The organism is Actinoplanes sp. NPDC004185 (genome assembly GCF_053603475.1).
On the sequence record NZ_JBSGFR010000009.1, the window covers coordinates 166,188 to 207,001 of the forward strand.

Genomic DNA, 40,814 nt, shown 5'->3' on the forward strand with positions numbered 1-40,814 from the left:
AGACCAGCTCCGGGGCGATCAGGCCGATGCCGAAGTGGTGGGCCGCGACCAGGAACACGGCCAGGGCGAAGGCGATCCACTCCTGGTAGAGGCCGATGAGCGCGATCACCACGAAGAAGTGGAAGTGCAGGTCGATCATGCCGCCGCCGGCGTGCACGAGGGCGTCGGTGGCCAGCAGGAAGCCGACGCTCGTGGCGATGGCCCGGCCCCGCTGGGTCGCCGCCGTGCCGGAGAGAACGCCGCAGACCAGCACCGCGCCGAGTACGCCGAGCAGCAGAGTGGCGTGGTGACCCGGGCTGAGCTCGCCGCTGAAGAAGCCGAGCGTCAGGATCACCGGCACATGCGTCCACAGCAGCAGCCGGAGCACGCGGTGCCGGGCGGCGAATGCCTCCTCCGACAGGGTGACGTCGGGTACGAGACGGCTGAGCAGGGTCATCGGTGCACCTTTCACACGGCGGCGTCGGGGATCAGGATGTGCCGCCCGCGGTGCCGTCCCCGGTGTCCCGTAGTAGCTCCCTGGTTGCCGCCCGAATTAATCCTTGAAGTTTCTTTACAAATACCGCTGCATCTAGTTGAGTCGATGTAACTCCCCGCTTTTCTCGCGCCAGTGCGCGTCCCCCGACGCACGGAAGGTGAGCCATGTCCAAAAAACGGCTCCTATCGATCGTGGTCACGCTCAGCGTCGCCCTGGCCGGCGCCGCCGCGGCTGTGCTGCCCATGACGGCATCGAACGCGGCCGAGGCCTGCGTCGCCGCCTACAACAGTTCGACGGTCTACACCGGAACCCAGCGGGCTTCGTACAACGGCCGTAACTGGACCGCCAAGTGGTGGACCCAGGGCGAGGCGCCGAGCACCGGCGGCTCGGGTGTCTGGGCCGACAACGGCGCCTGCGGCGGCGGTACCACGCCCCCGCCCGCCAACGGCGGCACCTGTAACTACCCGAACTGGGTCGCGGGCCAGTTCTACGCGGCCGGCTCGATCGTGAAGTACACCAACGGTGGCTACTACCGGGCCAAGAACGAGAACCCGGGTTACGACCCGGTCATCAGCACCTGGTACTGGGAGCCGTACGCCTGCAACGGTGGCGGCAACACGACCACCCCGCCGCCCGTCGGCTCGGGTGGCTTCCCGGTCAGCGAGGCGCAGTTCAACCAGATGTTCCCGAACCGGATCCCGTTCTACTCGTACGCGGGACTGATCGACGCGGTCAAGAAGTACCCCGCGTTCACCAAGACCGGTAGTGACACGGTGAAGAAGCAGGAGGCCGCGGCCTTCCTGGCCAACGTCAACCACGAGTCCGGCGGCCTGGTCTACGTCGAGGAGATCAACCAGGCGAACTGGCCGCTCTACTGCGACCGGTCCCAGTCGTACGGCTGCCCGGCCGGGCAGAACGCGTACCACGGTCGCGGCCCGATCCAGCTGAGCTGGAACTTCAACTACAAGGCGGCCGGCGACGCGCTCGGCATCGACCTGCTGAACAACCCCGACCGGGTCAAGAACGAGGCGTCGGTCGCCTACCAGACCGCCGTCTGGTACTGGATGACCCAGCGCGGGCCGGGCTCGATGACGCCGCACGACGCCATGGTCAACAGCCGCGGTTTCGGTGAGACGATCCGCAGCATCAACGGCTCGCTGGAGTGCAACGGCGGCAATCCCGCCCAGGTGCAGAGCCGGATCGACGCCTACAACCGGTTCACGAGCATTCTCGGCGTGAGCCCGGGCGGCAACCTGTCCTGCTGATCTTTGTTCGCCGGGTGCACGGGGGTACGGTCGCTGCGGCCGTACCCCCGCTGCCTTTTGTCCTGCTCAGAGCGCGAGCTGCGGCCGGGCCGGGACCCCGACGACGGCCGGGCTGACCGACCGGGCGGGCAGCTGCTGGGGCACGGTGCTGGGCACGAGCATCGATTCGAGCGCGGGCGCGATCGACCGGCGCTCGTTGATCTGGATCAGCCGCGCGGCCCGGGCCAGCGAGCCGGTCTCGCCGTCCCGGAAGCCCTCGCGGTAGCCCTTTTCGTAGCGTTCGCCGCGACCGAGGGCACGACCGATGGCGAAACAGGACGAACCGGCGAGGGCTAAGAGGAAGAGCAGCGCGAAGGGTGTCACGACAAGCCTTTCAGCGAAATTGACGGCCTATAGCCCGCAAAATAGCCGAAACAGGACACCATTAATGCGCGCCCGCAGATCAACTACGCGTACGGGTGACTTTTGTTTGGTGGGTGGCGCCAGGCCCCCGGCGGCGCCGTCGGCGGACCGCCTGACAGGCTGTTCCGGTGACTGACTCTGACCTTGCGCGGCAGGTCCGCGACGTGAGCCGGCTGACCGGCGAGTTCGTGCTCCGCTCCGGCCGCACCGCCACGGAATACTTCGACAAGTACCAGTTCGAGGCCGACCCGGTGCTGCTGGACCGGCTCGCCGAGCAGATGGCGGTGCTGATCCCGGAGGGCACCGAGGTGCTGGCCGGGCTCGAGATGGGCGGCATCGCGGTGGTGACGGCCCTCGGCCGGCACGCGAAACTGCCCTGCGCGTTCGTCCGCAAAGAGGCCAAGAAGTACGGCACCGCCCGCCTCGCCGAGGGCGCCGAGGTGGCCGGCCGCCGGGTGCTGGTGGTCGAGGACGTCGTCACCTCCGGCGGCCAGGTGGTGATCTCCACGGGCGAGCTGCGCAAGCTCGGCGCCCACGTCGATCACGCGCTGTGCGTGATCGACCGCCAGGAGGGCGGCGCCGAGTCGCTGGCCCAGGAGGGCATCAAGCTGCGGGCGCTGCTCACCCGGGCTGATCTGTCATAGCCAGCACCCACTCCAGGTAGGCGGGATTACCGCCGGTCACCGGCAGGGCGAGCACGCACGGTACGTCGTAAGCATGCTCGGCGTCGGCCCGGGCGACGATCCGCTCCACCAGTGAGGCCCGCGTGTGCAAGGCGACGCGGGCCTCCGGATCGTCGTGCACCGCACCCTCCCAGCGGTAGATGGACCGGATCGCCGTCGTCTGGTGTCCGCAGGCGGCGAGCCGGTCCTCGACGAGGCGCCGGGTGAAACCGGCCAGCCACTCGCCGTCGGCCGCGGTGACCACAACCTCACAGATCTGTTCGTCGGTCATGGCCAGGATTCTGCCGTGGTGCGATGCTCGACTGGTGGTGATCGATCTCGGCGACGCTTCCGCCGTACCGGAGACACCACCGCCTCCCGGCACCACCCGCAGGCGGCCGGCGGTCGTGGGTCTGGTCGTGCTGGCCACGCTCGCGCTGGCCGGGTCCGTGCCGGCCGAGCCACCGCGCGTGCGCTCGGTCCTGGTCACCGACGACCTGGCCGGAGCCTTCACGCTCGCGCCCTCGGCTCTGTTCACGTCGAGCTTCGTCGGCCGGCAGGGCCTGGTACGCCGATACTCGCTGGCCGACAAGTCGGTGCAGTGGACCACCCGCCTACCCCAGTCCGTGGGCGATCTCGAACTGGCCGGCGCCGACGTCCTGACAGTGATCTCCCCGGAGAACGCCCAGACCTCGTTCCTGGACAGCGACACGGGCACCCTCCTGTGGCGCCGGATCTCGGGTGCCACCACGGTGCTCACGGTGACCGACGACAGCGTCCTGATGAGCTCGGCCGGCGCCGCTGTCGAGCACATCGTCCTGGAGCGGGCCGCCCTGCGGACCGGGAAGCCGCTGTGGTCCCGGCGCCTGGACGCCGCCGGTTACCTCGACGTCGGCGACGCCGGCCGCATCGTCACAGTGGACCGGCAGGGCCGCGCCGCCGTGCTGAGCCTGGCTGACGGCACGGTGCGCGCCACGGCGGACCTCGGTGTCGAGCTGAACCTGGGCCGGTTCGCCGGGGACGGCGACACCACGCGTTTCGTGACGTCCGGCGACCGCCTGTATCTGGCCCGCCGGGAGGGCGGCGCCGGGTCCGTGACCGCGTACCGGCTCACCGACCTGCGGCAACTGTGGCGCAAGGCGATCCCGTTCGGCTGGCCGACGGGTTGTGGTGCGTACCTGTGCGTGTCGACGGCCGCCGGCATGACGGTGCTGGACGCCGGGACCGGCGAAGCCCGCTGGTCCAGCCCGGACTGGCGGCTGGGCGCGGACTCCGCGGCACTGCGGATACCGGGCCCGGCGCGGCTGATGGTCACCGATGCCCGGCACACCGCACGCCGGGCCCTGCTCGATCCGGCGACCGGACGGATGCGGTCGATGCTGGGCCACAGCGAGCAGGTGGGTGCCCTGCTGCTGCGCGTGGACACGGCTGAGCCCGGGCGCACCTGGATCCAGCAGCTCGGCCCCGGCGACGAGGTACGCACGATCGGGCGCCTCGACGGCATGTCCCTGGAACGGTGCCTGGCCGTGGCCGCCTATCTGGCCTGCGCGAACCGCAACGGGCGGGCCAACGTCTGGCAGCTCACGAGTGCTGACTGAGGCTCAGCACGAAGGCCGCCACCGAGGTGGTGAGGAAGACGGCCGGGCCCACGAGCTGACGGGAGCCCACCCGCAGATGCGCGATGAACGCACCGACGAAATAGAGGATGAGACCGGCGGCGGCGAGGGTGCCCAGCAGCGGTACGGCGAACCCGGCGAGCAGCCCGAGCGAACCGGCCGCCAGGCACGAGCCCAGCCAGGGCAGCCACGACCGCGGCACCCGCTTCATGTCGGCCTGAGCCTTGGGGAAGTCGTGGCCGATCAGATAGAAGACGGCGGCGGTGCCGGTGAAGACAGCGCCGATGACGGTGACCGTGACGTAAGCAGCGAACATGAACGTCCCTCCTGGACTGGTTAGGAGAAGGACGAGCCGGCCCGGCGGAATGTGACGCCTTCCAGCTGGCTGTACCTGCGGCGGGTAGCCAGATGGATCGATGCCCGTACCCGTCTTTCCTAGGGTTTCGGACATGAGTTCACACACCTCGTCCCTCCGGCGCCTGGCGCTGGTCGCCGCCGCGGCAGCAGTCGCGGTCACCTCGTTCGCGCCGGCCGGAGCCGCGACGCCCACCGCCCGCCCGACCGGATCCGAGGTCAAGTGGGGCTCCTGCCCGACCGGTGCGCCGGCTCCCCAGCAATGCGCGACGCTGCGGGTGCCGCTCGACTACCGGCACCCGCAGGGCCGCACCATCGGGATCGAGATCTCCCGGATCCCGGCGGCCGACCCGGCCAAACGCAAAGGCGTCCTCATGACCAACGGCGGCGGCCCCAGCGCCAGCCTCGACGTGCCCACCGCGCTCGGCGGGCTGCTGCCGGCCGAGGTCCGCGACAGCTACGACCTCGTGGCCTTCGACCCCCGGGGCATCGGCTACAGCACGCCGATCAGCTGCGGCCGCGGCGCCGACGAACTGGTCCGCGACCTGCAGTACGGCATCCTGTCCTTCCCGTCCGCCGACGGCTCGATCGGCGCGAACGTGGCCTACGCCAAGCGCATGGCCGCGCAGTGCGCCGCCCACTCGGGCCCGATGCTGAAACACCTCACCACGGCGAACGTCGCCCGCGACATGGACCGGATCCGCCAGGCCCTCGGCGAGCGCACAGTCTCCTACTACGGCATCTCCTGGGGCACGTACGTCGGCTCGACCTACCGGGCGCTGTTCCCGCAGACGATCGACCGGATGGTCATCGACAGCTCGGTGGACCCGAACGAGCGTGGCTACGCCGACTTCCGGGCCTTCAGCGGGGCGATGGAGGACCGGTGGCCTGACCTGGCCGCGTTCGGAGTCGCCAACGCCGGGACCGTGCACCTGGGGAACACCGCGCGGGCGGTCCGGAAGAACTACCTGGCGTTGACGGCCGCGCTCGACCGCCGGCCGGTCAAGCTGGCGGAGACGAAAGCGCCGATCAACGGGAACTTCGTCCGGATGTTCACATGGCAGCTGTCGTACAGCGACGCGAGCATGATGGGTGCTGAGGCGCCGATGGCGCAGCTGTGGCGGGCGGCTGGGAATGTGGCGGCGGGGCGGGCCACTGACGACGATCGCGCGTTCCTCGCGGAGTTGGCCAATGGGCTGGTCGCGCACGGGACGCTGCCGAATGTGCCGCAGGACAATCTGTTCTCGGCCGGGTGGGCCTACAGCTGCGGGGACAAGGCCTGGCCGCGGAATGTCCGGGCGTACGCGCGGAATGTGGCGGCTGACCGGGCTGCGCATCCGTTGATGGGTGGAGCTCCGGCCAATGTCGCGCCTTGCTCGGCGTGGGCCGTGCGGCCGGCCGGGCCGGAGCCGGTGGTGAAGGAGACGGGGAAGCGGAACGTGCTGATCCTGCAGAACGAGCGGGACCCGTCCACGCCGCTGCGGACGGCACAGGGAATGCGGCGGGCGATGGGGTCGGACTCGGTGCTGGTGACGGTGAATGCGGGCGGGCACGGGGTGCTGGTCCACCCGAAGCCGAATGGTTGTGCGATCGGGGCGCTTGAGGCGTACTTGACGGTGGGCAAGCTTCCGGTTGGGGATCTCGCTTGTCGGTGAGCTCTGCGGTCAGGGCCGGTCTCCTTCGAGGGACCGGCTCTGACTTTCGTGGTGAGTTGCCTCGGCGGGCCGGCGACGCCGCTAACTTGGCCTGGTGACCGAGGAGCCGAAGCCGTCAGCAGGGCTTCCAGCCCGGTGGCTGATGATCCTTCTCGGTGCCGCGCCGAATCTGGTCGTGCTCGGATACCTGTGGTGGCCGCACACCGTCTGGTTCACCTGGACTGAGAGCTCCGATGCGGCGGGGATCCCTTACGCCAGCGTCAGCCAGGCCGAGCTGGTCATCATCCCGGCCACGCTGGTGGTCGCTCTGACTGCGGCGCTGGTCCGGCGTACCCACCCGGTGGCGTTATGGCTGCTGCTCGGCGGCCTTTCCGGGGCTACATGCGTGCTTCTGGCCCTGGCCCGATCCGCGCTCACTTGGACAGGGCTTCTTGACATTGCCCGATGAATCCGCGCCGGTGCAGGGTCCTTATCTGCTGGAGGGCGGAGTCGCGGCATCTACGACACCTGAAAGGTCTTCGGCGTCGTCCAGGACGAGATGATGGATAGCCTCGTCAGGTGACCGACGAGCCGCCGTGGGAGGACTATTCGCGGGATCGGCTGCGGTCCGGCCTGTCCTATCCGGTCGGGCGTGATTTCGTCGAGCGCTGCCTGCGAGATGCCGCGGTGGTGGTCGGATCGCTGAACTTCGTCGGAGGGACCGCGGACCCGCCGGCGACGGTGGAGCGGCACCTCCTTCTGGACGTCTTCTGGTTCAGCGACGTCCCGCGCCGCATCGAGACCAAGCCGGCCAGAACGGTGGCGAGTTTCCTCTTCATGCGGCTGTGGGCGGTGCCGTCTGTACACCGCCGGCACATGGCCCAGCTGCTCCTGACCGGCCTGCCGCTGGCCTGCCGCTGGGCCGCGGCGGCAACGAGCAGGGCGGGGACGGGATGGGCGGCCTCGGAGCACGTGCTGACTCTGCGGCACGCGAACCAGGTGCTGGAGATCGAAGAGAGCTGAAGCCAGGAGCCGATGCTGCGTGACAAACCGCTCACCACCCTGACCCTGGCGTTCAACGAGGCCGCGACCATCAGCTACACGCCGATATGCCCGACGAGGCCGCGCTGCGCACTGCGCCTGAACCCGGAGCGGGCATAGACCGCCGCCGGAAAGGCAGCAGGCCCGTTCACCGTTTCCGGCGACCGGGCCTGACCTGCACTAACTCTGGTCGGGGTGGCCGGATTTGAACCGACGGCCTCTTCGTCCCGAACGAAGCGCGCTACCAAGCTGCGCCACACCCCGAGCGTGCTCAGCAATACTAGCCGACGCTTCGGCCGTCGCGAAATCGGTATCCCCGGTTGCTGAAACCGCAGGTCAGCGCGGGATCAGCGTCAGGATCGTGGCTTCCGGGCGGCAGGCGAAGCGGATCGGCGCTGTCGGGTGGGTGCCCAGGCCGGCCGATACGTGCAGCCAGGCGTCTGAGCCCGGCCAGCGGTGCAGGCCCTTGGCCATTGCCGTCGGGAGGTCGCAGTTTGTGGTCAGGGCACCGTAGCCGGGGACGCAGACCTGGCCGCCGTGGGTGTGGCCGGCCAGCAGCAGGCCGAAGCCGTCCGCGGCCATCGGGTCCAGGACGCGGGAGGCCGGGGTGTGGGTCACGCCGATGTGCAGGTCGGCGCCGGTGGAGGCCGGGCCCGACACGGACGGGTAGTCGTCGCGGTCCACGTGGGGGTCGTCGACGCCGACCAGTTCCACGGAGCGGCCGCCGGCTTTGATCACGGTTCGGGCGTTGTTCAGGTCGGTCCAGCCCGCGTCGGTGAACGCCGCTCGCAGGTCTTCTGCCGGCAGTTCCACGCCCTGCACGTATTCGCGTTCCGGCAGCAGGTATTGCAGCGGGTTCTTCCACAGCGGGCCGCGGTAGTCGTTCGAGCCGAAGACGAAGGCGCCGGGCAGGTGCAGCAGGGGGTCCAGGGCGCGCAGGACGCCGGGGATCGCCTCCGGGGAGGCCATGTTGTCCCCGGTGACCACCACCAGGTCCGGGTCCGTGCCGATCAGCGCGGCCACCCAGGCCTGCTTGCGGCGCTGGTCCGGCATCATGTGCAGGTCCGAGATGTGCAGGATGCGCATCGGCTCGGCGTCCGGTTCCAGCGCCGGGACGTCGATGCGGCGCAGGGTGAACAGGTTGCGTTCGATCAGCGAGGCGTAGGCGAGGGCCGCGCCACCGGCGGCGGTGACGCCGGCGGCGAGGGAAATAAGGGGTCGGCGCATGAAGGCCAGAGTAGTTTGGGCGTCCATGGGAACGCTGAAAGACCGCCTGAACGATGACCTGCACTCCGCCATGAAGAGCCGGGACGAGCTGACCACCTCGACGCTGCGGATGGCGTTGACCGCTGTGCGCAACGCCGAGACCGCCGGGGACGCGGCCAAGGTGCTCAGTGACGACGAGGTGCTCGCCGTGCTGACCAAGGAGGCGAAGAAGCGCCGGGAGGCGGCGACCGCCTTCGCCGGGGCCGGCCGCACCGATCAGGCCGCCAAGGAGAACGCCGAGGGCGAGATCCTGGACCGCTACCTGCCCGCGCAGCTCACCGACGATGAGATCGCCGAGCTGGTCGCCGGGGCGCTGCAGGCCGGCGGCTTCACCGGCAAGGCCCAGATGGGCCCGGCCATGAAGGCGGCCCAGGCGGCGGTGGCCGGCCGGGCCGAGGGCGGCCGGGTGGCGGCAGCGGTACGCAAGCAGCTCGGCTGACCAAGCACCAGGGAGACGCGGCGGCCGGGACACCCGAACGTTTGACGAAGCACCGCCAGGAACGCAGCGGGCGGGCCACCCGAGGGTGACCCGCCCGCCGTCGTTCAGCGTCGTCCTGGTGGCTTCGGCTTCTTGGTGGGATCGTCCGGCTTGTCGTCGCCCTTGCCCTTGCTGATCTCGATGCTCACGTAGCCGTTCTTGATGGTCCGGTTGGGCGGGTTGGTGCCCGCCGCGGTGCCCTTCGGGCAGTCCGACTCGACTTCCTGACCCACCGAGGCGGTGAAGCCGGCGCTCTCCACCCGGGCCTTCGCGCCGGCGATGGTTGCGCACTTCACGCCCGGGATCGAGCGCTGCTCGCCGATGGAGATCTTCGAGCTGCCCGGCTTCTTGAACTGGACCCTGGGTTTGCCCCGCATGTAGTCGGCCATGGTGTTCCAGACCGCGGGGTTCACGATGCCGTGCGACATCCGGTCCTTGTGGTTCTGGTAGTCGGGGTTGACCAGGTAGCCGGCCACCGTCAGCGAGGTGCTGCCGATGATCAGCGCGGCGGTCTTGTCGTTGTCGGTCGTGCCGGACTTGCCGAAGATCGGGTGCTTGATGATGCCGCGGGCGGCACCCGCCGTACGGCTGCCGCCGCAGCTGCCGAGCTGGGCGTTGTCACCCACCGGGCAGCGGGCCGCGTCCAGCGCCGCGCGGGCCACGTCGGGGGACGTGGCGCGGGTGCAGTGCGGCTTGCCGATGTCGATCTTCTCGCCGGCCCGCGAGACGATCTGCTGCACCGGGGTCGGCTCGCAGTACATGCCGTCGCCGGCCAGCGTCGCGTACGCGTTGGCCATCTCCAGCGGGGTCGAGGACGACACGCCGAGGGTGAAGGCACCCCACTGGTGGGCGGCGTCCTTGTTCGACGCGAGGTCGATGTCCGTCTTCGTGCGGAACTTCACGCCGAAGCGCTGGGCGACGTCGACCACCTTCTCCGCGCCGACCCGTTCCTGCAGCGGCACGAAGAACGTGTTGATGGAGCGGCTGAAGCCCGTCCACATGTTGGTGACGCCGCCGGCCTTGCCGCCCGAGTTGCTCGGGCAGTAGTAGATGCCGTTGCACGTGGACCGGCCGGGGGCGATCCGGTACTTGGTGATGGCCTTGGCCGGGGCGTTGATCGAGTAGGCCAGCGGGTAGCCGTTCTCCAGCGCGGCCACGATGGTGAACATCTTGAACACCGAGCCGGCCTGGTAGCCGGTGATGTCGCCGCCGCCGGTGAGCAGCGGATTGGTGGTGTTCGGGTACGTGCCGCGGATCTTCTTGCGGGCCTTGGCCGGGTCCGAGGAGATCTTGTTCTTCGGGTCCGAGGGGTCGTCCAGCTTGAACCGGCGGTTCGCGGCCAGCGCCCGGACCTTGCCGGTGCCGGGCTGGACGGCCGCCAGCAGCAGCGCGTTCTTGTTGTTCTGCGAGATGTGCTCGCCGATGTTGTCCCGGGCGGCCTGCTGCGCCTTGATGTCCATCGACGTCTGGATGCGGTAGCCGCCGCTCTTCAGGCGCCGCTCCCGGTCGTACGTGGTCGCGCCGAAGGCGTCCTGGCTCAGCCACCAGCGATAGAAGTAGTCGCAGAAGAAGCCCCAGTGGTTCTTGGCCACCGAGACGCAGCCGTTGCCGGGGCGCTTCACCGTGCGGCTGATCTTGGTCGCCGTGGCCTTCTTGGCGTCCGCCGCCGTGATGAAGCCGAGCTCCAGCATGTCGTTGATGACGTAGTTGCGGCGGTCCAGCGCCTGCGGGTAGCCGCTGGCGGTGGTCGGGTTGAACGCGGTCGGGGCCTTCACCATGCTGGCCAGCAGGGCGGACTCGGCGACCGTGAGGTCCTTGGGCTTCTTGCTGAAGTAGACCTGGCTGGCCGCGAAGATGCCGTACGAGCCGTTGCCGAAGGGCGCCTTGTTCAGGTAGCCCTCGAGGATCTTCTGCTTGGTGAGATCCTTCTCGATCTGCAGCGCGTACTTCATTTCGTTGATCTTGCGCTTGGGGGTGTCCTTGGTGGCGTCGACGACCTCTTGCGGGCTGGTCGCCGAGTAGGCCAGCGACATCCGGACGAACTGCATCGTCAGCGTCGAGGCGCCCTGCTGGGACTTGCCGCTCTTGTTGTTGACGAACGCCCGGGCGACACCTTTGATGTCGACGCCGTTGTGCTTGTAGAACTCGTGATCCTCGGCGGCGATGATCGCGTTCTGCATGTTGACCGAGATGTCCTTGAGACCGACCTCGCTGCGGAACTCGTCGTAGAAGGCCGAGATCAGCGTCTTGTTGTCCGAGGCGAAGACCCGGCTGATCTGCGGGGCGCTCGCCTGCTTGAGCTCGCTCGGCAGGCTGGCGAAGGTCTGCCCGCCGGCCTTGGCGGCGAGGCCGGACATGGCCACGGCGGGGAACGCCGCGGCGGCCACCACCACGCCCGCGAGCAGGCCGCAGATCAGCAGCGACGTCGCGTTGGCGAAGATGTTGTGATCGCGTCTGCGCATCCAGGAGGTCACCTGAGCAGGGTACGCGAAAGATACCCGTGACTGCCCGTCAAGAAGGTTACGGTTTGCCCAGAATGATTCTGCCTCTTCCCTCGGCCGCGCGTGGCGTTTTCCCGAAGTTTTCGCGAACTTCCCGTCGTTCGGTCAGCCCGAGATGCCCGGAACTACCGAGGTATACGTTTTTGAGGGACAACGTTGCGTAATCGCCCGACTACAGAGCATGATGATCCGGCGAGCTATCGCACGACGCCTGTGTGACTTGAGGGGACATGAGTCCGCCGGCGTCAGGGGAAGCAAGGGGGGACGTGAACAGATGGGGATGATCAGCGACTGGCCCAGTATGGCGGCATGTCAGAGTGGCGACCCTGACGCGCTGTTCGTGCAGGGCGCCGAGCAGAACGTGGCGAAGAGGATCTGCCGCAGCTGCCCGGTCCGCTACGAATGCCTGGCCGACGCTCTGGACAACCGGATCGAGTTCGGCGTCTGGGGAGGCATGACCGAGCGGGAGCGGCGCGCACTGCTGCGCCGGCACCCGCACGTGGCGAGCTGGCGGAAGATGTTCGAAGCCGCGCTGCGGGAGAAGGGCGCCGACAAGGTGCTCGTCTCCACCCGCTGATCCTTCAGGACCGGGACAGCTGGTCCCGGGACAGGGCAGCACCGATTGTCCGGAGCCCGTCGACGTCGTGCACGTCGGCGGGCTGCGCTGTCACTGCGACGGCCGGGACGTCCGGGAAGGCCTCGGTGAACGTGGCCGCCACCCATACCTCCCGGTCGATCTGCCGGAGCAGGGCCGCGTGGATGCGCAGCGCGTCCGCGGTCGCCTGCTGATCACCCGCCGCGTCGAGCTCGACCGCCGCCGCCTCGGCCTCGGCCGAGGTCACAGTGGCCAACGCGGTCTCGTGGGTGCGGTTGAGCACCAGGCCGGCGAGCGGCATCCGCTCCGCGACCAGCCGCTCCGCGAAATACGCGGCCTCCCGGACCGCGTCCCGCTCCGGGGCCGCGACCAGCAGGAACGCCGTCTGCGGGTCCTGCAGGATCCGGTACGTCTCGTCGGCGCGCTGCCGGAAGCCGCCGAACATCGAGTCCAGCGCGGCCACGAAGCCCGACAGGTCGGTCAGCAGCTGCGCGCCGAGGATCTTCTGCACTGCCCGCGAGAAGATCCCGAACGAGGCCGTGACCAGGCTGAACATGCTCTTGCCGCCGCGCGCCGGGGCCATCAGCAGGCGCAGCATCCGCCCGTCCAGGAAGCGGGACAGCCGGGCCGGGGCGTCCAGGAAATCCAGCGCCGAGCGGGACGGCGGGGTGTCGACCACGATCAGGTCCCACTGGTCGCCCGCGCGCAGCTGACCCAGCTTCTCCATCGCCATGTACTCCTGTGTGCCGGAGAACGTCGAGCTCATGGCCTGGTAGAACGGGTTGGCGAAGATCTCCGCGGCCCGCTGCGGCGAGGTGTGCGCCTGCACGACCTCGTCGAACGTGCGCTTCATGTCGAGCATCATGGCGTGCAGCTCGCCGCCGGTGGCCTCGGTGTCGATGCCCTTGACCTGCCGGGGAGTGTTGTCGAGCTCGGTCAGGCCCATGGACTGGGCCAGCCGGCGGGCCGGGTCGATGGTGAGCACCACCGTGCGCCGGCCGTGCTGCTCCGCCGCGCGGAGGCCGAGCGCCGCCGCCGTGGTGGTCTTGCCCACGCCACCGGCGCCGCAGCAGACCACGATTCTGGTGGCCGGATCGGCCAGCAGAGCGTCGACGTCCAGGCGAGGGGCGGTCTGATCAGCGGCCACGTTCCGAGCGTACTGACTCGCCGCCCCCGGCGCGGCGTGCAGCACTGCGGTGTGTGGCGGGTCAGACACCGCGGCCGCCCTCGGGCCGGCCGGGTCAGGCGCTCAGCAGCAGGTCGGCCAGCTCGTGCAGCCCGTCGAGGTCCACCCCGCCGGCCAGCAGCGGCAGCTCCAGCATCGGGCGGCCCAGCTCGGCCAGCTCCGTGCGCAGCGACTCCTCCAGCTCACGGCGGGTCAGGTGCGCCCGGGCCTCGGCGTGCAGGCCGTTGACCGTCGCGGCGTCAGCGGGCAGGCCGGCGGCGGTCAGGCCGCGCTTGAGCTCGGTCTTGGTGACCTTGCCGGTGGCCAGCAGCGGCGGCCGGCCGCCGTTGACGATGATCCGGCCGACCGGGATGCCCAGCGCGGTCAGCTCGCCGATCGCGTCCAGGCTCTCCTGGACCGGCATCTCCTCCAGCAGTGTGACCACGTGCACGGCGGTCATCGGGGAGCGCAGCAGCGAGGCCACCCCGTCGCTCTGGGTCTTGATCGGACCCATCTTGGCCAGCTTGGCGGTCTCCGCGGTGACGTTGAGGAACCGCCCGATCCGGCCGGTCGGCGGCGCGTCCAGCACGACGGCGTCGTACACCCGGCGGCCGTCCGACGAGCGGGTCGTCGCCTCCTTCACCTTGCCGGTGAGCAGGACGTCGCGCAGACCCGGGGCGATGGTGGTGGCGAAGTCGATCGCACCGATCTTGCGCAGCGCACGGCCGGCCGCGCCGAGCCGGTAGAACATCTCGAGGTACTCCAGCAGAGCCTCCTCGGGGTCCACCGCCAGCGCCCGGACCTCGCCGTCACCGCGGGCCGGGGTCGCGATCCGGCGTTCCGCGTACGGCAGCGGATCGGTGCCGAACAGCTGGGCGATGCCCTGCCGCCCCTCGACCTCGACGAGCAGCGTGCGGTGACCGCCCGCGGCCAGCCCGAGGGCGAGCGCCGCCGCCACGGTGGTCTTGCCGGTGCCACCCTTGCCGGTCACGACGTGCAGGCGCGCCGGCCACTCGTTGGTTGCCACAGATCGAGCGTACGGCCTCGATTCAGCCGGTCACGTCGCACACGAGCCAGCTGGTCTTGCGGACCACGGTGAAGGTCAGCTGCTGCTGGGCCGTCTTCTCGTCGTCGGTGCTCATCGTGAGCTGCACGCCGACCGTGGCCTTCTCGTCGGTCTGCCCCGAGACGGCCGGGTCGTTCCAGCGGAAGGAGGGGGCGTCGTACTCGTTCGCGTACCCCTTGATCTGGTCGACCCGGGCCTTGAGCTTCTCCTCGTCGCGGGCCTCGCGGCAGACCACCTCCCCCGCGGTCGTCGGGTCCTGCTGGGTGTAGATCGCCGTCATGAACCTGTTGACCGCCGTGGCCGGGTCGGGCGCGCCCCGGCCGCTCTCGGCGTCGCGCAGCAGCAGATAGGCCGAGACCGTGCCGCCGCCGAAGATCAGCAGAGTGAGGACCAGGGCGACCGCCACCCAGAACGGGCGCTTGTGCTTGCGCGGCGCGTCGAGCAGCACAGTCTCGGTGGCATGCGGGTCGAACGGCACCTCCCACGGGTGCGGCAGCATGCTCAGCGGGATGGCCTCGGTCGGCTGGTCGTGCTGCACGCCGGGTTGCACCTCGGCCGGCGGCGAGTGCTCCAGGGCCAGGTGGGGCGGCGGCTCGGTGCGCCACTCGCCCGGCTTCTCGTGACGGGCGTGGAAGGGCTCGGTCGGCGGCGGCTGATGCCACACCGGCTCACCGATCAGCACCTCGGTCTCGGCCGGCTGCACCGCGAAGACCTGCGTCTCGGCCGCGGAGTCGAAGGCGGCGGCCCGCTCGGAAGCCGGGGCCGATTCGACAGGCGGGGCGGGCTCGACCGGGGCCGGGTGACCGGGCTCCCCGGGATAGGCGCCGACCGGCGGCCATTCGGGCAGCTCGGCCGGAGGCGGGGCGTCGATGAAGTCGGACGCGGGTGCCTCCGCGGCGGCGATCGACGACGGCCGCGCCGTCCCGCCCTGCTGCGGTTGCGTCATCGTGCCCCCTCGGCCGGCGGAGTCGGGGCCGCGCCGCCCCGGTGCTCAGCGTAACGAAATCCGGACAGCCGCGAGGCAGCTCCGGCCGCCTGGCTAGGCTGTCGCCGTCGCCGGGCAGCCGCCCGGAGCGGCCCGTACGAGTGACAGGGAGCTGGACGAGCAATGCAGAAGTGGGAGTACGTGACCGTGCCGCTGCTGGTCCACGCGACCAAGCAGATCCTCGACAACTGGGGTGACGACGGCTGGGAGCTGGTACAGGTCGTTCCCGGGCCGAACTCGGAGCAGCTCATCGCGTACATGAAGCGGGCCAAGTCGTGACCACGCCGGTGACGGGGGACGGCGGGGCCGACGCGTACGCCCGCCTCGCGGAGCTGGGGCTGACGCTGCCGTCGGTCGTGCCGCCGCTCGCGTCGTACGTGCCGGCCGTGCAGTCCGGCAACTATGTCTACGTCTCCGGGCAGCTTCCGATGGTGGACGGCAAGCTGCCGTACGTCGGCAAGGTCGGCGCGGAAGTGACCGTCGAGCAGGGCACCGAGCTGGCCCGCTACTGCGCGCTGAACGCCCTCGCGGCGATCGACGCGCTGGTCGGCCTGGGCCGGCTCGTCAAGATCGTCAAGCTGACCGGCTTCGTGGCGTCGGCCGAGGGCTTCACCGGCCAGCCCGCCGTGGTCAACGGTGCCTCGAACCTCTTCGGTGACGTGCTGGGTGAGATGGGCCGGCACGCCCGCAGCGCCGTCGGCGTCTCCGAGCTGCCGCTGGGCGCGCCGGTCGAGGTCGAGGTCATCGCCGAGATCTCCTGACCCCCTCACCACGTGTGGTTTTGCCGCCGCGTCGTGACCGCCGGTGACCGGATCGCACATCCGGTCCCCGGACGGTCAGCGCAGCGCGACGTACGATGCGGGGCATGGGGGCGGCCGAGATCGTGGATCTGCCGGGGTGGGTGACGCTGCTGCGTGCACCCAACGCCGGGCCGATGACGCTGGACGGCACCAACACCTGGGTGCTGCGTGCCCCGGGGGCCGAGCACGGGATCGTCATCGATCCCGGCCCGCTCGACGAGGGACATCTGGCCCGGATCGCCGGACACGGACCGTTCCTGTTCATTCTTGTCACTCACGGTCATCACGACCATGTGGAGGGCGCTGCGCGCCTGTCCGAGCTCCTGGGCGGCACGCACGTGCTGGCGGCCGATCCGAAGCACGGTGTGCTCGCCGGGCCGCTGGGCCGCGACGAGCAGCTCGGCGGCGACGGCCTGGAGATCCGGGTGCTCGACACGCCCGGGCACACCCGTGACTCGGTCAGCTTCCTGGTCGAGTGCGGCGACGAGCGGGCCGTCTTCACCGGCGACACCATCCTGGGGCGGGGCACGACCGTGGTGGCCTGGCCGGACGGCGACCTGGGGGCGTACCTGACGAGTCTGGAGCGGCTGGCGGCGTACGAGGGTGTGCTGATGCTCCCCGGGCACGGGCCGGCGCGCCCCGACTGCGCCGCGGTGGCCCGGGCCTATCTGGCCCACCGGCAGGAGCGGCTCGGCCAGGTCCGGGCCGCGATCGCGGCCGGGGCGGACTCGGCCGAGGCGATCGTCGACGTCGTCTACCCCGACATCGCACGAGGAGTCCGTTTCGCGGCCATTTGGTCGGCGCGCGCACAACTCGAATACCTGAGGCGGGAATCACAGCGCGCCCCGGAACAGTTGGACCCGCTGTGACCTGTCCTGTGTGTGGAACCGTCGCCGTTCCCGGTGCCCGTTTCTGCCACAACTGCGGTGCCGCCCTGCCCGCCGCGGCCACGCTGCCGGCGGCGGAGCGGCGGATCGTCACCGTGCTCTTCGGCGACCTCTCCGACTTCACGTCCTGGTCCGAGGACCTGGACCCGGAGCGTGTGGGCGCGGTGACCGACCGTGTGCTGGCTGCGCTGGCCGGTGCGGTCAAGACCTTCGGCGGGCATGTCGACAAGCTCACCGGTGACGGCATCATGGCGGTCTTCGGCGCGCCGGTCGCGCACGAGGACGACGCCGAGCGTGCGGTCCGGGCCGCCCTGAGCATGCAGCGGGCGGTCCGTCGCGTGCTGGACGACGAGCGCGGCGGTGGCGCACCCCTGGGCCTGCGCGTCGGGCTCAACACCGGCGAGGTGGTCGCCGGCATCCAGGCCTCGATCGAGTACACGGTCATCGGCGACACGGTGAACACGGCAGCCCGGCTGGCCGACGCCGCGGCGGTGGGTGCGGTCTACGCGGGGTCACGCACCTCGGCCGGCACCCGGCACGTCGCCTCCTGGCGGCAGCTGCGGGCGCTGCGGCTGAAGGGCAAGCGCGAGCCGGTGCCGGCGTACGAGCTGCTCGGTCTGCACGACGCGCCCGGCACCCGGTCGGGTCTCGGCGACGAGGCCCCGTTCGTGGGCCGCGAGACCGAGCTGGGCCGGGTCGCCGGCCGGCTCGCCGAGGTCATCGACTCCGGCACGCCCCGGGTGATGGTCATGACGGCCGAGGCCGGCATCGGCAAGACCCGGTTCGCGGGCGAGGTCAAGCGGCTGGCGGCCGGGTACGACGTCGGCGCGGGCCGCTTCGCCACCCACACCGGCGCCCGGGTGCTGCGGGCGCGCTGCCGGGCGTTCGGTGAGCGCCGCCGCTTCGCGCCGCTGGCCGACCTGGTGCGCAAGTCCGTCGGCCTGCCCAAGGACGTGGCCGCGACGATGAACCGCACGGTGGTCGAGGAGCGGCTGCGCAAGCTCGTGGCCCGGCTCAGCCGCGACGGCGAGCCACCCGACCTCGACATCGACCGCCTGCTGGCCCTGCTCGGCTACGGCGAGGCCCCGGCCAACCCGGTCCGCCCGGCCGCCGTGGCGGAATATCAGCCCACCGGGGGCGCCCGCCCGGAGACCGAGACCATCCCGATCGCGGTCGCCGGCCTGCTCAGTGCCCTGGCCCGGGAGACGCCGCTGGTCGTCATCGTCGATGACCTGCACGACGCGACCGCCGAGACGATCGACGCGCTCGGCGCCGTGCTGTCGCGCCTCGAAGGGCCGGTCGTGCTGCTGCTGCTCGGCCGGCCGGAGCTGGTCCGGACCGCCGGGGCGCTGACCCGGCTGGCCGACGCCGAGATCCACACCCTGCCGCCGCTGCGCGGCGCGGACGCGTCCCGGCTGCTCACCTCCTATCTCAACGGCGGCAAACTGGCCCAGGCCGACGCCGACCGGCTGCTCGCCACCGCCCAGGGCAACCCGTTCTACCTGGCCGAGCTGGTCACGCTGCTGATGGAACGCGGCGCGCTGATGCCCGCCGTCGGCGCCAACGCCGCCGGCAAGTGGCAGCTCGCCGACGGATCGATGGGCAGCCAGCTGCTCTCCCGCGACCTCGCGGCGGTGCTCGCCGCCCGCATCGACGCGCTGCCGACCGAGCCGCGCTCGGTCCTGCGCGACGCCGCCGTCGTCGGCGACACGGTGCCCACCGGCGTCATCGAGGCCCTGCGGGAGCGCCGCGCGCCCGCCGACGCCCGGCCGGGTGCGGTGGCGGCCGTCGAGCTCGAACGGGCCATCGACGAGCTGCTGCAACGGCGCATGCTGCACCGGGTCCGCGGTGGATACGCGTTCAGCACGCCGCTGATGCGCGAGGCCGCGTACGCCGGGCTCGGCAAGGCCGACCTGGCCGACCGGCATGCGTACCTGGCCCGGTGGGCCGCGCCCGAGACCGTGACGGCGCTGGGTTACGACGGGGCCAGCCGGCTCAGCCTCGGCGAGAACGAGCGGGACGCCTTCGTGGCCACCCACGCCGAGTGCGCGGTCGAGCTGGCCGACGCGGTCCGGCTGCGCCCCGACGCGACCGCCCGCGACGTGGCCCCGCTGGGGGTGGCCGCCCTGGGCCGGATGGCCCGCCGAGCCCTGGCCAACATCGAACCGGCCGCGTCGATCGCGTACGCGGAACGGGCCGCCGCCATCGCCAAGGACGGCCTGCCGCTCTCCGACCAGCTGGTGCACGCCCGGGCCCTGCTGCGCCTGGGACGCGCCAACGAGGCCCTGACCTACGGCGAGAAGATCGCCGGCAGCGCCGACGAGGAGCCGGTGTGCCGGGCCGAGGCGTTGCTGGTCGTCGGCCGGGCGCAGGAGGCGCTGGGCGACACGTCCCGGGCCGTCGCGGCCTGGCAGCAGGCGCTGGACGTGGCGACCGAGGCCGAGCTGGCCCCGGAACGCGCCAACGCGATGCGCCGGCTGGGCATGGCCGACTTCCTGGCCGGCAAGCTGAGCCAGGCGAGCAGCCGGTTCGCGGCCGCGTACCAGGTCACGCTCACCGCGGGGGACCGGCACGGGCAGGCCTGGGCGCTGCAGAACCTGGCCTGGGTGACCACCACCCGCGGTGACTTCGCGGGTACGGACGCGGTGCTCGGCCGGGCGGCCCGCCTCTTCGCCGAGTTGGGTGACCCGGTGGGCCGATCCTGGCTGCGCGGCACCACGGCGTTCGCCCGGCTGCTGGCCGGACGCCTGCACGAGTCGCGCCGGCTGGCCCGGATCTTCCTGCCGTTCGGTGACCGGGTCGGCGAGGGCTGGGCGGTCGGCACCCTGCGGGCGGTCGAGGCGTACGCCGCAGCCGAGCTCGGTGACCTGGCCGAGGCGGACGGCGAGGCGCGCCGGGCGTACCGGGACTTCGCCGCGGTCTCCGACGACTGGGGACGCGGGCTCGCCCTGGTCGTCCGGGGCGCCATAGCGCGTGGCCTCAACGAGCCCGAGCACGCCGAGGACCTGCTCACCGACGCGCTGGAGTACGCGGACAGGACCGGTCACCCGCTGCTGCTCGGCATGGCCGGCACCCTGCGCGGCTTCGTGGCGCTGCAACGCGGTGACGTGGAGGCCGCCGAGGCGGACGCGCGCCGGGTGATGACCGCGGTCGAGCCGCACAACCCCTTGGCGCCGGCGCAGGTCGGGCCGCGGGTGCTGCTCGCCGAGGCGCGGTTGCGGGCCGGTGACGCGGCCACCGCGGTCGGGCTGCTCGCCCCGATCGCCAGTGACACCGGCGGCTCGCTGCTCTTCTCCCGCCGGCACGCTCTGGCCTCGTACGCGTCCGCTCTGCTGGCCGACGGTCACGTCGAGGCGGCAGCGACCTGGATCCGGCGCGCCCGCGAGGTGCCGGCCGAGGATGTCCGCAGCGGAGTGGTCGCCGCGATGGTGCTGGCCCGGGTGCACGCGGCAGCCGGATCGCTGGACCTCGCGCGGGCGGCGGCCGAGGAGGCTGTGCTGCTCGCGTACTCCTCGGAACAGGTCAGTGAACGGGTCGCGGCGGAGGAATTGAGGGATGCTCTGGCCCATTCCATCGTGGAACCGCCGGAATCTGTCGCGTACGCGTCTGACGTGCCGGGATGAAGCCGGCGCCCGGTCGCGTATTTTCTAACCCGTGACCGACAACCCGCCTGGCCGCCTTCCCGCGCCGTACGTGCCTGGCATGTCCGGGTTGACGGTTATGGCACGAGGTGGGTACGCCACCGTCTACCGGGCGACGCAGGATTCCGTCGGCCGTGAAGTCGCCATCAAGGTCGAGAACAGGACGCTGGACAACGCCCGGGATCAGGCCCGTTTCCTGCGCGAGGCCAAAGCGGCCGGGCGGATGTCGTCGCACCCGCACGTCGTGGACCTCTTCGACGTCGGGGTGACCGTCGACCAGCACCCGTACCTGATCATGGAACTGTGCGACGGGTCGTACCTGGACCGGATGCGGGTCTCCCCGCTGACCGCCGCCGAGGCCCGCGACCTGGGCGTGAAGATCGCCGACGCGCTGGTGCACTCGCACGCCAACGGGGTGCTGCACCGCGACGTCAAGCCGGCCAACATCCTGTACTCGCATTTCAACCCGGCCGTGCTCGCCGACTTCGGGCTGGCCGTGCTGGGCGAGATGCGCGACTCGTCGGTCACCCTCGAGGTGCTCACCCCGGCGTACGCCCCGCCCGAGATGTTCTCGCACGCCGAGCCGTCCGGGGCGGTCGACGTGTACGCGCTCTGCGCCACTCTCTATGCCGTGATGCGCGGCCGCCCGCCGCGCTGGGAGTCCGACCGCAGCCCCAGCCTGATCACGCTGATGGACATGTTCAACCAGCCCGTCCCCGACCTGCCGGGCGTGCCCCGCGCGCTCACCGAGATCCTGCGGTACGGCATGGCGAACGAACCCCGGGCCCGCCCCACCGCGGAGCAGCTGCGCGAGATGCTCGGCGGCGTGCACCTCGGTCAGACCGGCCACCAGGCCCCGCCGACGGTCTACCGCGCGTCGACGTTCCAGCCGCCGCAGCAGCAGCCGATGCCCCGCAACCCGCGGCCCGTGCCGCCGGTGTCACCCACCCGGGAGGTGCACGGCGCCGACGAGACGCCGACCGTGCACACCGAGGGCCGCAAGCGGGCCAAGCGCAAGTGGCTCTTCGGTGGCTTCGGCGTGTTGATGCTGGTCGCGACCTCGCTGGGCGGCGCCTGGCTGGCGTCCGCGCACGGCCCGAAGGTGCGGTCGTTCGCCACCCGGCTGGCCGCGCCGGCGACCTCCACGGTGCCCGTGGCGCTGTCCCGGCTCCCCGGCTGCGCCGCTCCCACCGCGCACTGTCCCGCACAGGTGGAGTGCTACACGCGGCGGGCCGACGACGGCCGGACCGCCCGCAAGGTCTCGTGCACCCGGCCGCACAGCTGGGAGGTCTTCGCGATCGGGCGGCTGCCGTCCGGAGTGGAGCCCCGGGACCGGGACGCGGTCACCACCGACCCGATCGTGCGCAAGGTGTGCAGCACGGCCACCTTCCGGCGCACGACGACCCGTACCGACAGCACCGAGTGGGCGTTGTCGGTGCTGCCGCCGACCAGCGCCGACCGTACTTTCCGCTGCCTGGCCGGCCAGGGCCGGGACCAGCTCCGCGGGCCGGTGCTGGCCCGCGGCTGAGTCTCCTTACTCAGGGTCCAGCACGGCCAGCAGCTCGCCGGTGTCGACCTCAGCGCCCGGCTGCACCGGCAGTGAGGCGACCACGCCGGCCGACGGTGCGTGCACCGGGTGCTCCAGCTTCATCGCCTCCAGCGTCAGCAGCAGCTCACCGGCGCGCACCCGCTGACCCGGGACCACCAGGACCCGGCGGACCGCACCGGGCAGCGGGGCGATCAGCGAGCCCTCGGTGGTCTCCGGGGCCGGCAGCGGGAAGCGGGACAGCTCGCGCAGCGTCACCGAGCCTTCCGGGCTGTCCACGTAGGAGATGTCGCCGACCCGGTGCACCTTGAGGCTGAGCCGGATGCCGTTGACGTCCAGGTCCACCCGGCCGCCGTCGGCGTGCACCACCACCGTGGGCGGGTGGTCGTCGAGCGTCGGAGCCTGGCCCAGCCCCGCCAGGTCCAGCTCCTCCGGGTCCACCGCGCGGACCCACCAGCCGGCCAGCTCGCCGTGCCGGTTCATCCGGTAGCCGACCTCCACCGGGCCGGCCGGACCGTCGTAGACGGCGGTCTGGGAGCCGGACGGGACGTTGCGCCAGCCCGACGGCAGCGACTGCAGCACCGGGGCCGTCGCCCGCCGGGCCGCGGCACCGGCCAGCGCGGCGGCCAGGCACGAGATGCGGACGGCGTCCACCGAGGACAACAGCGGGGCGAAGACCTCCGGGTGCCGATCCAGGAAGCCGGTGTCCACGTCACCCACCCGGAACGCCTGGTGCCGCAGGACGCGGACCAGCAGGTCACGGTTGGCGACCACGCCGTGCAACTGGGTCCGGGTCAGCGCCGACGCCAGCATCCGCGCCGCCTCCTGCCGGGTCGGTGCCCAGGCGACGAGCTTCGCGAGGGTCGAGTCGTGGTGCACGCCGACGACGGTGCCGTCCATCACGCCGGCGTCCAGGCGCAGGCCGGGCTGGGGCAGCGGGCGGAACGAACCGGCCACGTCCGGTACGGCGAAACGGTGCAGCGTGCCGGAGGCGGGCAGCCACGCGTACGCGGGGTCCTCGGCGCAGATGCGTACCTCGATGGCGTGCCCGCGGATCGGCGGCGGGCCGGGCATCGGCAGGCTGCCACCCTCGGCCACCAGCAGTTGCAGGCGGACCAGGTCGTACCCGGACACGCACTCGGTGACCGCGTGCTCGACCTGCAGGGTGGGGGTCAGCTCCAGGAACCAGAAGTCGCCGTGCTCGTCCAGCAGGAACTCCACGGCGCCGGCGCCCACGAAGCCGATGGCCCGTACCGCGATGATCGCGGCCCGGCACAGCTCCTCCCGCAGCGCCGGATCGACCGCCGGGGACGGGGTCTCCTCGATGATCTTCTGGTAGCGCCGCTGCACCGAGCACTCGCGCTCGCCGAACGGCACCACAGCCCCGTGCGCGTCCGCGATGATCGGTACCTCGATGTGCCGGACGTTCTCCACGTACGGCTCGCAGAAGACCGTGTCGCCGGTCTCCTGACGGGTCGAGGAGATCGCCTCGGCCAGCGTCACCGGGTCGCGGACCACCCGCATGCCCTGCCCGCCGTGGCCGGTCGCCGGCTTGATCAGCACCGGGAAGTCGGTGATCTCGGCCGGGTCGGTCAGCGTCGGCAGCACCGGCACGCCGGCCTCGGCGACCATGGCCTTCGTCTCGATCTTGTGCTGCACCGTGCCCAGCGTCTTGGCGGGCGGGCCGACCCAGATCATCCCGGCGTCCGCGACCTCGGCGGCGAACCCCGGGTCCTCGGCCAGCCGGCCGTCACCCGGATGGATGGCGTTGACCCCGGCCCGCTTGGCCGCGGCGATGATCAGATCACCCCGCAGGTACGTCGACTCCGCGGTGTTGCCGGACAGGTGGACGGCGTAGTCGGCCTCGGTGACGTGCGGCGCGTCGGCATCGGCATCGGAGTAGACGGCGACCGTCTCGATGCCGACCAGGCGGCAGGTGGCGAATACCCGGCGGGCGATCTCGCCACGGTTGGCCACCAGAAGACGTCGGATCACTGGTCTACCTTTCAGGGACTTCAGGGTCGGAAGACGCCGACGTGCTCGGCGCCCTCGACAGCCGCGCTGTGCACGGCGGACAGGCAGAGGCCGAGCACCGTACGGGTGTCGCGCGGATCGATGACGCCGTCGTCGGGCAGCTTCCCGAGCGGGGGTAAACCCTCCGCGGGCCGTTCCACCGGCCAGCTGAACAGGAACCGGGGTTCGTAGGCCCGGCCGTAGATGCCGCCGGCCTCCTCGGCGGGCCGGGCGCCGATCATCAGGGTCAGGTGCGGCACGGTCGACTTGGCCACGGCGTGCACCAGCGGGGCACCGTGCCGCACGTCCGCGGCCTCGTGGGCCTCGGCGGCCGGCGCGCCGGTGTACTGCACGAACAGCAGGGAGGTGGCCGTCGCGTTGGCGAGCTGGATGAAGTGCACGGCCTTCTGCGTCTCGGCCGGCGAGAACGCCCCGCCCAGGTTGGCCAGCACGCCGATCGGGTAGCCGTGCAGCTCGCCCCAGCCGGTGACCAGCGCGGTGCCCTGGGTCGGCTTGAACTCGTCGAAGTCGCTGCCGTCGAGGATCCGGGCCAGCACCTCACGGGGTTCGAACACGGTCGCCGGGTCGGCGCCGGCCATGCTCAGCAGGTCCTCGGCGTCGTACTTGGGCGGGTTCGGCGGGAAGCAGCGCGGCGCTGGGCCGCGCTTGCGCCAGTTGAACCGCCGGACGCACTGACGGGCCAGGCGCAGCCCGTCGCGCTCGTCCTCGGCCAGCTGGTCGGCCGGGCCGGTCACCCCGGCCGGAACCGTGGGGGCGCTGCGCACCTCGGGCGCGGGCCGGCCGTTGGCGCCGGCCGCGCGGACCGGCTGCGGGTGGATGGTGAGCATCTTGGCGTGCCCGCGCACCATGATCGTGTAGTCGGAGAGGGCGGGCAGGTAGGCCGCGTCGCCGGTGGTCGCGCCGAAGACCACGCAGACCGTCGGGACCCGGTCCGCGGTGAGCTGGCTCAGGTCACGGGCGATCGCCCCGCCCGGCGGCGGGCCCGCCGGGGCGGCCGCGCCCGTGGACTCCACGAGATTGACCAGCGGCAGGCGGTTGACCGAGGCGATCCGGGCGGCGCGCCGGATCTTCTCCACCGTGTACGGGTTGACGGCACCCCCGTCCACCGTCGGGTCGTTGGCGATGACCACGCACTCGACGCCCTCGACCACGCCGATGCCGGTCACCACGCTGGCCCCGATCGGGAACTCCGAGCCCCAGGCCGCCACCGGGGACAACTCCAGGAACGGGCTGTCCTGGTCGAGCAGCATCTCGACCCGCTCGCGGGGCAGCAGCTTGCCGCGCGCGTGGTGCCGGGTCACCCACTTCTCGCCGCCGCCCGCGCGGGCCGCCTCCAGCGCCGCCTCGAGCTCCGCCAGCCGCTCCAGCATCGCGCTACGGCTCTGCAGGTAGGCCGGGTTGCGCGGGTCGATCGCGGTCTCGAGCACGGTCACGGGATCACCTCTGCCCTGCCCTGCGCTGCACGCCCGCCACCATCTTCAAAACCCCGCGCCTCTCACCCGTGTAGTGCCTCTCGACCACCTCCGTAACGAGCGGCCGACCGGGTGCGACACGGATCATGAGAGGGCGGCTTTGTCCCCTGATCAGGTGGGTGGACACGCCGTCGAGGGGCCGCCCATCAGGACGGCCCCTCGTCGTGCTCGTGGTGCTCTGCCGGTCAGACCCGCGCGCGGCGGGCGAGCCTTTCCGGATCCAGGATGATGACGCTCTTGCCGTCGAGCCGCAGCCAGGCGCGGGAGGCGAAATCCGCCAGCGCCTTGTTGACCGTCTCCCGGGAGGCGCCGACGAGCTGCGCCAGCTCCTCCTGGGTGAGGTCGTGCGTCACGCGCAGCACGCCACCGTCGCGGGTGCCGAAGCGGCCCGCCATCTGCAGCAGGTTCTTCGCCACCCGGCCGGGCACGTCGGTGAAGATCAGGTCGGCCAGTGCGTCGTTCGTCCGGCGCAGCCTGCGGGCGAGCACCCGCAGCAGCTGCTCGGCGATCTCCGGCCGGTTGTTCAGCCACGGGCGCAGCGACGACTTCTTGAGCCGGGCCAGGCGCGTGTCGGTCACCGCGGTGGCCGTGGCCGTCCGCGGACCGGGGTCGAACAACGACAGCTCACCGAGCATGTCCGACGGACCCATGATCGAGACGAGGTTCTGCCGGCCGTCCGCTGCCCGGCGACCAAGCTTGATCTTGCCGGAGAGAACGATGTAAAGGCTGTCACCCGCCTCGCCCTCATTGAAGACGATGTCGCCCTTGCGGACCTCGATCGTCTCCATCTCCTTGGCGAGTGCCTCGGCAGCCTCCGGGTCAACGCCCTGGAAGATCCCGCTGCGAGCCAGTACCTCATCCATCGCTGTACCTCCGAATACGCGCTTCGCCGCGCTCGATCAGTCTAGGCGCACGCGGGCCGTAAACGGGCGGGCACCCCTCGATCCAGATCTCGCAGCGTAACCGGTCGTGCCCCGACGTCGAAAGAATCGTCGCTCTCGGTGAGCAAGGACCGGCCGTTCGACGGTCGACCCCGCTGGTCGGCCGACGGTATCGTCCTCGTCGATGAATTCCCACCCCCCACCGCGCCGCCCGGGCCTGTTCGGCCGCCCCGCTCTCACGATCACCCTCGCTGTCGCCGTGCTCGTGGGCGCCGGCCTCGGTGGCGTGGCCCTCGCCGATCGGGGATCCGACACTGCCGCCCCGGTCTGGAAGGCGCCGCCCGCCTCCGCCGCTGCTCCGGCCTCGGCCCCGCCGGGAAAGCAGGAGACGGAGTCGACCCAGGTCGAGGACTCGTTCACCTTCTCGGCGACCGGCGACATCATCATGGGCAGCGCGCCCAACAAGCTGCCCGCCGACAACGGCAAGGGCTTCTTCGACTCGGTCCAGGAGGGCCTGAAGTCGGATCTGGTGATGGGCAACCTCGAACAGCCGCTCACCGGCGACACCGGCTCGTCCAAGTGCGGCACCCCGCCCCGGGCCAACTGCTTCGCCTTCCGCTCCCCGCCGGCGTACGCCGAGCACCTGGTCGACGCCGGCTTCGAGCTGATGAACACGGCGAACAACCACTCCAAGGACTTCGGCGCGCAGGGCTACAAGAACACGGTCCAGGCGCTGGAGAAGGCCGGGCTCAAGCACACCGGGGCCGAGGGCCAGATCACCGTCGTGGAGGTCAAGGGGATCAAGGTCGCGGTGGTCGGCTTCTCCCCGTACGCGGGTGCGAACAACCTCAACGACCTCGGCGCCGCCCGCACGGTGATCGAGGAGGCCGACGGGCAGGCCGACGTCGTCGTGGTGCAGGTGCACATGGGCGCCGAGGGCTCCGGCATGGGTCACGTGAAACCGGGCAACGAGCTGTTCTTCGGCGAGAACAGGGGCGACCCGATCAAGTTCTCCAAGGCGGTCATCGACGCGGGCGCGGACGTCGTCGTCGGGCACGGGCCGCACGTGCTGCGCGGCATGCAGTTCTACAAGGGCAAGCTGATCGCGTACAGCCTGGGCAACTTCGCCGGCGGCGGAAAGACGCTCAGCAGCGACGGCGTCCTCAAGTACGGCGGCATCCTGCACGTCACGCTGACCCGTGAGGGTGGGTTCACCGGCGGAAAGTTCCTCTCGACGTACCTGGACAGCACCGGCAAGCCCGTCCGGGACAGCAAGAAGGAGCACGGCCTGGCCCGGGTCCGGGAACTCTCGGCGGACGACTTCGGTGACTCCGCCGCGACCATCGGTGAGGACGGATCCATCGCGGCGCCCCGGTGACGGGTATGTGACCCGGGGCGGTCGTGGGTGCGACGTACTCTTGCTCGCGTGAGTCGTCCCGTCGTTGCCGCCACCGCAGGTGCGGCCGTGCTCGCCCGGTCGGTCAAACGCTTCGCGGGGGAGACCCCGATCGGGCGTAAACGCCGGGCCCGCAAGATGGCCAGACTGCTGGCGGAGACCCACCCCGACGCGCACTGCGAGCTCGACTTCAGCACCCCGCTGGAGCTGGCGGTCGCCACCATCCTGTCGGCGCAGTGCACCGACAAGAAGGTCAACGAGGTCACCCCGACAGTCTTCGCCAAATACCGCTCGGCGGCCGACTATGCCGCCGCCGACCGCGCCGAGCTCGAGGTGATCCTGCGGCCGACCGGTTTCTTCCGGGCCAAGACCGACTCGCTGATCAAGCTCGGTCAGGCGCTGCTCGAACGCCACGACGGTGAGCTGCCGGGCCGGCTGGACCAGCTCGTGGCGCTGCCGGGCATCGGCCGCAAGACGGCGAACGTGATCCTGGGCAACGCCTTCGACGTTCCGGGCATCACGGTCGACACCCACTTCCGCCGCCTGGTCAACCGCTTCGGCTGGGTCCACGAGGAGGACCCGGTCAAGATCGAGTTCCTGGTGGCGGACCTGATCGAGAAGCGCGACTGGACGATGCTGTCGCACCGGATCATCTTCCACGGGCGCCGCGTGTGCCACGCCCGTAAGCCCGCCTGCGGGGCGTGCACCCTGGCCACGATGTGCCCGTCGTACGGCACCGGCCCGACCGAGGCGGCCCCGGCGGCGAAGCTGCTCAAGGGCCCGCGCGCGAAGGAGCTGGCGGTCCAGGCGGGCGTCGACCCCGACCTGGTGCCGGACACGGCCGTCCTGACGCCGGAGGCCCCGTGAGCCGAGTCCGGGGCGGACCGGGGCTGGCGCGGTGGCTGACGCCACCCCTGGCGCTGCTACTCGCCGCGTGCACGGCCACCGAGGTGCCGCCACCGTCACCCGCCGAGGACGCGGCGTCTCCCTTCACCGACTGCGCTGCGCTCACCGCACCCCTGGCTCCGCCCTCCCCGGCGTCGCTCACCTCCGCGGCGCCGCCTTCTGCAGCCCCGCCTTCCGCGGCGGCACCTTCCGCGGCTCCGCTGTCCTCTGCGGGCCCAGCGGTGGCTGTCGCTGATCTTCCGGATGTCTCGCTGCCGTGCTTCACCGGCGGCCGTCCGGTCCGGCTCACCGCCCTGCGCGGGCCCGCGGTGATCAACCTCTGGGGCTCGTGGTGCGGGCCGTGCCGGGAGGAGCTGCCCGTCATGCAGGCGCTCTCCGATGCCACCGCCGACCGGCTGCGGGTGATCGGCGTCGACACCCGGGACTCGCGGGACGCCGGGGCGTCGTTCGCCGCCGGCCAGGGCGTCTCCTTCCCGACCCTGTTCGACCCCGACCAGCAGCTGCTCACCGCGCTGGGCAAGGTCGCCCTGCCGGTCACCGTGTTCATCGCCGCCGACGGCAGCCGCGAGCTCTACACCGGCAAGGCCCTCGACAAGCCCACCCTCGGCGCTCTCGTGCGGACCCACACCGGCGTGACGGTGACCGGGTGAGCGGGCGTCCGGACGGCCTCCCCGACTGGTGGGAGCCGCTGCTGACTCGCGTCGGCTCTGCCCGTACCGAAGATTTCACCGCCTTGCGCGCACCGGCCGACGGCGGCCGGGCCAGCGCGGTCCTCGTACTGCTCGGTGAGCAACAGCCGGGCGAGCCCGATCTGCTGGTGCTGCAGCGGGCCGCCACCATGCGCAACCACGCCGGGCAGGCGGCCTTCCCCGGCGGCGCGGCCGACCCCACCGACGCCGACCCGGCGGCCACCGCCCTGCGTGAGGCCAACGAGGAGGTCGGGCTCGACCCGGCCAGCGCGACCGTGCTGGCCACCCTGCCGGAGCTCTACATCCCGGTCAGCCGGTTCGTGGTCACCCCGGTGCTGGCCTGGTGGCACGCCCCGCACCCGGTGCACGTGCGGCAGCCCGCCGAGGTCGCGCACGTGGCCCGGCTGCCCGTCGCCGAGCTGGTCGACCCGGCCAACCGGATCCGGGTGCGCCACCCGAGCGGCTGGGTGGGCCCGGCGTTCCAGGTGCGCGGCATGCTGGTCTGGGGTTTCACCGCCGGGGTCGTCTCGGCCCTGCTGGACATGGCCGGCTGGACCCGGCCGTGGCAGCCCGGCCGGCTCATGGAAATGCCCGACACCCCGGTCGCCGTGCCGGCCGCCTCCGACGAGGTGGTCTCGTGACCGTCACTTCTACTCTGAGCGAGTGCTTGTGGTCGATGGAATCCTGATCCTGCTCATGCTGGTCTTCGCGATCAGCGGCTACCGGCAGGGTTTCGTCATCGGTGCGCTGTCCTTCGGCGGGTTCTTCAGCGGTGTGCTGATCGGCCTGCAGGTGGGTCCGCTGATCGCGAACCAGTTCGCGGACGGCACGGTCCGGCTGGTCGTCTCGCTGGTGTCGATCTTCGCGCTGGCCGTGCTCGGGCAGACCCTGGCGGGCTGGCTGGGCACCCGGCTGCGCCGCTCGATCAGCAGCCCGCCGCTGCAGCGGCTGGACGACGCCGGCGGCGCGGTGGTCTCGCTCGTCGCCGTGCTGCTGGTGGCCTGGCTGATCGCCGTGCCGCTGGGGTCGACGCCGTTCCCGGGGATCAACAAGCAGGTGCGCAGCAGCGCCGTGCTCAACGGCATCAACTCGCTGATGCCGGAGCAGGCCCAGGCACTCTCGGCCGGGCTGCGCGAGTCGCTGAACACCAACGGCTTCCCGGATGTCTTCGGCGGCCTGGCCCGCACCAACGCCCGCGAGGTCGCCGCGCCGGACCCGGCCCTGGCCAAGGCCCCGGTGGTGGTCAACTCCCGCAAGTCGGTGATCAAGGTGCTGGGCACGGCGCCGAGCTGCTCGCGGCGCATCGAGGGCTCGGGCTTCGTGTACGCCGACGAGCGCGTCATGACCAACGCGCACGTGGTCGCCGGCACCCGCAACGTGCAGGTGGAGACGACCAAGGACCGGCTGGACGGCAAGGTCGTGGTCTACGACCCGGAACGCGACCTGGCGGTCATCTACGTGCCGGGGCTCCGGGCGCCGGTGATGCCGTTCGTCAAGAAGCCGGCCGGGACGGGGGCCAACGCGGTCGTGCTGGGCTACCCGCTGGACGGACCGTACGACGCGCAGTCGGCCCGGGTCCGCGAGGTCAGCAACATCACCGGCCCGGACATCTACGACTCGGGCGACGTGACCCGGGAGATCTACACGATCTACGCGAGGGTCCGCAGCGGCAACTCCGGCGGCCCGCTGGTGGCCCCGAACGGCGACGTGCTCGGCGTGATCTTCGCGGCGGCGGCCGACGACCAGACAGTGGGTTTCGCGCTGACGGCGGCGGAGGCCGCTGGCACGGCGAGGCTGGGCGTCGAACGCACCCGCGGCGTCAAGACGGGTGACTGCGCCTAGGGACCGTCTCTCGGATCAGGGTGGCTCGTTGAGTGAGGATGCCGGTTCGTCGATGGATCTCTGATGACATGTGGGCGCAGATCGAGCCGTATCTGCCGGACCGGTCGCCGCAACGCGGCGGCCGGTGGGCTGATCACCGCGAGGTGATCGAAGCGATCGCCTGGAAGTACCGGACGGGCTCACCGTGGCGGGACCTGCCCTCTGAACTCGGGTCCTGGAAGGGCGCCTACTCCCGTTTCCGTAGATGGACCCTCGACGGGACCTGGCAGCGGCTTCTTGCCGCTGTGCAAGCCGACGCCGACGCCGCGGGTGAACTGGATTGGCTGGTCACCGCCGTGGACTCCACCGTGGTCCGCGCGCACCAACACGCCGCTGGGCTCAGGCCGGGAAAAGACACCGCCGCCACGAACCCGCCGACCACGGCCTGGGCCGATCCCGCGGCGGCCTGAGCACCAAGATCCACCTCGCTGTGGAGTCCCGGTGCCGGCCGATGAGCATGCTGGTCACCGCTGGACAGGCCGGTGACGCACCCCAGTTCGAGGCGGTCATGAACGCGATCCGGGTACCCCAAGCCGCCGGCCGGCCCCGGCAACGACCCGGACGGGTCCTCGCCGACAAGGCGTACTCGTCCCGGGCGATCCGCGACTGGCTACGCCGCCGCGGTATCCGCGCGACGATCCCCCAACCATCCGACCAGCAGAACAATCGGTTGCGCCGCGGCAGCGCCGGCGGACGCCCACCTGCGTTCGACAAGCAGCAATACCGGCAGCGCAACGTCGCCGAACGCTGCATCAACCGGCTCAAACAATGGCGCGGCCTGGCCATGCGCACCGACAAACTCGCGGTCCACTACCAAGCCGCGCTCACCCTGGCCGGCATCCTGCTCTGGACCAAACCATGATCCGAGAGACGGTCCCTAGTCGTCGACGGCTGCCACCGGCTGGCGCAGGATCGTGCGGAGCTTCTCCGGGGCCACGCGGCGGGCGTCGCTGAGGTAGATCTCGTGGTGACGGCCGATCGGGCGTAGTCCACGGCTGGGCAGCAGCTGGTCGTGCAGGTGGGCCAGGATCGGGCCCTCGTCGTCGTACGAGCCCACGTGCAGGGTCTGCAGGCAGCGTCCCTCGTCGAGCTCGACGACCCGCAGCCGGCCCTCGGGGTCGCGGTCCTTGGCCCGAGCCTGCTCGATGGCCGTGGCCAGGAGCTGCTCGTCGAGCCAGTCCGGCTGGCGGATCAGCATGCGCCACGACCAGCGGTCCTTCTCGCGGGTCAGGAAGGTCGTCATGTCGTCGGACCACCACAGGCCTTCGAGGGGCATCACGACGTGGTCGCGGTCCAGCTTGCTCTTGCTGAGGAACTTGGCGGCGTAGGACGCGGTGAACAACGCCTCGACGGCCTGCTGATAGCTCTGGGAGCCAGGGCGGCCGCTGCCGTCGACGGCCAGGTAGCGCAGGGCGGGGACGTCCACCTCGGCGTACCGGCCGGTCGGTGCGGCGTAGAGGGTCCGCTGGTCGCGCTTGAGGTCAACTTTGGACATCCGGAGCCTCCAGGGACTCGATGGTGCGCCGGACCCAGTCGCGCTCGGCGTCCAGCATGGTGAGGGCGTAGTCGAACAAGGCGGCGACCGCCGGTGGCGCGCCGGCGGCTTGCTGGTCGCGGTGGGCGGCCAGCCGGTCGGACTCGGCGAGGATCGCGCGGCTGCGGGCGTGCAGGGCCTCGACGGTGGTCACCGGATCGAGCATCGGTGCGTTCGCCAGGCCGATCAGCACCGGTGGGTGCGGCGGGGACAGGGTGGCCAGTGCTCCGCGGGTCGCCTCGGCGGTGAGTTGCCGGCCGGTGCTGGTCGGCGCGTAGACCCGGCGGCGGGGGCTGCCGCCGCTGACCGGGGCGATGAGGCCGTCGGTCTCCAGCTTGCGCAGCAGATAGTAGAGCGAGGAGAAGGCGATGGGGGTCCACTCGCGCATACCGCGGGCGGCGATGACCTGGTCGAGGTCGTAGCCGTGCCGTGGGCGCTCGGCCAACAGGCCCATGACGAGCAGTTCGGCGGGGGTGAGCTCGCGACCCATGCCGTTACTCTAGTGCTGGAGTAAAAGTAGGGTGTCCGGCATGTCGACGCCGCACTCCGCCGAGGTTCTGGCCGCCCTACGCGACTTCGTGGCCCGCCTCGACGCCCCGGATCCGGGGGCGCCGCTGGTCGGTGAGCTGGTGATCGGGCTCGGGGAGGAGACCGAACGGCTGCCGCTGCGGCTGCCGGTGGCCCGGGCGTTGACCGAGGCGCTGCGCGGCTACCACGATCCGCGGGACCGGGGGAGCTGTGCGCACTGCGCGACCGGCCGGCTCGACGACGATTTCGTCTGCCGCGACTGCGGAATCGTGAACGGACTCTTCGGGCAGACGATCGCCGCTTTCGTCGCCGCGGCGCCCCAGGATCCGGAGCCGCGCGGGATAGCGCCCGCCGGACGCCCGGATGGCACGTTGGGCGACTGAAACCCGCCGGGTCAGACGACGCGGGCGAAGCGGCGGAACGTGAGGACCGCTGCCACCACCGACACCATGAACAGCAGGCCCGCCGCTCCCCAGCCGCGCGGGGAGGTCGGGGGTTGCGCATCTCCTGCCCGGGCCGCTGTGCCGTAGGCGCCCGGGACGCGAGCGCCCACCACCGCGTTGTTCGGCGCCGACTGGGCCTGGCCCGAGGCCGGGGCGTTGCCGAAGCCGGCGATGCCCGGTGAGGCGGTCGTGTCCAGCGGGTTGCGCAGCACCGCCGGGACCTCGGCGGTCAGTGCGCCCGTCGGGTCGACCAGGCCGTAGCCGTACTGCCCGTCACGGCCGGCCGGGCCGCGGTCCTTCGCCGTCCTGATGATGCGGTTGACGACCTCGGCCGCCGACATCGTGGGCCAGCGGGAGCGGACCAGCGCCGCGGTGCCGGAGACCATCGGGGCCGCGAAGCTGGTGCCCTGCACCCGCCAGTAGCCGCCCGGGCGGGCGCCGACCAGCTGGGTCGCCGGGGCGGTCACCACCGTCTCCTTGCCCGTGATCGAACCCGACCACAGCACGTCGCCGGCCTTCTCCATGCCCGCGACGGCGATCACGCCGGGCTCGCGGGCCGGATACCAGACGCCGGACGAGGTCGAGGCGCTCGCGTTGCCCGTGCAGGCCACCACGACCACGTCCTTGGCGAAGGCGTAGTCCAGGGCAGCCGCCAGGGCCGGGCTGCTGCCGTTGCCGCCGAGGGACAGGTTGATGACGCGGGCGCCGTGGTCGACGGCCCAGCGCACGCCCTTGGCGACGATCAGCGCGTCGTCGTAGCGGTTCTCGCGGTCCAGGACGCGGACCGGAAGGATCTTGGCTTTGGGGGCGATGCCGACCACGCCGGCTTCGTCGTCGCCGCGGCCGGCGATGATCGCGGAGACCGTAGTGCCGTGACCGACCAGGTCGGTGTCGCCGTCGCCGCCGGGATCGACCAGGTCGAGGCCGGGCAGCACCTGGCCCTGGAGATCCTTGTGGCCGGAGTCGACGCCGGAGTCGATCACGGCGACCGTGACGCCGGCGCCCGACGTGTACGTCCATGCGCCCGCCACGTTCAGCGTCTTGAGATGCCACTGCTCGGCGCGGACCGAGTCGCCCAGCCAGGGCTCCGGCTCGGTCAGCGGGCCGTTGAGCGTGCTGGGGACCGTGGCGGTGGGCTCGATCTCGGCCTTGGCCGCGAGCGCGGGCACGCCGTTGAGGCCGATGCACAGGCCCGCCGCGGTGGTGGCGGCGGCGAGCCGGGCAGTCAGACGTCGGGCGTTCACCAACGGGCACCGCCGCAGGCCCGACGGCGTACGGCATCGTCGCGCCTCGATCGGCGGGACGCACGCGGTGCTTCGCTCACAGCGCTCACTGGCGGCATGACCATTCTGATGATGGACGGTCGATGCTGGGAGATTACTCCGAATCCGCGCGTTGTCGCTGGGGTCTGTCGATGCGGATCGCACCGCAGGTGTGCCGACGCAGGTCGAAGGCTCAGTACGGCGGCAGATGAGACAACTGGATCAAGCGCACTCCCTCACGCCGAGTCATCAGGCGACCACGCCCTGGTGGCATCAGGGTGGGCCGGATCGGACCGATCAGCGCGCCCTCGTCGCTCGGACCGGACATCACCAGTCCCGGCGACGACAGCTCACGCAGCCGCTGGATCACCGGGTCGTACATCGCCCGGCCGGCGCCACCGGCCCGCCGCGTCACGATCAGGTGCAGGCCGACGTCGCGGGCCTGCGGGAGGTACTCCACGATCGGCTGCAGCGGGTTCGTCGGGCCGGACGCGACCAGGTCGTAGTCGTCGACCAGCACGAACAGCTCCGGGCCGGTCCACCAGGACCGCTCGCGCAACTGCTGGGCGGTGACGTCCGGGCCGGGCAGCCGGCGTTCCATGTAACCCGCCACGGATTCCATCAGCTCGAGCGTCTTCGCGGCCTGGATGCCGTAGCCGATCCGGTGGTCGGACTCGGGCAGGTCCATCAGGCTGCGCCGGTAGTCGACCAGGATCAGCCGGGCCTCCTCGGGCCGGAACCGGCGCATCACGGTGGTGGCGAGCGCCCGCAGGAACGACGACTTGCCGCACTCGGCGTCGCCGAAGAGCAGGAAATGCGGGTCACCGGCGAAGTCGATCTCGACGGGCTGCAGATCCGACTCGGCGATGCCGATCGGCAGGCGCAGGCCGGTGGACCGGCCCAGGTCGATGTCCGCGTACGGCAACGACGGCGGCAGCAGCCGCACCCGCGGCGCCACCGGCCCGGTCCAGTTGGTCGCGATCATCTTGACCAGCTCGGCCGTCTCGCCGGCCCCGCTCAGCTCGGGCCGCACGGTCAGCAGGTGCAGGCTCTTGTTCTTGTCCGTGGGGTGCTCGACGAGGCCACGGCCGGCCTTCTCGGGCACGTTGACCGCCGCGCGCCGGTTCACCATCGAGTCGGTCGGGTCGCCCAGGCGCAGCTCGACCCGGGAGCCGAAGAGGTCCCGGATCGCGGGGCGGAAGTCCATCCAGCGCGGGGCGCTCGTGACCACGTGGATGCCGTACGAGAGGCCGCGGGTGGCGATGTCGGTGATGACACCCTCGAGCTCGTCGTAGTCCTTGCGCAGCGTGGTCCAGCCGTCGACCACCAGGAACACGTCGCCGAACGGGTCGGTGTCGGCGCCGTTGTTGAGCCCGGCCTGGGCCGCGCGGCGCCGCCGGTACGACGACATGGAGTCGATGCCCAGCTCGCCGAAGCGGGCCTCGCGCTCGGCCAGCAGCGTGGAGACCTCGCCGACCGTACGCCGCACGCCGACCGAGTCGAGCCGTCCGTAGACGCCGCCGACGTGCGGCAGATCCTTGAGCGTGCCGAGCGAGCCACCACCGAAGTCGAGGCAGTAGACCTGCACCTCGGCCGGGGTGTGGGTCAGCGCGAGCCCGCAGATGAGCGAGCGCAGCGCGGTGGACTTCCCGGACTGGGCGCCGCCGACGACGGCCACGTGCCCGGCGCTGCCGCTGAGCTGCAGCCACATGACGTCGCGCAGCTGCTCGCGCGGCTTGTCGATCAGCGCGATCGGCACCTGCAGGGCGCCGTGCAGCTCGGGGTTGGCGAAGGCCAGACCGCGGACCGGGTCGACGGTCACCGGGCCGAGCAGCTCGTCCAGGGCGGCCGACTGGTTCAGCGGCGGCAGCCACACCTGGTGGGCCGGCGGGCCCTGCCCGTTGAGCCGGGCCACCATGACGTCGAGCAGGCTCTCGCCGGCCGGCGTCTCCTCGGGCACGGGCTTGGCCGGCTTGACCGGCTTGGGCGCGGGCACGTAATGGGTCGAGTAGGACAGCACCTGCGGCGCCGAGCCGTCGCGGGTCGCGCCGGGACCGCCGCTGCCGGCCTTGCGGAACGCCCCGGACACGTACGCGGCCTTGAACCGCACCAGCGGCTCCGTGCCGAACTTGAGGTAGCCGTGGCCGGGCGAGCGCGGCAGCTCGTACGCGTCCGGCACGCCGAGCACGGCCCGCGACTCCAGCGCCGAGAAGGTCCGCAGACCGATCCGGTACGACAAGTGGGTGTCGAGGCCGCGCAGCCGGCCCTCTTCGAGCCGCTGGCTGGCCAGCAGCAGGTGCACGCCGAGCGAGCGGCCCAGTCGTCCGATCTGGACGAAGAGGTCGATGAAGTCCGGCTTGGCGGAGAGCAGCTCGGAGAACTCGTCACAGATGACCAGCAGTGACGGCAGCGGAGACAGCGCCGCGCCGCCGGCCCGGGCCTTCTCGTAGTCGCGCAGGCTGGCGAAGTTGCCCGCCTTGCGCAGCAGCTCCTGGCGCCGGAGCAGCTCGCCGTCGATCGCGTCCACCATGCGGTCGACCAGCGGCAGCTCGTCGGCCAGGTTGGTGATCACGGCGGCGGTGTGCGGCAGCCGGTCCAGCGAGGAGAAGGTCGCGCCGCCCTTGAAGTCGACGAGCACGAAGTTCAGCGTCTCGGAGGAGTGCGTGGCGGCCAGCGCCAGCACCAGCGTGCGCAGCAGCTCCGACTTGCCCGAGCCGGTGGCCCCGATGAGCAGGCCGTGCGGGCCCATGCCGTCCTGCGCGGACTCCTTGAGGTCCAGCTCGATGGCGCCGCCGTCGGCGCCGAGGCCGATCGGCACCCGCAGCTTGTCCCGGTTGGGCCGGGGCAGCCAGGCCTGGGCGACGCTGAACGAGTCCGGGTCGCCGAGGTTGAGCAGCTCGGCCAGGCCCATCTCGGCGGCCATCGGGGTGTCGGTGGAACGCGACATGGCGGCCAGGCGCAACGGGGCCAGCCGGCGGGCGACGGCCTCGGCCTCCTCCTCGCTGAGCCGGTCCGGCGTGCCGACGTCCGCGGCGTGATCCATCGCGTACGTGTGCAGCTCGTGCCGGCCGCTGCCCGGCTTGACCTCCAGCACCAGCAGCGAGCGGTCCAGCAGCCGGGGCGGCACGTCGTCGAGGTCCAGCACCGTGACGCCGTCGATGCCGTCGTCGAGCTGGGTCGCGCCCTTGAGGTCGGCCCCGTCGAGCACGATCACCACGTGCGGGCCGTTGCCGCTGCTGCCGGCCGGGTTGAACCGCGGCCGGTTGCCGATCACGTCCTCGAGCAGCTTCTCCAGGTCGGGACCGGCGCTGGCGACGAGCCGGACCTGACCGAGCCGGTCGGTGCGCGACGGGTGCAGGTTGTGCGGCAGCCACTTGACCCATTCCCACATCGCGCGGCGCTCGGGACCGGCGCAGACGGCGATGATCAGGTCGTCCGGGGCGTGGAAGACCGCGAGCTGGGCCAGCACGGCCCGGGTCAGGGCGCGCGCGTCGGCCTCGCCGGTGGGACCCTGCCCGCGCATGAAGACCCGGGCGAAGCCGCGCAGCGAGACCGCCACCGGCAGGTCCGGGACCACCGAGTACGCGTCCAGGAACCGGCGCAGGGCGCCGGCGGTCATCGGCTCGAGATCCTCCAGCGGCCGGGTGACCGGCGGGATCAGCGGCGTGGCCAGGGTCTGCGGGCCGACGGCGAGCCGCACGACACCGAAGTCGGGGTCGGCCGAGCGGCGCTCCCAGACCCGGTGGCTCTCGGCGGTCGACCAGAGCTGCTGCGGGTCGGGGTGGCGGTAGAACAGGCCGATGCGCTGCTTGCTCGCGGTGTCGCGCACGCGCCGGCGCAGGCCGGACAAGTGCCGCAGATACTCCCGGCGGGCGGCCATCATCTCGGCCTTCTTGGGCCCGCCGCTGCCGCCGAAGGAGGTGGCCAGCATGGCCAGCGACGAGACGCCGAACAGGCCGCCGACCACATAGGAGAACGCGCCGCCGCCACCGCGGCCCATCATCATGGCCATCGCGACCGAGCCACCGAGCATCGGCAGCACCATCATCGCCTGGGTCCAGCGGCCGCCGACGGCCTGCGGAATCTCGGGCGGCGGATCGACGGCGAGCTCGCCGGTCGGGATCTCCGGCGCCGGCCGCCGGGCAGCCCGCTTGATCACCACCGTGCTCATACCGAGAGTGTCCCTTTCATCCGCAACCACCCGCCTTGCGCACATCATCCACTTTGGCGGGTGGTGGCTGTGCCCCGTCCGCGGGACCAGCGACCGGTCACCGCGCAGGGCTCATGGTAGGTAAAGTCCCCACCGTTCCGCAGCCTCCTCACCATCGATGGGAATAACGGCATGACCGCCTGCACCGAGCGCCGCCCGCAGGCCGCGGGCGACGGCCGCGACCGCGAGGGCCAGAAGGGCATGCGAAAGGTGGCGCTGCCATGAGTGTCGGCTTGGCCCGAGTCACGATCAGCGCGCCCCAACGGCGGGTGGACGTGGCGCTGCCCGAGCACGTACCGCTGGCCGAGCTGCTGCCCGAGGTTCTCCGGCATGCCGGTGAGGGCTTGGCCGACGACGGTGAGAAGCACGGCGGCTGGCTGCTGCGCCGCACCGACGGCGTCGCGCTGGCGACCGCCCAGGGCCTGTTCCCGCAGGGTGTGCGCGACGGCGAGGTGCTGCACCTGGTGCCGGCCCGGGACAACTGGCCCGAGCTGGAGTACGACGACGTCGTCGAGGCGATCGCCGAGGGCGCCCGGCGCCGCGGCACGATCTGGTCGCCGGCCTCGACCCGCACGGCCACCCTGGCCGGCTGCGCGGTGCTGCTGGCCATCGGCCTGCTCGCGGTACTCGCGGCCGGGCCGGCCTGGGGCGGCGCGGCCTTCTTCGGGCTCGGCGTCGGTCTGCTGCTCGCGCTGGCCGGCATCACCGCCTCCCGGGCGTACGGGGACGCGCGCGCCGGTGCGGTCCTCGGTGGCTGCGCGCTGCCGTACGCGTTCGTCGGCGGCGCCGTGCTGATCGCCTCCGGTGACCCAGTCGGTGTCTTCGCGCTGCTGTCCTGGGTCGGCGGCCCGGAGCTGCTGACCGGCTCGGTGGCGTTGCTGCTGGTCGCTGCCCTGGGCGCGGTCGGCGTGGCCGCGTCCCTTCGGGTCTTCACCGCCGGCATCATGATCGGCCTGTTCGGGGCGCTGACCGCCCTCGTCGCGCTGCTCACCTCGGCCGCCGGCGCCGCGGCGATCCTGCTCTCCGCGCTGGTCTGCGGCATCGGCGCGCTGCCGCTGCTGGCCATCCGGCTGGGCAAGATGCCGACCCCGCCGGTGACTCTGCCCACCGGCAGCGAGGCGGAGCAGAGCTTCACCGGCGCCCCGGCCCAGAGCTCGGCGATGGACGCGGCGCGGGAGCGGCCGGACCGGGCCCGGGTC

Annotated in this window: 37 protein-coding genes, 1 tRNA gene and 1 pseudogene (1 of these 39 only partly in view); 22 read left to right on the plus strand and 17 right to left on the minus strand. The window is 71.6% G+C overall.

Features of this window, described 5'->3' with window-relative positions:
- Positions 1–436, minus strand: the start of a protein-coding gene (locus tag ACWEOZ_RS12035; protein ID WP_451910740.1) for a methyl-accepting chemotaxis protein. The gene continues 851 nt to the left of window position 1, outside the view; 436 of the gene's 1,287 nt are visible here — the first part of the coding sequence; it begins with the start codon at positions 434–436; its stop codon lies off the left edge, out of view.
- A 203-nt stretch (positions 437–639) separates the two neighbouring features.
- Here ACWEOZ_RS12035 and ACWEOZ_RS12040 point away from each other — a divergent pair, with 203 nt between their 5' ends.
- On the plus strand, positions 640–1,740 hold the full coding sequence (locus ACWEOZ_RS12040; protein ID WP_451910741.1) for a glycoside hydrolase family 19 protein: 1,101 nt from the start codon (positions 640–642) through the stop codon (positions 1,738–1,740).
- 66 nt (positions 1,741–1,806) lie between these two features.
- Here the strand turns inward: ACWEOZ_RS12040 and ACWEOZ_RS12045 are convergent, their stop codons facing one another.
- Positions 1,807–2,103: a hypothetical protein gene (locus ACWEOZ_RS12045; protein WP_360546193.1), complete on the minus strand. Its 297-nt coding sequence runs from the start codon at positions 2,101–2,103 to the stop codon at positions 1,807–1,809.
- Between the two features lie 167 nt (positions 2,104–2,270).
- Here ACWEOZ_RS12045 and pyrE point away from each other — a divergent pair, with 167 nt between their 5' ends.
- Positions 2,271–2,786 (plus strand): orotate phosphoribosyltransferase, encoded by a 516-nt coding sequence (gene pyrE, locus ACWEOZ_RS12050; protein WP_360546191.1) that lies wholly within the window; start codon positions 2,271–2,273, stop codon positions 2,784–2,786.
- Here pyrE and cutA read toward each other — a convergent pair.
- A complete protein-coding gene (gene cutA / locus ACWEOZ_RS12055) occupies positions 2,764–3,096 on the minus strand; it encodes a divalent-cation tolerance protein CutA (RefSeq protein WP_360546189.1) in 333 nt (110 codons plus the stop codon). The two genes, pyrE and cutA, sit on opposite strands and share 23 nt — an antisense overlap.
- A 34-nt stretch (positions 3,097–3,130) precedes the next feature.
- On the opposite strand from cutA, the gene ACWEOZ_RS12060 reads away from it, so the two are divergent.
- On the plus strand, positions 3,131–4,402 hold the full coding sequence (locus tag ACWEOZ_RS12060; protein ID WP_451910742.1) for an outer membrane protein assembly factor BamB family protein: 1,272 nt from the start codon (positions 3,131–3,133) through the stop codon (positions 4,400–4,402).
- On the opposite strand, the gene ACWEOZ_RS12065 is transcribed toward ACWEOZ_RS12060, so the two are convergent.
- Positions 4,386–4,736, minus strand: coding sequence for a DoxX family protein (locus tag ACWEOZ_RS12065; protein WP_451910743.1), 351 nt, complete (start codon positions 4,734–4,736; stop codon positions 4,386–4,388). The two genes, ACWEOZ_RS12060 and ACWEOZ_RS12065, sit on opposite strands and share 17 nt — an antisense overlap.
- A 133-nt stretch (positions 4,737–4,869) precedes the next feature.
- Between ACWEOZ_RS12065 and ACWEOZ_RS12070 the strand changes: the two genes are divergently transcribed.
- From ACWEOZ_RS12070 to ACWEOZ_RS12085, 4 genes are all read left to right on the plus strand, one after another.
- Complete coding sequence (locus ACWEOZ_RS12070) at positions 4,870–6,429, plus strand: alpha/beta hydrolase (protein ID WP_451910744.1); 1,560 nt, start codon at positions 4,870–4,872, stop codon at positions 6,427–6,429.
- A gap of 94 nt (positions 6,430–6,523) precedes the next feature.
- Positions 6,524–6,877, plus strand: coding sequence for a hypothetical protein (locus ACWEOZ_RS12075; protein WP_451910745.1), 354 nt, complete (start codon positions 6,524–6,526; stop codon positions 6,875–6,877).
- Between the two features lie 110 nt (positions 6,878–6,987).
- Positions 6,988–7,431 carry a hypothetical protein gene (locus ACWEOZ_RS12080; protein WP_451910746.1) on the plus strand — a complete coding sequence of 148 codons (444 nt, stop codon included), beginning with the start codon at positions 6,988–6,990 and terminating at the stop codon, positions 7,429–7,431.
- 12 nt (positions 7,432–7,443) lie between these two features.
- Positions 7,444–7,569 (plus strand): hypothetical protein, encoded by a 126-nt coding sequence (locus ACWEOZ_RS12085; RefSeq protein ID WP_451910747.1) that lies wholly within the window; start codon positions 7,444–7,446, stop codon positions 7,567–7,569.
- A gap of 67 nt (positions 7,570–7,636) precedes the next feature.
- Here the strand turns inward: ACWEOZ_RS12085 and ACWEOZ_RS12090 are convergent.
- Positions 7,637–7,713 (minus strand) — tRNA-Pro (locus ACWEOZ_RS12090).
- 72 nt (positions 7,714–7,785) lie between these two features.
- Positions 7,786–8,676 carry a metallophosphoesterase gene (locus ACWEOZ_RS12095; RefSeq protein WP_451910748.1) on the minus strand — a complete coding sequence of 297 codons (891 nt, stop codon included), beginning with the start codon at positions 8,674–8,676 and terminating at the stop codon, positions 7,786–7,788.
- A 25-nt stretch (positions 8,677–8,701) separates the two neighbouring features.
- Between ACWEOZ_RS12095 and ACWEOZ_RS12100 the strand changes: the two genes are divergently transcribed.
- Positions 8,702–9,154, plus strand: coding sequence for a GatB/YqeY domain-containing protein (locus tag ACWEOZ_RS12100; protein ID WP_360546177.1), 453 nt, complete (start codon positions 8,702–8,704; stop codon positions 9,152–9,154).
- Between the two features lie 104 nt (positions 9,155–9,258).
- Here ACWEOZ_RS12100 and ACWEOZ_RS12105 read toward each other — a convergent pair whose 3' ends face one another.
- The gene (locus tag ACWEOZ_RS12105) at positions 9,259–11,655 is read right to left on the minus strand and encodes a transglycosylase domain-containing protein (RefSeq protein WP_451910749.1); all 2,397 of its coding nucleotides are present in this window, start codon (positions 11,653–11,655) and stop codon (positions 9,259–9,261) included.
- A gap of 313 nt (positions 11,656–11,968) precedes the next feature.
- Between ACWEOZ_RS12105 and ACWEOZ_RS12110 the strand changes: the two genes are divergently transcribed.
- Positions 11,969–12,271, plus strand: a complete 303-nt coding sequence (locus ACWEOZ_RS12110) for a WhiB family transcriptional regulator (RefSeq protein ID WP_041832981.1) — start codon at positions 11,969–11,971, stop codon at positions 12,269–12,271.
- A 4-nt stretch (positions 12,272–12,275) separates the two neighbouring features.
- Here ACWEOZ_RS12110 and ACWEOZ_RS12115 read toward each other — a convergent pair whose 3' ends face one another.
- From ACWEOZ_RS12115 to ACWEOZ_RS12125, 3 genes are all read right to left on the minus strand, one after another.
- On the minus strand, positions 12,276–13,436 hold the full coding sequence (locus tag ACWEOZ_RS12115; protein WP_451910750.1) for an ArsA family ATPase: 1,161 nt from the start codon (positions 13,434–13,436) through the stop codon (positions 12,276–12,278).
- A gap of 94 nt (positions 13,437–13,530) precedes the next feature.
- On the minus strand, positions 13,531–14,481 hold the full coding sequence (locus tag ACWEOZ_RS12120) for an ArsA-related P-loop ATPase (protein ID WP_451910751.1): 951 nt from the start codon (positions 14,479–14,481) through the stop codon (positions 13,531–13,533).
- Positions 14,482–14,503: 22 nt separating this feature from the next.
- Entirely contained in the window at positions 14,504–15,466 is a 963-nt protein-coding gene (locus ACWEOZ_RS12125; protein WP_451910752.1) for an Rv0361 family membrane protein, read from the minus strand.
- A 162-nt stretch (positions 15,467–15,628) separates the two neighbouring features.
- On the opposite strand from ACWEOZ_RS12125, the gene ACWEOZ_RS12130 reads away from it, so the two are divergent.
- The 5 genes from ACWEOZ_RS12130 (at position 15,629) to ACWEOZ_RS12150 (ending at position 22,361) form a co-directional block, all read left to right on the plus strand.
- The gene (locus ACWEOZ_RS12130) at positions 15,629–15,784 is read left to right on the plus strand and encodes a DUF4177 domain-containing protein (RefSeq protein WP_212987823.1); all 156 of its coding nucleotides are present in this window, start codon (positions 15,629–15,631) and stop codon (positions 15,782–15,784) included.
- Entirely contained in the window at positions 15,781–16,266 is a 486-nt protein-coding gene (locus ACWEOZ_RS12135) for a RidA family protein (protein WP_451910753.1), read from the plus strand. Before ACWEOZ_RS12130 ends, ACWEOZ_RS12135 begins: the two co-directional genes overlap by 4 nt.
- A 95-nt stretch (positions 16,267–16,361) precedes the next feature.
- The gene (locus ACWEOZ_RS12140) at positions 16,362–17,174 is read left to right on the plus strand and encodes an MBL fold metallo-hydrolase (RefSeq protein ID WP_451910754.1); all 813 of its coding nucleotides are present in this window, start codon (positions 16,362–16,364) and stop codon (positions 17,172–17,174) included.
- Positions 17,171–20,815, plus strand: a complete 3,645-nt coding sequence (locus tag ACWEOZ_RS12145; RefSeq protein ID WP_451910755.1) for an adenylate/guanylate cyclase domain-containing protein — start codon at positions 17,171–17,173, stop codon at positions 20,813–20,815. Before ACWEOZ_RS12140 ends, ACWEOZ_RS12145 begins: the two co-directional genes overlap by 4 nt.
- Positions 20,816–20,846: 31 nt before the next feature.
- On the plus strand, positions 20,847–22,361 hold the full coding sequence (locus ACWEOZ_RS12150) for a serine/threonine-protein kinase (RefSeq protein WP_451910756.1): 1,515 nt from the start codon (positions 20,847–20,849) through the stop codon (positions 22,359–22,361).
- Positions 22,362–22,367: 6 nt separating this feature from the next.
- Here the strand turns inward: ACWEOZ_RS12150 and ACWEOZ_RS12155 are convergent, their stop codons facing one another.
- The 3 genes from ACWEOZ_RS12155 to ACWEOZ_RS12165 form a co-directional block, all read right to left on the minus strand.
- Positions 22,368–24,374, minus strand: a complete 2,007-nt coding sequence (locus ACWEOZ_RS12155) for an ATP-binding protein (protein ID WP_360546159.1) — start codon at positions 24,372–24,374, stop codon at positions 22,368–22,370.
- A 20-nt stretch (positions 24,375–24,394) separates the two neighbouring features.
- Complete coding sequence (locus tag ACWEOZ_RS12160; protein WP_451910757.1) at positions 24,395–25,846, minus strand: carboxyl transferase domain-containing protein; 1,452 nt, start codon at positions 25,844–25,846, stop codon at positions 24,395–24,397.
- Positions 25,847–26,070: 224 nt separating this feature from the next.
- Entirely contained in the window at positions 26,071–26,748 is a 678-nt protein-coding gene (locus ACWEOZ_RS12165) for a Crp/Fnr family transcriptional regulator (protein ID WP_203768799.1), read from the minus strand.
- Positions 26,749–26,950: 202 nt separating this feature from the next.
- Here ACWEOZ_RS12165 and ACWEOZ_RS12170 point away from each other — a divergent pair, with 202 nt between their 5' ends.
- The 6 genes and pseudogenes from ACWEOZ_RS12170 (at position 26,951) to ACWEOZ_RS12195 (ending at position 32,500) form a co-directional block, all read left to right on the plus strand.
- Entirely contained in the window at positions 26,951–28,144 is a 1,194-nt protein-coding gene (locus ACWEOZ_RS12170) for a CapA family protein (RefSeq protein WP_451910758.1), read from the plus strand.
- Between the two features lie 87 nt (positions 28,145–28,231).
- Positions 28,232–29,029 (plus strand): endonuclease III, encoded by a 798-nt coding sequence (gene nth, locus ACWEOZ_RS12175; RefSeq protein ID WP_451910772.1) that lies wholly within the window; start codon positions 28,232–28,234, stop codon positions 29,027–29,029.
- A 260-nt stretch (positions 29,030–29,289) separates the two neighbouring features.
- Positions 29,290–29,718: a TlpA disulfide reductase family protein gene (locus tag ACWEOZ_RS12180; protein ID WP_451910759.1), complete on the plus strand. Its 429-nt coding sequence runs from the start codon at positions 29,290–29,292 to the stop codon at positions 29,716–29,718.
- Positions 29,715–30,398: an NUDIX hydrolase gene (locus tag ACWEOZ_RS12185; RefSeq protein WP_451910760.1), complete on the plus strand. Its 684-nt coding sequence runs from the start codon at positions 29,715–29,717 to the stop codon at positions 30,396–30,398. The genes ACWEOZ_RS12180 and ACWEOZ_RS12185 overlap by 4 nt, the downstream gene beginning before the upstream one ends.
- Before the next feature lie 22 nt (positions 30,399–30,420).
- Positions 30,421–31,599: a MarP family serine protease gene (locus ACWEOZ_RS12190; protein WP_451910761.1), complete on the plus strand. Its 1,179-nt coding sequence runs from the start codon at positions 30,421–30,423 to the stop codon at positions 31,597–31,599.
- A gap of 38 nt (positions 31,600–31,637) precedes the next feature.
- Positions 31,638–32,500: pseudogene (locus ACWEOZ_RS12195) on the plus strand (IS5 family transposase).
- A gap of 15 nt (positions 32,501–32,515) precedes the next feature.
- Here the strand turns inward: ACWEOZ_RS12195 and ACWEOZ_RS12200 are convergent.
- Positions 32,516–33,133 carry a GyrI-like domain-containing protein gene (locus tag ACWEOZ_RS12200; RefSeq protein ID WP_451910762.1) on the minus strand — a complete coding sequence of 206 codons (618 nt, stop codon included), beginning with the start codon at positions 33,131–33,133 and terminating at the stop codon, positions 32,516–32,518.
- On the minus strand, positions 33,120–33,662 hold the full coding sequence (locus ACWEOZ_RS12205; RefSeq protein WP_451910763.1) for a PadR family transcriptional regulator: 543 nt from the start codon (positions 33,660–33,662) through the stop codon (positions 33,120–33,122). Before ACWEOZ_RS12205 ends, ACWEOZ_RS12200 begins: the two co-directional genes overlap by 14 nt.
- Positions 33,663–33,702: 40 nt before the next feature.
- Here ACWEOZ_RS12205 and ACWEOZ_RS12210 point away from each other — a divergent pair, with 40 nt between their 5' ends.
- Positions 33,703–34,083, plus strand: a complete 381-nt coding sequence (locus ACWEOZ_RS12210) for a hypothetical protein (protein WP_451910764.1) — start codon at positions 33,703–33,705, stop codon at positions 34,081–34,083.
- 11 nt (positions 34,084–34,094) lie between these two features.
- On the opposite strand, the gene mycP is transcribed toward ACWEOZ_RS12210, so the two are convergent.
- Together mycP and eccCa are read right to left on the minus strand one after the other, a co-directional pair.
- Complete coding sequence (gene mycP / locus ACWEOZ_RS12215) at positions 34,095–35,387, minus strand: type VII secretion-associated serine protease mycosin (RefSeq protein WP_451910765.1); 1,293 nt, start codon at positions 35,385–35,387, stop codon at positions 34,095–34,097.
- Between the two features lie 211 nt (positions 35,388–35,598).
- Positions 35,599–39,576, minus strand: a complete 3,978-nt coding sequence (eccCa, locus tag ACWEOZ_RS12220; RefSeq protein ID WP_451910766.1) for a type VII secretion protein EccCa — start codon at positions 39,574–39,576, stop codon at positions 35,599–35,601.
- 260 nt (positions 39,577–39,836) lie between these two features.
- Between eccCa and eccD the strand changes: the two genes are divergently transcribed.
- Positions 39,837–40,814, plus strand: a 978-nt coding sequence (eccD, locus tag ACWEOZ_RS12225; protein ID WP_451910767.1) for a type VII secretion integral membrane protein EccD, incomplete at its 3' end; no start/stop codon positions are given.

What these genes read in the sequence shown, in the direction of transcription:
- cutA (WP_360546189.1), bottom strand. Translation starts at nt 3,096, where the DNA reads ATGACCGACGAACAGATCTGTGAGGTTGTGGTCACCGCGGCCGACGGC.
- ACWEOZ_RS12205 (WP_451910763.1), bottom strand. Translation starts at nt 33,662, where the DNA reads ATGGGTCGCGAGCTCACCCCCGCCGAACTGCTCGTCATGGGCCTGTTG.
- ACWEOZ_RS12070 (WP_451910744.1), top strand. Translation starts at nt 4,870, where the DNA reads ATGAGTTCACACACCTCGTCCCTCCGGCGCCTGGCGCTGGTCGCCGCC.
- ACWEOZ_RS12140 (WP_451910754.1), top strand. Translation starts at nt 16,362, where the DNA reads ATGCGGGGCATGGGGGCGGCCGAGATCGTGGATCTGCCGGGGTGGGTG.
- eccCa (WP_451910766.1), bottom strand. Translation starts at nt 39,576, where the DNA reads ATGAGCACGGTGGTGATCAAGCGGGCTGCCCGGCGGCCGGCGCCGGAG.
- ACWEOZ_RS12110 (WP_041832981.1), top strand. Translation starts at nt 11,969, where the DNA reads ATGGGGATGATCAGCGACTGGCCCAGTATGGCGGCATGTCAGAGTGGC.
- ACWEOZ_RS12210 (WP_451910764.1), top strand. Translation starts at nt 33,703, where the DNA reads ATGTCGACGCCGCACTCCGCCGAGGTTCTGGCCGCCCTACGCGACTTC.
- ACWEOZ_RS12200 (WP_451910762.1), bottom strand. Translation starts at nt 33,133, where the DNA reads ATGTCCAAAGTTGACCTCAAGCGCGACCAGCGGACCCTCTACGCCGCA.
- ACWEOZ_RS12125 (WP_451910752.1), bottom strand. Translation starts at nt 15,466, where the DNA reads ATGACGCAACCGCAGCAGGGCGGGACGGCGCGGCCGTCGTCGATCGCC.
- ACWEOZ_RS12105 (WP_451910749.1), bottom strand. Translation starts at nt 11,655, where the DNA reads ATGCGCAGACGCGATCACAACATCTTCGCCAACGCGACGTCGCTGCTG.
- ACWEOZ_RS12170 (WP_451910758.1), top strand. Translation starts at nt 26,951, where the DNA reads ATGAATTCCCACCCCCCACCGCGCCGCCCGGGCCTGTTCGGCCGCCCC.
- ACWEOZ_RS12165 (WP_203768799.1), bottom strand. Translation starts at nt 26,748, where the DNA reads ATGGATGAGGTACTGGCTCGCAGCGGGATCTTCCAGGGCGTTGACCCG.
- ACWEOZ_RS12100 (WP_360546177.1), top strand. Translation starts at nt 8,702, where the DNA reads ATGGGAACGCTGAAAGACCGCCTGAACGATGACCTGCACTCCGCCATG.
- ACWEOZ_RS12040 (WP_451910741.1), top strand. Translation starts at nt 640, where the DNA reads ATGTCCAAAAAACGGCTCCTATCGATCGTGGTCACGCTCAGCGTCGCC.
- ACWEOZ_RS12095 (WP_451910748.1), bottom strand. Translation starts at nt 8,676, where the DNA reads ATGCGCCGACCCCTTATTTCCCTCGCCGCCGGCGTCACCGCCGCCGGT.
- ACWEOZ_RS12130 (WP_212987823.1), top strand. Translation starts at nt 15,629, where the DNA reads ATGCAGAAGTGGGAGTACGTGACCGTGCCGCTGCTGGTCCACGCGACC.
- ACWEOZ_RS12085 (WP_451910747.1), top strand. Translation starts at nt 7,444, where the DNA reads ATGCTGCGTGACAAACCGCTCACCACCCTGACCCTGGCGTTCAACGAG.
- ACWEOZ_RS12065 (WP_451910743.1), bottom strand. Translation starts at nt 4,736, where the DNA reads ATGTTCGCTGCTTACGTCACGGTCACCGTCATCGGCGCTGTCTTCACC.